Source organism: Actinosynnema sp. NPDC004786 (genome assembly GCF_053601135.1).
In genome coordinates this window covers 1-57,671 of sequence record NZ_JBSGBG010000028.1, presented here as the reverse complement: position 1 = coordinate 57,671, position 57,671 = coordinate 1, and the positions used below count along the sequence as shown (strand labels likewise).

At 74.6% G+C, this 57,671-nt stretch carries 43 protein-coding genes (1 of these 43 running past the window's edge); 18 read left to right on the top strand and 25 right to left on the bottom strand.

The annotated features are described in order from the left end of the window. A protein-coding gene (locus ACWEFJ_RS23960) for an MFS transporter (protein ID WP_378096565.1) crosses the window boundary here: on the top strand, positions 1–1,435 show its 3' portion. It extends 116 nt beyond the left edge of the window; the window shows 1,435 of its 1,551 coding nt (coding positions 117–1,551); its start codon lies beyond the left edge, outside the window; it ends in the stop codon at positions 1,433–1,435. 100 nt (positions 1,436–1,535) lie between these two features. On the opposite strand, the gene ACWEFJ_RS23955 is transcribed toward ACWEFJ_RS23960, so the two are convergent. Together ACWEFJ_RS23955 and ACWEFJ_RS23950 are read right to left on the bottom strand one after the other, a co-directional pair. Further along, a complete protein-coding gene (locus ACWEFJ_RS23955; protein WP_449715102.1) occupies positions 1,536–3,545 on the bottom strand; it encodes a UvrD-helicase domain-containing protein in 2,010 nt (669 codons plus the stop codon). 420 nt (positions 3,546–3,965) lie between these two features. Next, a complete protein-coding gene (locus ACWEFJ_RS23950) occupies positions 3,966–4,520 on the bottom strand; it encodes a TetR/AcrR family transcriptional regulator (RefSeq protein ID WP_378095379.1) in 555 nt (184 codons plus the stop codon). An 87-nt stretch (positions 4,521–4,607) separates the two neighbouring features. Between ACWEFJ_RS23950 and ACWEFJ_RS23945 the strand changes: the two genes are divergently transcribed. Then, a complete protein-coding gene (locus ACWEFJ_RS23945; protein WP_449715101.1) occupies positions 4,608–5,522 on the top strand; it encodes an SDR family oxidoreductase in 915 nt (304 codons plus the stop codon). Here ACWEFJ_RS23945 and ACWEFJ_RS23940 read toward each other — a convergent pair. Genes ACWEFJ_RS23940 through ACWEFJ_RS23930 form a run of 3 tightly spaced genes read right to left on the bottom strand, consistent with a single transcriptional unit; the run spans position 5,512 to position 8,347 of the window. Next, the gene (locus tag ACWEFJ_RS23940; RefSeq protein WP_449715100.1) at positions 5,512–6,324 is read right to left on the bottom strand and encodes an ABC transporter ATP-binding protein; all 813 of its coding nucleotides are present in this window, start codon (positions 6,322–6,324) and stop codon (positions 5,512–5,514) included. The two genes, ACWEFJ_RS23945 and ACWEFJ_RS23940, sit on opposite strands and share 11 nt — an antisense overlap. Continuing rightward, positions 6,321–7,349: a FecCD family ABC transporter permease gene (locus ACWEFJ_RS23935; protein WP_449715099.1), complete on the bottom strand. Its 1,029-nt coding sequence runs from the start codon at positions 7,347–7,349 to the stop codon at positions 6,321–6,323. The genes ACWEFJ_RS23940 and ACWEFJ_RS23935 overlap by 4 nt, the downstream gene beginning before the upstream one ends. Continuing rightward, positions 7,346–8,347 carry a FecCD family ABC transporter permease gene (locus ACWEFJ_RS23930; RefSeq protein WP_449715098.1) on the bottom strand — a complete coding sequence of 334 codons (1,002 nt, stop codon included), beginning with the start codon at positions 8,345–8,347 and terminating at the stop codon, positions 7,346–7,348. The genes ACWEFJ_RS23935 and ACWEFJ_RS23930 overlap by 4 nt, the downstream gene beginning before the upstream one ends. A 237-nt stretch (positions 8,348–8,584) precedes the next feature. Here ACWEFJ_RS23930 and ACWEFJ_RS23925 point away from each other — a divergent pair, with 237 nt between their 5' ends. From ACWEFJ_RS23925 to ACWEFJ_RS23915, 3 genes are all read left to right on the top strand, one after another. Further along, complete coding sequence (locus ACWEFJ_RS23925) at positions 8,585–9,493, top strand: NADP-dependent oxidoreductase (RefSeq protein WP_449715097.1); 909 nt, start codon at positions 8,585–8,587, stop codon at positions 9,491–9,493. 81 nt (positions 9,494–9,574) lie between these two features. Then, complete coding sequence (locus ACWEFJ_RS23920; protein WP_449715096.1) at positions 9,575–11,074, top strand: hypothetical protein; 1,500 nt, start codon at positions 9,575–9,577, stop codon at positions 11,072–11,074. Positions 11,075–11,104: 30 nt separating this feature from the next. Continuing rightward, a complete protein-coding gene (locus tag ACWEFJ_RS23915; RefSeq protein WP_449715095.1) occupies positions 11,105–11,983 on the top strand; it encodes a methyltransferase domain-containing protein in 879 nt (292 codons plus the stop codon). Here ACWEFJ_RS23915 and ACWEFJ_RS23910 read toward each other — a convergent pair. Beyond that, a complete protein-coding gene (locus tag ACWEFJ_RS23910; protein ID WP_449715094.1) occupies positions 11,943–12,326 on the bottom strand; it encodes a DUF4267 domain-containing protein in 384 nt (127 codons plus the stop codon). The genes ACWEFJ_RS23915 and ACWEFJ_RS23910 overlap by 41 nt on opposite strands. 89 nt (positions 12,327–12,415) lie before the next feature. Here ACWEFJ_RS23910 and ACWEFJ_RS23905 point away from each other — a divergent pair, with 89 nt between their 5' ends. Continuing rightward, the gene (locus tag ACWEFJ_RS23905) at positions 12,416–12,985 is read left to right on the top strand and encodes a TetR/AcrR family transcriptional regulator (protein ID WP_449715093.1); all 570 of its coding nucleotides are present in this window, start codon (positions 12,416–12,418) and stop codon (positions 12,983–12,985) included. A gap of 112 nt (positions 12,986–13,097) precedes the next feature. Here ACWEFJ_RS23905 and ACWEFJ_RS23900 read toward each other — a convergent pair whose 3' ends face one another. The 3 genes from ACWEFJ_RS23900 to ACWEFJ_RS23890 all read right to left on the bottom strand — a co-directional run bounded on the left by ACWEFJ_RS23900 (position 13,098) and on the right by ACWEFJ_RS23890 (position 17,147). Next, on the bottom strand, positions 13,098–14,273 hold the full coding sequence (locus tag ACWEFJ_RS23900; RefSeq protein ID WP_449715092.1) for an FAD-dependent oxidoreductase: 1,176 nt from the start codon (positions 14,271–14,273) through the stop codon (positions 13,098–13,100). Further along, the gene (locus ACWEFJ_RS23895) at positions 14,270–14,851 is read right to left on the bottom strand and encodes a PadR family transcriptional regulator (protein ID WP_378095357.1); all 582 of its coding nucleotides are present in this window, start codon (positions 14,849–14,851) and stop codon (positions 14,270–14,272) included. Before ACWEFJ_RS23895 ends, ACWEFJ_RS23900 begins: the two co-directional genes overlap by 4 nt. Positions 14,852–14,951: 100 nt before the next feature. Next, positions 14,952–17,147: a hypothetical protein gene (locus tag ACWEFJ_RS23890; RefSeq protein ID WP_449715091.1), complete on the bottom strand. Its 2,196-nt coding sequence runs from the start codon at positions 17,145–17,147 to the stop codon at positions 14,952–14,954. A 268-nt stretch (positions 17,148–17,415) separates the two neighbouring features. On the opposite strand from ACWEFJ_RS23890, the gene ACWEFJ_RS23885 reads away from it, so the two are divergent. Both ACWEFJ_RS23885 and ACWEFJ_RS23880 read left to right on the top strand, forming a co-directional pair. After that, positions 17,416–17,988 (top strand): snapalysin family zinc-dependent metalloprotease, encoded by a 573-nt coding sequence (locus ACWEFJ_RS23885; RefSeq protein ID WP_378095352.1) that lies wholly within the window; start codon positions 17,416–17,418, stop codon positions 17,986–17,988. An 87-nt stretch (positions 17,989–18,075) separates the two neighbouring features. Further along, a complete protein-coding gene (locus tag ACWEFJ_RS23880; RefSeq protein WP_449715090.1) occupies positions 18,076–18,390 on the top strand; it encodes a DUF6191 domain-containing protein in 315 nt (104 codons plus the stop codon). Between the two features lie 31 nt (positions 18,391–18,421). On the opposite strand, the gene ACWEFJ_RS23875 is transcribed toward ACWEFJ_RS23880, so the two are convergent. The 4 genes from ACWEFJ_RS23875 to ACWEFJ_RS23860 form a co-directional block, all read right to left on the bottom strand. Then, positions 18,422–18,625: an MbtH family protein gene (locus ACWEFJ_RS23875; protein WP_449715089.1), complete on the bottom strand. Its 204-nt coding sequence runs from the start codon at positions 18,623–18,625 to the stop codon at positions 18,422–18,424. Then, positions 18,622–32,319 (bottom strand): amino acid adenylation domain-containing protein, encoded by a 13,698-nt coding sequence (locus ACWEFJ_RS23870; protein WP_449715088.1) that lies wholly within the window; start codon positions 32,317–32,319, stop codon positions 18,622–18,624. Before ACWEFJ_RS23870 ends, ACWEFJ_RS23875 begins: the two co-directional genes overlap by 4 nt. 92 nt (positions 32,320–32,411) lie before the next feature. Then, entirely contained in the window at positions 32,412–33,422 is a 1,011-nt protein-coding gene (locus tag ACWEFJ_RS23865) for an iron-siderophore ABC transporter substrate-binding protein (protein WP_449715087.1), read from the bottom strand. Between the two features lie 83 nt (positions 33,423–33,505). Then, positions 33,506–34,834, bottom strand: coding sequence for a lysine N(6)-hydroxylase/L-ornithine N(5)-oxygenase family protein (locus ACWEFJ_RS23860; protein WP_378093117.1), 1,329 nt, complete (start codon positions 34,832–34,834; stop codon positions 33,506–33,508). A gap of 202 nt (positions 34,835–35,036) precedes the next feature. On the opposite strand from ACWEFJ_RS23860, the gene ACWEFJ_RS23855 reads away from it, so the two are divergent. After that, positions 35,037–36,668 (top strand): ABC transporter ATP-binding protein, encoded by a 1,632-nt coding sequence (locus ACWEFJ_RS23855; RefSeq protein WP_449715134.1) that lies wholly within the window; start codon positions 35,037–35,039, stop codon positions 36,666–36,668. Further along, a complete protein-coding gene (locus tag ACWEFJ_RS23850; protein WP_449715133.1) occupies positions 36,665–38,392 on the top strand; it encodes an ABC transporter ATP-binding protein in 1,728 nt (575 codons plus the stop codon). Before ACWEFJ_RS23855 ends, ACWEFJ_RS23850 begins: the two co-directional genes overlap by 4 nt. A gap of 29 nt (positions 38,393–38,421) precedes the next feature. Here the strand turns inward: ACWEFJ_RS23850 and ACWEFJ_RS23845 are convergent, their stop codons facing one another. Beyond that, on the bottom strand, positions 38,422–38,571 hold the full coding sequence (locus ACWEFJ_RS23845) for a hypothetical protein (protein WP_378093121.1): 150 nt from the start codon (positions 38,569–38,571) through the stop codon (positions 38,422–38,424). A 153-nt stretch (positions 38,572–38,724) separates the two neighbouring features. Between ACWEFJ_RS23845 and ACWEFJ_RS23840 the strand changes: the two genes are divergently transcribed. Beyond that, positions 38,725–39,369, top strand: a complete 645-nt coding sequence (locus tag ACWEFJ_RS23840) for an MBL fold metallo-hydrolase (RefSeq protein ID WP_449715086.1) — start codon at positions 38,725–38,727, stop codon at positions 39,367–39,369. Here the strand turns inward: ACWEFJ_RS23840 and ACWEFJ_RS23835 are convergent. Together ACWEFJ_RS23835 and ACWEFJ_RS23830 are read right to left on the bottom strand one after the other, a co-directional pair. Further along, positions 39,361–40,347: a LacI family DNA-binding transcriptional regulator gene (locus ACWEFJ_RS23835; RefSeq protein WP_378093125.1), complete on the bottom strand. Its 987-nt coding sequence runs from the start codon at positions 40,345–40,347 to the stop codon at positions 39,361–39,363. The two genes, ACWEFJ_RS23840 and ACWEFJ_RS23835, sit on opposite strands and share 9 nt — an antisense overlap. 419 nt (positions 40,348–40,766) lie before the next feature. Next, complete coding sequence (locus ACWEFJ_RS23830; protein WP_378098321.1) at positions 40,767–41,006, bottom strand: hypothetical protein; 240 nt, start codon at positions 41,004–41,006, stop codon at positions 40,767–40,769. A gap of 85 nt (positions 41,007–41,091) precedes the next feature. Here ACWEFJ_RS23830 and ACWEFJ_RS23825 point away from each other — a divergent pair, with 85 nt between their 5' ends. The 6 genes from ACWEFJ_RS23825 (at position 41,092) to ACWEFJ_RS23800 (ending at position 44,902) form a co-directional block, all read left to right on the top strand. Then, on the top strand, positions 41,092–41,631 hold the full coding sequence (locus ACWEFJ_RS23825) for an MOSC domain-containing protein (RefSeq protein WP_449715085.1): 540 nt from the start codon (positions 41,092–41,094) through the stop codon (positions 41,629–41,631). 29 nt (positions 41,632–41,660) lie between these two features. Beyond that, the gene (locus ACWEFJ_RS23820; RefSeq protein ID WP_449715084.1) at positions 41,661–42,410 is read left to right on the top strand and encodes an SDR family NAD(P)-dependent oxidoreductase; all 750 of its coding nucleotides are present in this window, start codon (positions 41,661–41,663) and stop codon (positions 42,408–42,410) included. Between the two features lie 124 nt (positions 42,411–42,534). Beyond that, a complete protein-coding gene (locus ACWEFJ_RS23815) occupies positions 42,535–42,909 on the top strand; it encodes an SSI family serine proteinase inhibitor (protein ID WP_449715083.1) in 375 nt (124 codons plus the stop codon). Between the two features lie 181 nt (positions 42,910–43,090). Further along, on the top strand, positions 43,091–43,783 hold the full coding sequence (locus ACWEFJ_RS23810) for a hypothetical protein (protein WP_449715082.1): 693 nt from the start codon (positions 43,091–43,093) through the stop codon (positions 43,781–43,783). After that, a complete protein-coding gene (locus ACWEFJ_RS23805) occupies positions 43,770–44,228 on the top strand; it encodes a phage holin family protein (protein WP_449715081.1) in 459 nt (152 codons plus the stop codon). The genes ACWEFJ_RS23810 and ACWEFJ_RS23805 overlap by 14 nt, the downstream gene beginning before the upstream one ends. Beyond that, positions 44,204–44,902, top strand: coding sequence for a DUF3618 domain-containing protein (locus ACWEFJ_RS23800; RefSeq protein ID WP_449715080.1), 699 nt, complete (start codon positions 44,204–44,206; stop codon positions 44,900–44,902). Before ACWEFJ_RS23805 ends, ACWEFJ_RS23800 begins: the two co-directional genes overlap by 25 nt. Positions 44,903–45,040: 138 nt before the next feature. Here ACWEFJ_RS23800 and pcaC read toward each other — a convergent pair whose 3' ends face one another. The 9 genes from pcaC to ACWEFJ_RS23755 form a co-directional block, all read right to left on the bottom strand. Further along, positions 45,041–45,403: a 4-carboxymuconolactone decarboxylase gene (gene pcaC, locus ACWEFJ_RS23795; protein ID WP_378096353.1), complete on the bottom strand. Its 363-nt coding sequence runs from the start codon at positions 45,401–45,403 to the stop codon at positions 45,041–45,043. Further along, on the bottom strand, positions 45,400–46,149 hold the full coding sequence (pcaD, locus tag ACWEFJ_RS23790) for a 3-oxoadipate enol-lactonase (RefSeq protein WP_378096350.1): 750 nt from the start codon (positions 46,147–46,149) through the stop codon (positions 45,400–45,402). Before pcaD ends, pcaC begins: the two co-directional genes overlap by 4 nt. Further along, on the bottom strand, positions 46,146–47,519 hold the full coding sequence (gene pcaB, locus ACWEFJ_RS23785) for a 3-carboxy-cis,cis-muconate cycloisomerase (RefSeq protein ID WP_449715079.1): 1,374 nt from the start codon (positions 47,517–47,519) through the stop codon (positions 46,146–46,148). Before pcaB ends, pcaD begins: the two co-directional genes overlap by 4 nt. After that, complete coding sequence (gene pcaG / locus ACWEFJ_RS23780) at positions 47,494–48,057, bottom strand: protocatechuate 3,4-dioxygenase subunit alpha (RefSeq protein ID WP_378096344.1); 564 nt, start codon at positions 48,055–48,057, stop codon at positions 47,494–47,496. The genes pcaB and pcaG overlap by 26 nt, the downstream gene beginning before the upstream one ends. After that, positions 48,050–48,757 carry a protocatechuate 3,4-dioxygenase subunit beta gene (gene pcaH / locus ACWEFJ_RS23775; RefSeq protein WP_378096340.1) on the bottom strand — a complete coding sequence of 236 codons (708 nt, stop codon included), beginning with the start codon at positions 48,755–48,757 and terminating at the stop codon, positions 48,050–48,052. The genes pcaG and pcaH overlap by 8 nt, the downstream gene beginning before the upstream one ends. Positions 48,758–48,797: 40 nt before the next feature. Beyond that, complete coding sequence (locus ACWEFJ_RS23770; RefSeq protein WP_449715132.1) at positions 48,798–49,523, bottom strand: CoA-transferase subunit beta; 726 nt, start codon at positions 49,521–49,523, stop codon at positions 48,798–48,800. 23 nt (positions 49,524–49,546) lie between these two features. Further along, positions 49,547–50,344, bottom strand: a complete 798-nt coding sequence (locus ACWEFJ_RS23765; protein WP_449715078.1) for a CoA transferase subunit A — start codon at positions 50,342–50,344, stop codon at positions 49,547–49,549. A 245-nt stretch (positions 50,345–50,589) separates the two neighbouring features. Further along, positions 50,590–51,291 (bottom strand): maleylpyruvate isomerase family mycothiol-dependent enzyme, encoded by a 702-nt coding sequence (locus ACWEFJ_RS23760; RefSeq protein WP_449715077.1) that lies wholly within the window; start codon positions 51,289–51,291, stop codon positions 50,590–50,592. Positions 51,292–51,317: 26 nt separating this feature from the next. After that, complete coding sequence (locus ACWEFJ_RS23755; protein WP_449715076.1) at positions 51,318–52,712, bottom strand: PP2C family protein-serine/threonine phosphatase; 1,395 nt, start codon at positions 52,710–52,712, stop codon at positions 51,318–51,320. Positions 52,713–52,807: 95 nt separating this feature from the next. On the opposite strand from ACWEFJ_RS23755, the gene ACWEFJ_RS23750 reads away from it, so the two are divergent. Next, positions 52,808–57,256, top strand: a complete 4,449-nt coding sequence (locus ACWEFJ_RS23750; RefSeq protein ID WP_449715075.1) for a HAMP domain-containing protein — start codon at positions 52,808–52,810, stop codon at positions 57,254–57,256. Positions 57,257–57,671: the final 415 nt, after the last annotated feature.

Genomic DNA, 57,671 nt, shown 5'->3' with positions numbered 1-57,671 from the left:
GCACATCGCTGCCGACCTGCGCCCGAGCAGTGACCAGCTCCTGTGGGTCAACGACGTGTACGGGTTCGCCATGGCCGGGCTCCTGGTGGCCATGGGCACCATCGGCGACCGGGTCGGCCGCCGGAAGATCCTGCTGCTCGGCGCGGTCCTGTTCGGCATCGGCTCGGTGATCGCGGCGTTCGCGCCGAACATCGGGCTGCTGATCGCCGCGCGGGCGTTCATGGGCGTCGGCGCGGCGGCCGTGATGCCGTCGACGTTGTCGCTCGTGCCCAACATGTTCCGCGACCCGCGGCAGCGGGCCACGGCGGTCGGCATGTGGGCCGCCTCGGTGTCGGTCGGCGTCGCGGTCGGCCCGCTGCTCGGCGGTCTGCTGCTGGAGGCGTTCTGGTGGGGCGCGGCGCTGCTGATCGGCGTGCCGGTCATGGCGCTGGTCATCATCCTGGCGCCGCTGCTGGTGCCGGAGTACAAGGCCCCGAACGCGTCCGGGCAGCGGATGCCCGACATGCTCAGCGTGCTGCTGTCCATGCTCGCGCTGGTGCCGTTCGTGTACGGCGTCAAGGACTACGCCAAGTCGGGCCTGACCGTGCCCGCGGTGGTGACGACGATCGTCGGCATCGTCTTCGGCGTCATCTTCGTCCGCCGGCAGCTCAGCCTGGACACGCCGCTGCTGGACATGCGGCTGTTCCGCAACCGCTCGTTCAGCGGCGCGCTGGGCGTGTGGCTGCTGTCGGCCATCGCGCTCGGCGGCATCTACCTGCTGTTCACCCAGTACCTCCAGCAGGTGGCCGGGTTGTCGCCGCTGGCGGCCGGCCTGTGGATCCTGCCCGCGGCGCTGATGCTGGTGGTGGTGTCCACGATCTCGCCGATCGTGGCGCGCAAGGTGCGGCCGGCGTACGTGGTGGCGGTCGGCGCGTTGTTCTCGCTGGCCGGCTACATCGTGCTGACCCAGGTCGAGAGCGTGGCCGGGCTGCCGATGCTGATCACCGGGTTCTACCTGCTGTACCCGGGCATCGCGCCGACGATGGCGTTGACCACCGACCTGGTGATGTCGGCCACGCCGCCGGAGAAGCAGGGGGCGGCGTCGGCGGTCAGCTCGACGTCCATCGACCTGGGCGTCTCGCTCGGCATCGCGGTGATGGGCAGCATCGGCACGGCCGTCTACCACGCCACGATCCCGTCCGGGCTGCCCGCCCAGGCGGCGGACTCGCTGTCGGGCGCGCTGAACGAGGCCGCGGACATGTCCGGCGCCGCGGCGGAGTCGTTGATCGCCACGGCGCGGGAGTCGTTCACCAGCGGCCTCAACGTCGCCGGCATCGTGGCGGCGGTGCTGGTGGCCGGGGCGGGTCTGCTCGCGCTCACCCTGCTGCGGCACGTGCCGCCGGCCAAGGTGCCCGAGGCGCAGCCCGACGACGCGGCGGCCGTGAGCGCCGCCTGACCCACCCGACTCGTGCCGGGGACGCGGACCGCCGCGTCCCCGGCACGGTGCGTTTCAGGCGCGGTCCGTCCCCGGCACGGTGCTTTTCAGGCGCGGTCCGCTACAGGCGCGGTGCGTTCCAGGTGCGCAGGACGATCAGTCGCCGGGTGGCGCGGGTCAGGGCGACGTACCGCTCGGCGGGCGTCATCCGCTCCGGGTCGACCACGACGACCACGTCGAACTCCAGGCCCTTGGCCGCGCGGGGCGTGAGCGGGCCGGTGGGGCCGATGACGGCGAACGTGCCGGCGGCCGGGCGGAACGACTCCGCGTCGACGCCGGCGACCTCCAGGGGCGGTTCGCCGTGCCGGACCGGCGTCGGCGGCACGGCGGTCGGGTCCACCTCGGCGAGCGCGGCGGCGGCGTAGGCCATGATCTCGGCGGGCGTGCGGTAGTTGACCGTGAGCCGGCGGTACTCCCAGCGGTCGCCGACGAGCGGCGCGAGCACCCGCCGCCAGTCGCGGGCGCCGGCCTCGGCCTGGCGCTGGGCCAGGTCGCCGACGATCGTCATGGACCGGTTCGGGCCGCGCCGGGCCAGCAGCCGCCAGTCCATCTCCGACAGCTCCTGCGCCTCGTCCACCACGATGTGGCCGTAGGTCCACTCGCGGTCGGCGGCGGCGCGCTCGGCGAGCACCCGGTGGTCGGGCGCGGTGTGGCGGTCGGCCAGCCACTCGGCGTCGACCAGGTCCACCCCGCGCAGCTCCTCCTCGTGCATCTCCGGGTCGGTGTCGATGACGTGCAGGACGCCCTGCGCGTACTCGACGGCCTCCCGGCGCGCGGCGGCCGCCCGCCGTTCGGCCGCGCCGTCGGAGCCGAGCAGTTCGGCGGCCTCGTCCAGCAGCGGCACGTCGGAGACCGTCCACGCGTCCGGTTCGTCGCGGCACAGCTCCGGGTGCCCGAGCGCGCGGCAGCGGCCCGCGTAGAAGTCCGCCAGGAGGGTCTGCGGGGTCAGGGCGGGCCACAGCGCGTCGACCGCCCGCCGCACGTCCGGGTGACCGGTCAGCTCGCGGCGCACGTCGGCGGCCAGTTCCGGCCAGTCCACGCCGATGAGGTCCAGGGCGGGCTCGACCAGCGCGTCCACCAGCGCCCGGTGGAACACGGGCCGGGCCGCGTTGTGCGGCAGCCCCGCCTCGCGCGCCCGTCGCCGGGCCCGGTCGGCGATGCCGGCGGTCAGCGGCACGGTGACGTCCTCCAGCTCGATCGGGATCGGCTCGGCGGGCAGCTCCTGCCGGTCGGCGACGGCCGCCGCCACCAGGTCCACGGCCGACCGCGACCCCTTGAGGGCCTGCACGGGGGGCGGGTCCTCGCGGTCGGTGCGGACGCCGGGGAACAGCTCGCCGGGCGTGGCGAACACGACGTCGGTCTCCCCCAGGGACGGCAGCACCTCGCCGATGTAGCGCAGGAAACCCGGGTTCGGGCCGACCACGAGCACGCCCTGGCGGGACAGGCGCTCGCGCTGCGTGTAGAGCAGGTAGGCGACGCGGTGCAGGGCCACCGCGGTCTTGCCGGTGCCCGGACCGCCCTCGATCACCAGCACGCCCCGGTGCGGGAGCCGGATCACCTCGTCCTGCTCGGCCTGGATCGTGGCCACGATGTCGCGCATCGCCGCCGAACGGGGCGCGTCCAGCGCGTCGAGGAGCGCTTTCGAGGTGAGCTGCAACTCGTCGTCGTGGAAGCTCTCCAGGTGCCGGCCCCTGGTCCGGAAATGGCGGCGCAACGTCACCCCCTCGGGGTTGGCGGCGGTCGCGGTGTAAAAGGGGCGGGCGGCCGGCGCGCGCCAGTCGGTCAGCAGCGGCTCGTAGTCGCGGTCCGGGTCGAACAGCCCGACCCGGCCGACGTACACCCGCTCGTCGGCGGTGTCGATGCGGCCGAAGCAGAGGTTCCCGTCCGCCGCTTCCAGGCGGCTGACCTGCCCCGACAGTGTGCGGACGGCGACCTCCCGGTGCCAGCGGCGCTCCTCGCCGTCCTTCAGCGCGGCGTCGAGCGCGGCCCGCGCGGCGGCCCGCTCCACCGCCAACCGGTCGTGCAGGAACGCGATCCGCGCCCGTTCGGCGGCCAATTCCCCGGTGTTCACGCTTGCCCCCTGTGATATACTGACATTGTCGTCGCCCCATCATTTGCCGGCGAAATCAACCTTCATTTCTAGCACGATTCCGCGCGCGTTTCACCGGGCATCGCCCCCGGGCGTGGAATGGTCCGGCGCGGGACATCGGACGAGCCGGGGCAGCGGGGGGCGCGCCGGACGGCAACGCCGTGACCGGGCACGGGCCGGGGAGACGGGCCGTCGCGCGCGGTGGCAGGTCCGACGCGCGCCCGACCGCCAACCCCCCGGCCGGGACGGCTGGGCCGCGCCGGTGGACGAACCCGGCCGGGACGGCTGGGCCGTGCCCGTGGACGAACCCGGCCGGAACGACCGGCCGACCGCCGAATCGCCGGCCGCGCGAGCCGACGGGTCCGGCCGCGCCCGACCGCCGATCCCCGGAGTGGCCCGCGCCTAGAGGGCGCGCAGCGCCGCCGCGGTCTCGACGATCAGGGCGGCCAGGTCCGTCGCGTCCCCGTCCGCCACCCAGCGCGCGAACGCGACCTGGAAGACGGTCACGGCGCTGTGGCCGGCCAGGGCCGCCGTCGCGTCGGCGACACCCCTGGCGCGCAGCGCGCCGGCCGCCGCGTCCGCCAGCGCCGCGAGCTTGAGCAGTTCCCGCTCCCGCAGGGCCGCGTGGGTCTCCACGATCCGGGACCGCCGCACGGCGTGCTCCCGGCGGTCCGCCAGCAGACCGCCGGCGGCGAGCACGCCCGCCAGCGCGGCGTCCAGCGGCCCGGTGTCGGGCGGTGCGGCGAGGATCGCCTCGGCGGCCGCGTGCTCCATGGTCTTCGAGCCGTCGAAGAGGACCTCGCGCTTGTCCGCGAAGTGGCGGAAGAACGTCCGCTCGGTCACGCCGGCGCGTTCGGCGATGTCGCCCGCGGTGGTCTGCTCGAAGCCCCGCTCCGCGAACAGGTCCATCGCGGCGCGGGTCATCCGCCCGCGGGCGTCCGGCTCCCAGCGACCCATGCCGGAAGTGTAGTGATGACAGTCGCTGACATCCCGTGCTACGGTCGATGTCAGTCACTGACATCCCCTGGGAAGGACCCTCGCGTCATGCGCGTCTTCGTCACCGGCGCCTCGGGCTGGATCGGCTCGGCCGTCACCGATGAGCTGCTCGCCCACTCCCACGAGGTCGTCGGCCTCGCCCGCTCCGACGAGGCCGCCGCCGCCCTGGAGGCCAAGGGCGCCACCGCCCTGCGCGGCGGCCTGGACGACCCGGACGGCCTGGCCGCGGCCGCCGCGGCGGCGGACGGCGTCGTCCACCTCGCCTTCAAGCACGACTTCACCGACTACGCGGGCGCGGGGCGCACCGAGCACACCGCCGTGCGGCACATGCTGGACGCGCTGGAGGGCAGCGGACGGCCGTTCCTGCTCGCCTCGGGACTGGCCTCGATCGTCGCCGGGCGGACGGTGACGGAGGACGACCCGTCGCCGCACCACGGCCCGGACTCGCCGCGCGGCGGCAGCGAGAACCTGGCCCTGTCCTACGCCGACCGCGGCGTCCGGGCGGTGGCGCTGCGCTTCGCCCCGTCCGTGCACGGCACGGGCGACCACGGGTTCGTCTCGACCCTCACGGCCGTCGCCCGCGAACGCGGCGTGGCGGGCTACCTCGGCGACGGCGCGAACCGCTGGCCCGCCGTGCACCGCTCGGACGCCGCCCGGCTCGTCCGGCTCGCGCTGGACCGGGCCCTGGCCGGGTCGCGGCCGCACGTCGTGGCCGAGGAGGGGGTGCCCACCCGCGACATCGCCGCCGCGATCGGCGACCACCTGGGCCTGCCGACCGCGTCGGTGCCCCCGGCGGACGCCGAACGGCACTTCGGCTGGATCGCGCGCTTCTACGGCATGGACGCCCCGGCGTCGAGCGCCCGCACCCGGGACCTGCTCCGCTGGACGCCCACCGGCCCGACGCTGCTCGCCGACATCGCCGCCGGCGCCTACGCCGCGCCGGAGGCGACCGCTACGCGGTGACGCGCTGCCGGCGCAGCGGCACGATCAGCGGCGTCTCGGTCTCCGGGTCGTCGATCACCCGGCACGGCAGGCCGAACACGTCCTCCACCAGCTCCGCCGTGACGATGTCGACCGGCCTGCCCTGCGCCACCACGCCCTCGCCCGGCTTCATGGCGATCAGGTGGGTGGCGTAGCGGCACGCCTGGTTGAGGTCGTGCAGGACGGCGACGAGCGTGTGCCGGCCGTCCTCGTGCAGGGCGGCGCACAGGTCGAGCACCTCGATCTGGTGCGCGATGTCGAGGAACGTGGTCGGCTCGTCCAGCAGCAGGATCGACGTCTGCTGCGCCAGCACCATCGCGAGCCACACCCGCTGCCGCTGGCCGCCGGACAGCTCGTCCACCAGCCGGTCGGCCAGGTCGTGCACGCCGGTCAGCCGCATCGCCTCCGCGGTCACCGCCTCGTCCTCGGCCGACCACTGGCGCAGCAGCCGCTGGTGCGGGTAGCGGCCCCGCGCGACCAGCTCGCCGACCGTGATCCCGCCGGGCGCGATCGACGACTGCGGCAGCAGGCCGAGCCGGCGCGCGACCTCCTTCGAGCGGTACGTCGAGATCGCCTGGCCGTCCAGGTAGACGGCGCCGGCGCGCGGCTTGAGCATGCGCGCCAACGCCTTGAGCACGGTGGACTTGCCGCAGGCGTTCGGGCCCACGATCACGGTGAAGGAGCCGTCCGGGATCTCCACGTCCAGCCCGGACGCCACCACGCGCTCGTCGTAGGACAGCGTCAGGTCCGCGCCGCGCAGCCGTCCGGTCGTCGGCAGCGTCATGTCCTGCTCCCCTTCCGCCACTCGTGGGCCAGCAACCACATCAGGTAGAGCCCGCCGATCGCGCCGGTCGCGATGCCGACCGGCAGCTGGCTCGTCGGGAACAGCCGTTGCACCGCCAGGTCGCCGACGACCAGCAGCAGGCCGCCCATCAGCGCCGACGCGGCCAGGCCGGGACCCGACCCGCCGGTGAGCCGCCGGGCGAGCTGCGGCGCGGCCAGCGCGACGAAGCTGATCGGCCCGGCGGCGGCCGTGGCCACGGCGGCCAGGCCCACGCTCACCGCGAGCAGCGCCAACCGGGTGCGCTCGGCGGGCACGCCGAGCCCCGTCGCGGCGCTGTCGCCCATCTCCAGCAACGCCAACCGGCGTCCAAGCCCCCACGCGCACGGCAGCAGCGCGGCCAGCACGACCGCGACCACCTGCGCCTGGTCCCAGCCCCGGTTGTTCAGACCGCCGACCAGCCACGTCTGCGCGGCCACCGCGCTCTCCAGCGTGGCCCGGGTGATCAGGTAGGAGTTCACCGAGAGCACCATGGCGCTCACGCCGATGCCGACGAGCACCAGCCGGAACCCCTGCACGCCCTGCTTGAGCGCGAGCAGGTACACGGCGGTGGACGCGAGCAGGCCGCCCGCGGTCGCGCCGAGCGCGGTGGCCGCCATACTGCCCTGCGCCAGCACGATGACCGCGATCGCGCCGGTCGCCGCGCCCTGGGTGAAGCCGATGATGTCGGGGCTGGCCAACGGGTTGCGGGACAGGCTCTGCAGGATCGCGCCGCTGAGCGCGAGCGCCGCGCCGACCAGCAGCCCGGTGATCAGCCGGGGCAGGCGAAGCGTGAACACCACGAAGTCGGCGTAGCCGTCGCCCTGCCCGGTGACGGTGGCCAGCACCTCGCCCACGGTGAGCGGGAAGTCGCCGGTGACCATGGTGACGACGGCCGCGACCACGATCGCCAGGACGAGGGCCGCGCCGACGGCCAGGGCGCGTTCGCTGACCCGCAGGGAGACGGCGGGCGTGCGGATGGTCCTCACAGCGCGGCCAACTTCCGCCGGCGGCACAGCGCGATGAACACGGGCGCGCCGATGAACGCGGTGATGATCCCGACCTCCATCTCCTGTGGCGCGATGACCACGCGGCCGACGACGTCCGAGCCCAGCAGCAGGATCGGCGAGAGCACCGCGGAGTACGCCAGCACCCAGCGCTGGTCGCCGCCGCCGATCATGCGCGCCACGTGCGGCACGGTGAGGCCGACGAACGCGATGGGCCCGGCGGCGGCGGTCGCGGCGCCCGCCATGAGCGTGACCGCCAGGACCCCGAACGCGCGGGTGCGGGTGACGTTCGCGCCCAGCGCCCGGCCGGTGTGGTCGCCCAGCGCGAGCACGTTGAGGCTGCGGCCGAGCAGGAACGCGATCAGGACGCCCGGCAGCACGAACGGCGAGATCCGGCCGATCAGCTCGAAGTCGCGGCCGGCGAGCGAGCCGACGTTCCAGAACCGGAACGAGTCGAACGTGTGCGTGAACAGCAGCAGGATCGCCGAGACGTAGGCGTACAGCACGGCGGTCAGCGCCGCGCCGCCGAGCACCAGCCGGTCCGGGGTGGGCGTGCCGCGACCGGCCGCGCCGAGGACGTAGACGACGGTCGCCGTGCCCGCCGCGCCGGCCAGCGCGAACCACACGTACCCGGCGGGGCTGGTGATGCCGAAGAACGCGATGGCGGACACGATCGCCGCGGCCGCGCCCATGTTCACGCCGAGCAGGCCGGGGTCGGCGAGCGGGTTGCGGGTCAGCGCCTGCATCACCGCGCCGGACAGGCCCAGCGCCGCGCCGACCAGCAGGCCCAGGACGGCGCGCGGCACGCGCACGTCGCGCACGATCGCGGCGTCGCCCGTGCCGTCGTCGCGGAGCAGCAGGGCGAAGGTGTCGGCGAACGGGATGCTCTTGGTGCCGATCCACAGGCTGAGCAGCACGACCAGGCCCAGCACGCCGATCGACACCAGCAGGCCGACCCCTCGCACCGCTGCGCGCGACACCCGCACCTCCCGGAAGTTTAGGTAAGGCTAACCGACACGGCGGCCGTGTCGATCGTCCGGGCAGCGGGTCGCGGGCTTCGTCGGGCGGCGCCGGCGCGACGACCGCGCGGTGATGCCGTGCCGCCGGACGACCTCCGACCACCGGGAGGGGCGCACCGCGCGCCGCCGCGCGCCGGGTGGTCCACACTCGGCCGCCGGGGCGGCGGGTCGTCCCCGGGCGTTTCCGGAGGGAAGAACGTGAAAGCCGTTGTGCTGAGCCGGTTCGGCGGGCCGGAGGAGCTGCGCCCGGCCGAGGTGGACGTGCCCGGGCCCGGTCCCGGGCAGGTCCGGGTCCGGGTGCGGGACGTCGGGGTGAACCCGTTCGACGTGAAGGTGCGCTCCGGCGCGATGGAGGCCGTCTTCCGCACGCCGCTGCCGACCGTGCTGGGTTCCGAGGTGGCGGGCGTGGTCGACGCGGTCGGGCCGGGCGTCACCGGTCCGGCGGTCGGCGACGAGGTGTTCGGCTGGTCCGACACCGGCGCGTACGCGGAGTACGCGCCGGCGAGCACGGTCGCGCGCAAGCCGGAGGGCCTGCCGTGGGAGCACGCCGTCGCGCTGCCCGTGGCGGCCGAGACCACCGACCGCGTGCTCGGCCTGCTCGGCGTCCGCCCCGGCGAGACGCTGCTGGTGCACGGCGCGGCCGGCGGCGTGGGCACGGTCGCCGTGCAGCTCGCCGTGGCGGCGGGCCTGCGGGTCATCGGCACGGCGGGCCCGGACAACCAGGCGCACGTCGCCGCGCTCGGCGCCACGCCCACCACGTACGGCGAGGGCCTGGTGGAGCGGGTGCGGGCGTTGGCGCCCGAGGGGGTGGACGCGGTGTTCGACGTGGCGGGCAAGGGCGCGTTGCCGGACTCGATCGAGCTGCGCGGCGGCACGGACCGCATCGTCACCATCGCCGACGGCGCCGCCGCCGAGCTGGGCGTGGTGTTCACCGGCGGCCCGGCGCGGCGGTCGGCCGAACGCCTCGCCGAACTGGCGGACATGGCCGCCCGGGGCGCGTTGACGACCGTCGTGGCGGCCACGTTCCCGCTGGTGGACGCGGCCGAGGCGCACCGGGTGAGCGCCGCCGGCCACGCGCGCGGGAAGCTCGTGCTGACCGTGCCCTGACCCGAACCACCTCTGGACACTTGCTCACACCTGCCTGTAACACATGGTTAACAAGTACCGGCAGGAGTCCGAGGAGGTCCGATGGCGGCACGGGACATGGATCGACGCGCGCTGCTGCGCCACGCCGGGGCGGCGGGCGCGGTCGGTGCGTTCGCCACGCTCTTCGGTAACGTGCCCGCGATGGGTCAACCGTCCACGACTCCGTTCGACCTGCACTTCGCGGTGTCGCACAAGTACCGCCCGTTCGACCTGATCGCGCCGCGGTTCGTGCAGTACGACAGCGCGCTCACCCCGCCGCCGGCCGCCCCCGGCGCGATCGTCGGCACCGGGGTGCGGCCCCGCGCGCCGTTCGGGTCGGTGCTGGTGGAGGTGCGCCGCGCCGAGGGCGTGGTGGTGGCCGGGTTGTCGGGCGAGGGCACGTCGGTGCTCGGCACGCTCGACCCCGTCGCCGGCAAGGCCGCGATCGAAGTGACGGTGGGCGGCACGACGACCGTGGTCAAGTCCGCCGACGTGCGGGTGGGCGGCGCGTTCCGGTTCGCCGTGGTGGTCAACGAGAACGCGGTCACGGTCCTGGTCGACACCACCGGCACGGGCGCGGGCTGGCAGCCCGTGCTGACCGAGCGCGACGGCGTGCGGGCGCTGGTCGACCTGCGGGTCCCCGCGGTGCTGGGCTCGCTGGAGTACGCCTACGGCGGGCGTGGCGGCGACGTGCGGCTGGGCCGGGTGCGGGCCGGCTACTTCGGGCAGGCCGGGGTGCGGGACCCGCACGTCGTGCAGCACGCCGACGGCCGGCCGTTCATCCGCTCCGGCAAGCTCTACCTCACCATGACCAACGCCGGGCTGGGCTTCTTCCAGCAGGCGCACTGGGCGGTGTGGACGATCGACCTGGCCGACCCGTCCCGGCTGGAGCAGGTCGCGGTCCTGTTCTTCGAGCGCGACGGCGTCGTGCTCGGCGACCACGCCGGCCAGATCGTCTACGACGACCGGACCGGCCGGTTCATCGTGCTGATGAGCTCGTGGGGCGACTTCGCGTTCCGCGGCGTGCACATCCGCCACCTCACGACGACCGCGAACGTGCTCAGCGGCGTGCACGTCCTGCGCAGCGAACGGCTGCCGCTGCCGACCGCGGTCAGCTCGTGGGACCCCGCCCTGACCAGGATCGACAACCGCTGGCACCTGGCGTTCGTGGAGAGCGAGGCGCAGCAGCCCGCGTTCGTGTTCCACCCGGCGCTCGCCGTCGCCGCCCCCGGCGCGGACTACACCGCGACGCGGCTGGTCGGCGCGGACACCTCGGTGGACCAGACCGAGGGCACGATCATCCAGCGGGTCGGCCGCGAGTGGTACGTCTTCGCCGGCGACGGCGACGCCCGGCGCTACCCGGTGTACGACCGGGCGATGCGCGAGCTGGGGACGCTGGACGCGCCGTTCGGCACGAACATCCCGCACCCGATGCTGCTGCCGGTCGGCCGCGAGTGGTGGCTGATCACGTTCGACGGCACGCAGTACGCCGAGGACGTGCTGGGGTACGGCGGCCACGGCGACCTGATCGTCATGCGCAGCCCCGCACCCGGCCGCGGGTAGCCCGGCCCCGGTCTTTGGCATGCTCGCACCGTGACGGGCGACGAGATCGACATCGCGTTGGAGGCCCTGGCCGAGGGCGACCTCGACCGGGCGCGGGACGCGGTCCGCGGCCGGGGCACGCCGCTGGCCGCGGCGCTGGCCGAGCACCTGGCGGCGGTGCGGGAGGGGTCGGTGTACGACCGGCCCGACGCGTTCGGGGCGTTCATCGACGGCGGCGGCAACGTGGGGCTGTACCGGGCGGTGACCGCGGCGCTGGGCCGGCTCTACGCCGAGGTCGCGCCGTCGAGCCTGCTGGACGTGGGCTGCGGCGACGGGCGGGCGCTGCGGCCCGCGCCGGCCTCGCCGCACGCGCCGGCGTCGGTGACGCTGGTCGAGCCGTCGGCGGCGTTGCTGGCCGCGGCGGTGCGGGCGTTGGCCGGGTTCGACGTGGACGCCCGGCACACCCGGGTGGAGCCGTTCGCCGCCGGGCTGGCCCCCGACGCGGTCTACGACCTGGCCCAGTCGACGTTCGCGCTGCACGCGCTGCCGCACGGGGTGCGCGACCGGGTGCTGGCCGACCTGGTCGGGCACGTCGGCGTGCTGGCCGTGGTCGAGTTCGACGTGCCGGACCTGCCGCACGCCGGCCCCGACCACCGCCGGTTCCTGGCCGACGCCTACGAGCGCGGGCTGGCCGAGTACGACGCCGACCGCGACCTGGTGGCGCGGGGGTTCCTGATGCCGGTGCTGACCGGGCAGCTCGTGCCGGGCGCGACCCGGGCGACGTGGGAGCAGCCCGCGGCGCGGTGGGCCGAGCAGGTCGAGCGGGCCGGGTTCACCGACGTGCGGGTCACCCGGCTGCACGACTACTGGTGGTCCCCCGCGTTCCTGCTCACCGCTTCCGGGTCTCCCACAGCAGCGACGCGGCGGTGAGGAGCACCAGCACGGCCGCCGAGCCGTGCACGGCCAGCGCGTAGGCCACCGTGCCGCCGTTGGTGACCACCGCGACGCAGTCGCCGACGGGGATGACCGCGTCGGCCAGCACCACCCAGCCCAGGGCGCGGCGCTGCTTCAGCAGCAGCAGGACGAGCGCGGTCAGCCCGTAGGCGAGGTCGCGGACGCCCTTGACCACGAAGTACCCGTTGCCCTCCGGCCACGGGTCGATGCCGAAGCCCGCCGCCGAGCCCTGCGGGTCGAGGAGGAAGCCGAGGCCGAAGGAGAAGCCCGCGAGGACGACGAGCGCGGCGAGGACCGTGTTGATCCGGTGGTGGGTCATGACCCGACTCCAGGTGCTAGCAGTGCTAGGTACGAGAGCGACACTATCTTCAATCGCGCTCGAATGTCTAGCACTGCTAGAATCGGTGCGTGTCCATCCAGGAGCGCCGCGAACGCGAACGCGCCGAACGCCACCGGCTGATCGTCGACGCGGCCCGCGAGCTGGCCGAGGCGGAGGGGTGGGACGCGGTCACCACCCGCCGCCTCGCCGACCGGGTCGAGTACAGCCAGCCGGTCCTCTACAGCCACTTCAAGGGCAAGGATGCGATCGTGCGGGCCGTGGCCGTGCAGGGCTTCCGCGACCTGACCGAACGGATGCGCGCCGCGCGGGCCTCGGGCGGCACGCCGGCGGCGTCGCTGCGGGCGGCGGCGGAGGCGTACCTCGACTTCGCCGCGACCCGGCCCGCCCTGTACGACGCCATGTTCGTGCGGGAGGTCGACCTCTCGTTCGGCACCGCCGAGACGCCGCCCGAGCTGCGGGAGGCGTTCGGCGAGTTCGTGGCCGTCGTGACGCCGGTCGCCGGGGACGACGACGTGGAGACGCTCGTCGAGGTGCTCTGGGGCGCGCTGCACGGCCAGGCCACCCTCGACCACGGCCACCGCCTGCGCCCCGACCACCGCCGGGCCCGCCTGGACCTGCTGCTGAGCCGGTTCTCCTGAGCGGCTGTCACGAACGGCGCCGTGGTGACCCCGGACGGCGGCCGCCGGTGATCCCGGGGCTGTTGCGCCAGGCGTGGCTCGGCCGCCGACACGCCGCCCTCGGCAACAAGGGCTACGCGTGGCTCAGGGTGTCGTCCCACTCGATCCGGTGGTCGAACTGCCAGGTGAACTTCGCCGGGTCGGCGAACCGGAACACCAGCGGCAGCAGGGCGTCGCGGACCAGGCGGCCGACCGGGCCGGCGGCCTTGTCCCGGTTCGTCCGCGCGGCCTGGGCGATGATCCGCTCGACCCGGTCCCGGCGCAGCCGCTCGTAGGCCCGGAACGCCTCCTCGTGCGGCAGGTCGCGCAGGCAGCGGGCCAGCTGGACGGCGCTCTCGAACGCCAGCGACGCGCCCTGGCCCGAACTCGGCGACGTGGCGTGCGCGGCGTCGCCGACCAGCACCATCCTGCCCCGGCTCCACCGCGGCACGCGCGGCACGTCCTCCAGCGCGCCGGTGACCACGAGGTCGGCCGGGTCGGTGGCGGCGACCAGCCGCGCGGCCGGGGTGCGGTCGGCGGCGAACGCCTCGCCCAGCACCTCCAGCCACCGCCCCGGGTCCGTGGCCCGCGCCTCGGCCGTGGTCAGCGGGGTCTTGCGGGGCAGGTTCGCGAACCAGCCGCCGGAGCCGTCGGCGTGCACCTGGTAGCCGAAGAACGCGCGCTTGCCCGACACGAGCCGCATCGCGCCGCCGGTCGGCGGTTCGCCGGTGCGCGCCAGCCGCGCGCCGAAGCCGAGCAGGCCGGCGTAGCGCGGTCCGGGCGCGGCCGGGTCGATGATCCGGCGCACGGTCGACCGGATGCCGTCCGCGCCGACCAGCAGGTCCGAGGCCGCCTCCGTGCCGTCGGCGAAGCGCGCGGTGACGTGGGTGCCGCGGTCCGCGGCGTCGACCAGCTCCTTGCCGTGCTCGACGGCGATGCCGCGCCGGGCGGCCTCGTCGCGCAGCACGCGGTACAGGTCCGAGCGCCACACCAGCAGCTGGGGCGGTTCGCCGCCGAACCGGCCGAGCGTGCGGCCGGTCCAGCTCTGCAGCTCCATCGCGGTCATCGGCGTGCCGACCTCGCGCACGGCGTCGGCCAGGCCCAGCACCTCCAACGCCTGCAGCCCGTTGGGCGCGATGCTCAACGCGCCGCCGGAACCGTCGGCCGTGCGGTCGTACCGCTCGTGGACGCTCACCTCGATCCCGGCCTTGCGCAGTGCCATCGCGGCGACGGGCCCGCCGATGCCGCCGCCGATCACGGTCGCCTTCATCTCTCCCCCTCGTGGAAGCCCGCCCACAGCGGGCGCCAGTCCTCGATCCGCGCCAGGAAGTGCCGGACGAACGCCATTTCGGCGGTCAGCAGGGCGACCCGGTACTCCTCCTCCACGAGGAACAGCGGGTGCGCGTCGGCGCCGGCGATGATCGCCTCGGCCTCCGCCGCCTGCCGGCGCAACCCCTCCAGCCGGTCGCGCAGGAGTGCGGCGACCTCGTCCGGGTGCAGCGCCGCGATCAGCGACAGCGCCGCGACGAACCGCGGGTGCTCGTGCGCCGGCTCGGCCACCAGCTCGCGCATCCAGTCCCGCAGCTCCGCGCGGCCGGCATCGGTCAGCGCGTAGACCGTCCGCTCCGGCCGCTGCCCTTCGCGGGACGTCTCGTGCGCCACGATGAACCCGGCCTTCGCGAGCTGGCCGAACACCATGTAGAGCGAGCCGTGGGTGAACTTGATGCTGCGGTCGTCCCCGTGCGCCCGCATGAGCCGGCTCAGCTCGTACGGGTGCATCGGTCCGCGCACCAGGTAGCCGAGCACCGCCAACCCGAGCAGGTTGCCCACCTTCCGCTTGGACGCCACGCCCACCTCCTAGTCAGTCCTGACTATCCAACACCGGATAGTCAGAGTCAACTATTCGAGTGGGCGCGAAAGAGGCCCGGCGGGCACCGGGCCTCTTCGGTCACGCGGTTCGGCGACGTCCCGCTGTTCGCGCGCCGACGCCGGCGGCCAGCAGCAGCAGGGCCGCCAGGCCGAGCCCGGCCACGCCCGCGCCGGTGTCGGCCAGGCGGTCGGACCCGGTGGCGGCGCCACCGCCCGTCGGGCCGTCACCGGACGGACCGCCGGCGGGCGGGCCGGGATCGGGGTCGCCGGGTCCGGTCGGCGGCGCTTCCGGGTCGGGCACCTGGGGGCCGGGCACGAAGTAGAGGTCCAGCGGGCGCGCGTGGCCGCGCCGCACCGGGAGGTACGGGATCCCGCCTCCGACCGATTCGAACCGCCACGGACCGACCAGCACCGGCGTGTAGTGGCCGACCGGGAGATCGCGGAACACGTAGTCGCCCCGGGGACCGGTGACCGTGCGCGCCACCGGCTTCCCGGTGATCCAGTCGAGCAACACCAGCTCCACGCCGGGGATACCCGGCGGCCAGGTCCCGCCGCCGGTGACCGCGCGACCGAACACCACCCACGTCACACCGGGCACCCGCGCCACCGCGAAGGCCGACGGCAGGCCGACCCGGTACTCCGGGCCGAAACTGCACCCGACGCTGAACAGGCCGTTGTCGTCCGCCCGTCGGGGCACCGAATCGTGGACGGTGACCACCCGGGTCTCACCCGGCGCGACCTCGACACCGGGCCCGCCGTCGGCGAGCGGCCCCCAGGCCGGCCCGTTGTGGATCGCCGGGGAAATCCCGCCGTAGCAGAACGCCTTGGCCAGGACCGGCGCGTCACCCGAGTTCGACAGCGTGATCGTGATCCGCACCGGGTCGTTCATGGCGTAGGTCTCCCGGTCGAACGCCGCGGAGGCGTGCAGCCGGTCCGACAACGGCCGTTCCATGCGGAAGTACGCGGTCGTCTCCCGGTCGCCGGTCACGACCAGTTCGGTCGCGACATGGCTGACCCACCCGGTGTGCTCGTCGGTGGTCCGCACCGCGTAGACGCCCGCGGGCGCGTCCTCCAGCCGGTACGTGCCGTCGGGGCCGGTCACGCCGGTGACCGACCGGGGCGGGAGGCCGCCCTCGAACGTGATCGTCACGTTCGGCAGCGCCTCGCCGGCGTCGAACGCGCCGTCGCCGTCGCGGTCGCCGTAGACGACGGCGACCACGTCCCCGGTCCGGTGGGTCACCGCGGCGCTGAGGTCGAACGCGTTGTCGGTGGGGTCGGCGTCGTTGACGACGGCGATCCGCCCCTTCATCCGCACGACCCCGTCCCGCGTCGAGCGCGCGTTGCCGACGAGGGTGACGGTGCGCTCCTCGCCGGGTTCGAGGTAGTCGCCGAGGCCCGCGCCCAGGTCGCCCCAGTGCGCGGGGTCGTAGGCGAACCCGTTCTCGACCCACTCCGATTCGAGCCGCGCGTACGCGGCGACGGCGCCGGCGTTGACGAGCGTGATGGTGGCCGTGACCGGGTCCTCGATGTCGTAGGACGACCGGTCGAACGACGCGGTCACCCGCACGTCCGGCGCGAACGCCGGCGGCTCCACGACCGGTCCGTCGACCACCGCGAGGACCGAGGACGTCGGAGCGCCCGCGACCACCGGCACGCGGAAGCGGTCGCCGCCGTCGCGGGTGCGGTACGGGCCCGGCACCAGCACGTCGTACTCGCCCACCGGCAGGTTGGCGAACCGCCACGCGCCGTCCGAGCCCGACACCCACTCGGCGACCACGTTGCCCCGCGAGTCGAGCGCGAGCAGTCGGACGCCGGCCAGCGGTCGTCCCGGGTACTCCTCCGAGTAGTGGAGCAGGACGCCCGTGGCGGTGCCGCGGTCGACTGCCTCCGCCGTTGTGTCACCGACGTGCTCGACGGCGTCGCGGGCCGGGGGTGCGGCGGCGGGAGGGCTCGTGGGCGCGGCGGGCTCTGCCGGGGCCGGGGTCTGCGCGGTGTCGCCGGGCTCGGCGGGGTTCCCGGCGGGGTTCTCGACGGGGTTCTCGGCGGGCGGTGCGGCGGGCTGCTCGGCGGGCGGTGCGGTGGACGGTTCTGCGGGCGGTTCGGTCGGCGTTTCCGGTGTGGCGGCGGCGGTTTCGGTCGGTGGGGTCGCGGGGGCGTCCTGCGCCCGGGCGGGTGTGCCGCCGAACGCGGTGGCGGCCGCCAGCACGGTGGCCGCCACGGTTCTCAGCAGGCGTCCGCGGACCGCGCGCGGTCTCGCGGGATCGTCGACGGGCATGGTGTTCCCCTTCGTCGCCCCTCGACGTCCCGGGCCGCGGTCGACGGTGCCCCGACGCGTCGTGGGCGGGGTCGGCGGTGGATCGTGCGCCGAGGCTACTGGCCGCCCCTGCCGCCCGCAGCGGCTGTTCGGGTCATCGCGCACCGGCGCGGCGCGCCGAACAACCCTACGTATGGCGCTGGTGACGACCGGCCACGGCTGGTTCGTTGGGTGACGGGGAACCACCCCTGTCACGCGGTTCCCTTCCCTGTACCCCAAGGAGACCACCATGCTCGTACGAAAGGCCGTCGGCGTCCTGGTCGGCGTGCTGGGCCTGATGCTGCCGCTGGTCGCGGTGGCCGCGCCCGCCGCGTCGGCGGAGCCGCAGGCCCTCGCGCGCACCCTGTACTACGACGTGAGCCAGGCCCAGGAGTTCGCCGCGGACTGGGACCGCGCCGCGACGAACTGGAACAACTCGGTGTCCAACGTCAAGCTGGCCCGGCGCACCTCCACCTCGGGGGTCAACATCCGGATCCTGGCGGACAACGGCTGGCCCCGGGCCTACGTGACGTCGCTCGGCAACGGCACCGTCTACATGGGACGGCAGGCCGTGCAGCAGGGCTACTACCGGCCCCGGATCTCCACGCACGAGATCGGGCACATCCTGGGTCTGCCGGACCGGCGCACCGGCCTGTGCTCCGACCTGATGTCGGGCTCCAGCGCCCCGGTGTCGTGCACCAACGACCTGCCGAACGCGGCCGAGCGCGCCGAGGTCGAGCGCCGGTTCGCCGGCACGCGGGTCGCGGCCGACGTGCGCGCGGCGGGTTTCACGGGCAGCAGCACGGAGTGCTACGTGTACTGACGCGCACGTGACGGGCGGCCCCGCGACCGGCGCGGGGCCGCCCCGGAACCCCGGCGGCCCCGGATTCGTTCGGGTGACGTGGACGCGGTGGAGACGGTGTTGGCGTGGAGCATCCCCGGCGGGACGTTGTCCGTGGTGGGCGTCGCGGTCTACGAGCTGCTGCGCCAACGCGGCCGCAAGCGCAAGGGCACGCCGTTGGCCACGACGACCGTCAACGAGATCACCGCGATGTTCTACGGGTCCAAGCGGATGGAGCTGGACCACCGCGACTCCGTGGCGGTGATGCGCGAGGAGGACGCCCAAGGCGCTCCCCCGCCGCACCTCGACCTCGACCGTGGTGTGGCGGTGCTCCGCCCGAACCCGGACCCCCGGATGCCCGGACGGGGAACCCGGGGGTCCTGAGCGTTCGACACGGTGGGCGCGGAGGTTCGACTCACGCGGGTCCGCGCAGGCTCAGCGGGCGCAGGTCGGTCCAGTGCTCCTCCACGTAGGCGACGCACGCGTCGCGGGTGTCGGGGCCGAACGCGGACGTCCAGCCGGCCGGGACGTCGGCGAACGACGGCCACAGCGAGTGCTGGCCCTCGTCGTTGACCAGGACGTGGAAGCGGCCTTCGGGGTCGTCGAACGGGTTCGTCACGGCTGGATCCTCCGGTCGGGGTCGGTCGTCGCGCGGTGCAGGTGCTCCAGCACCGAGTCGGCGAGGCGTCGGGCGGTGTCGCGGGTGAACAGGTCGGTGGCGTAGACCAGGTAGCACGGCACGGGGCCGTCGTCGCGCGGTTCGTAGAAGCTGACGGTCAGCTCGGCCGGCGTGGTGCCGGTCGGCACGGCTTCCAGCGTGCCCGCGTCGCCTTCCAGGGCCGCCAGGTCCGCCTTCTCGTGGTGCACGATCAGGACCTGCGGCGTCACGGGCACCGGCACGTCGGCGTGCTCGAAGGCGGCCAGGTCGGCGGCCCGGATCCGGGCCAGCAGCTCGGTGTAGCCGGGGTCGCCCGCGGTGTCGGTGCGCAGCACGACCCGGTTGAAGAACCCGCCGACCAGGTCGGCCAGCGCCTCCTCGGTCCGCCCGGCCACCAGCGCGCCGATCGGCAGGTCCGTGCCGTACGGCGTCAGCGCGGCGGCCACGGCCGCCTGCACCACCATGAACATGCTGGTGCCGGTGCGGGCCGCCAACCGGTCGACGGCCGCGTGCAGCGACGCCGGCAGCTCGAACGGGACCACGTCGGCGGGGTGGCGGTCGGCGGCGACCCGGTCGCCCCGGTAGGGCAGGTCGAGGACGGGCAGGTCGCGCAGCGCGTCGCGCCAGAACGCGCGCTGCTCCTCCCCCACCGCCTCCACGACCTCCAGGGACCACAGGGTGTAGTCGGCGTAGGTGACCGGCAGGTCGTCCCACGTCGGGGCCTCGCCGCGCCGCCGCGCGGCGTAGGCGTGTCGGAGGTCGCGGAACAGCGGCACGACCGACCACTCGTCCACCGCGAGGTAGCCCATGGTGAGCAGCAGCGCCTGCGCGCCGTCGCGGTCGTCCACCAGCAGCCTGCCGCGGAACGGCGGCCGGTCGGCCGGCACGGGTTCGGCGGCGAACGCGCGCAGCGCCTCGTCCAGCGCCGCCACCGGCACGACCTCCAGCGGCGCGGCGGGCACGGCGCGTTGCACGTCCCCGTCGGGCACCGTGCGCAGCGGCTCGTGCCGCTCGACCACGTCCGCGTAGGCCGCGGTCAGCGCCGGCACGTCGAACGGGGTGCGGGCGCGCAACGCCAGCGCGTGGTCCCACACCGGGGTCGTCCGGCCCCGCTGCACGGGCGCGAGCGGCAGGTCCACCGGCCGGTCGAACCGGCGCAGCGGCGGCCGGGCCGAACTCGCCCCGGTGAGCCGCCCCGCCAGCCCGGCCACGGTGGGCGAGTCGAACACGTCGCGCAGCGCGAGGTCCACGCCGAACACCGACCGGATGCGGCCCACCAGCCGCATGGACGCCATCGAGTGCCCGCCCAGGGCGAAGAAGTTGTCGTGGATGCCCGGCGACACGCCCAGCAGCTCGGCGAACAGCTCCGCGATCGCCTTCTGCTCGGGCGTCACCGGCCGGTCGTCGCCGGTCAGCGCGGACCAGTCGGGGCGCGGCAGGGCGCGGCGGTCGAGCTTGCCGTTCGGGGTGAGCGGCAGCGGCCCGTCCAGGAACACCACCGTCGCCGGGACCATGTACTCGGGGAGCCGTTCGGCGACGAACGCCCGCAGGTCGTCGTCCGTGCGGCCCACCACGTACGCCACGAGCCTGGTCACGTCCGCCGTGCGGTCCACGACCACGGCCGCCTGCGCGACGGCCGGGTGCCGGGCCAGGGCGGCCTCGATCTCGCCCGGCTCGATCCGGAAGCCCCGGATCTTGACCTGCGTGTCGACGCGGCCGAGGAAGTCCAGGTTGCCGTCGGCGCGCCACCGGGCCCGGTCGCCGGTGCGGTACATGCGCGCGCCGGGCGGCCCGAACGGCGAGGCGACGAACCGCGACGCGGTCAGCGCGGGTTGGCCGACGTACCCGCGGGCCAGGCCCCGGCCGGACACGTACAGCTCGCCGACCACGCCGGGCGGCACCGGCCGCAGCCGGTCTTCCAGCACGTACACGGTCGTGTTCGGGTCGGGGACGCCGATGGGCACCGCGGTGTCCCACCCCGGCACGGCCCGCCACAGGGTCGAGTTGACCGTGGCCTCGGTGAGGCCGTACGCGGCGTGCAGGCGCAGCCGGCCCGCCCAGCGGCCGATCACGTCCGGCGGCACGGTCTCGGTGCCGACGAGGACGGTCGAGCCCGGCGGCAGCTCGCAGTCGGCGGGCAGCGCCGACACCAGCGACGGCGGCAGGATCATGTGGGTGATCCGGCGGTCGCGCAGGAAATCGGTCAGCGCCGGGCCGGCGACGCGCGCCTCGTCCGGGGCGAACACCAGCCGCCCGCCCACGCACAGCGCCATGGTCAGCTCGAACACCGCCACGTCGAAGCCGACCGAGGCGAACTGGAGCACGCGGCTCTCGGCGGTCAGGTCCATCCGGTCCAGCGCGGTGGCGGCCAGGCTCGCGATGCCCTCGTGCGGCACCACCACGCCCTTGGGGCGGCCCGTCGAGCCCGACGTGTAGATGACGTACATCGCCGAGTCGAGCGAGCGCGGTCCGCGGTGCGCGTACGGCCCGTCCGCGGCCGCGAGTTCGTCGCGCGCGGCGTCCGAGTCCAGCAGCAGGACCGGGGCGACGTCGGGGACGGGCGCGGCCTGCGTCGTCACCACGAGCCTGGCGGCGGAGTCGCGGATCATGTAGGCGATCCGGTCGGCCGGGTGGGACAGGTCGAGCGGGAGGTAGGCCGCGCCGAGCTTGAGGACGGCCAGCACGGTGGCGACCATGTCCGCCGACTTGGGCACGGCGACGCCGACCACCGACTCGGGGCCGACGCCGCGGTCCGCGAGCAGCCGGGCGATGCGGTCGGACCGGGCGTCGAGCCACGCGTAGTCGACCGACCGGGCGCGGTCCACCACGGCGACCGCGTGGGGCCGCTCGGCCACGCACCGGGCGAACAGCCCGGTGAACGTCTCCTCCGGCACGTCCCGCGCGGTCCGGTTGAACTCGTCCACCACGCGCCGGCGCTCGTCGGGCGCGAGCAGGTCCACCGCGCCCACCGGCGCGGACGGGGCGGCCGTCACGGCGTCCGCCAGCGCGGCCAGCCGCGCGCCGAGGCGTTCGGCGGTCACCCGGTCGAACAGGTCGGTGGCGTACTCGAGCCGGCACGTCACCGGCCCGTCGACGACCTCGGTGAAGCTGAACACCAGGTCGAACTTCGCGGTGGTGGTCTCGTGGCCGACCCACGTCACCGGCAGGCCGTCGAACGCCGCCGCGTCGCCGCCCCGGGCGTGGTAGCCGACCATCACCTGGAACAGCGGGTTGCGCGCCGCCGACCGGGCCGGGTTGAGCCGGTCCACCACCGCCTCGAACGGCACGTCCTGGTGCGAGAACGCGGCCAGCGACGTCTCCTTCACCCGCGCCACCAGTTCGGCGAACGTCGGGTCGCCGGACAGGTCGGCCCGCAGCACCAGGGTGTTGACGAAGAAGCCGACCAGGTCGTCCAGCGCCTCGTCGGTGCGGCCCGCGATCGGCGCGCCCAGCGGGATGTCCTCGCCCGCGCCGAGCCGGCCCAGCAGCGCCGCGACCGCGGCCTGCAACACCATGAACATCGACGCGCCGGACGCCTGCGCCAGCGCCCGCAGCGCGGCGACGGTCTCCGGCCGGAACGCCACCTCCAGGTCCGCGCCGCGGAACGTGGGCCGGGCCGGGCGCGGCCGGTCCACCGGCAGCTCCAGCTCCTCCGGCACGCCGGCCAGCGCCGTCTCCCAGAACGCCAGCTGCTCCTCGCCGACGACGTCCAGCACGTCGCGCTGCCACACGGTGTAGTCCGCGTACTGCACGGGCAGCGGCGTCCACGCCGGCGCGGCACCGGCCCGCCGCGCCCGGTACGCGGTCGCCAGGTCGCGCAGGAACGGCCGGTCGGACCACTCGTCGGTGGTGATGTGGTGCAGCAGGACGACGATCAGGTGCTCGTCCGGCGACAGGGCCGCGACCGTGACCCGCAGCGGCAGCTCGGCGCGCAGGTCGAACGGCCGCCCGACCTCGTCGCGCACGATGCCGGGCACGTCGTCCGGGGTCGCGTCGCGCACCACCACCACGGGCGTCACGTCGTGCAGCACCCGCTGGAACGGCACGCCCTCGTGCTCGCCGAACACGGTCCGCAGCGCCTCGTGCCGGTCCACCACGTCGCCGACGGCGGCGGTGAACGCGGGCACGTCCAGGGGGCCGTGCAGGGTGAACACCAGGGGGAAGTTGTACGCGGCGGACGCGCCCTCCATCTGCTGGATCAGCCACAGCCGCTGCTGCGCGGACGACAGCGGCAGCTCGGCCGGCCGGTCCACGCGGACCAGCGGCGGCCGGACCGTCCCGCCGCCCGCCCGCGACGCCAGCCCGGCGACGGTCGGCGCGTCGAACAGGTCGCGGATCGCGAGGTCGACGCCGAGCGCCGACCGGGCCCGGCTGATCAGCCGGGTGGCGAGCAGCGAGTGGCCGCCGAGGTCGAAGAAGTCGTCGTCCACGCCCACCGACGGCACGCCCAGCACGTCGGCGAACAGCCCGCACAGGACCTCCTCCTCGCGGGTCGCGGCGGCCCGCGAGGACGCGGCGGCGGTGATCGCGGGCGCGGGCAGGGCGCGCACGTCGAGCTTGCCGTTCACGGTGAGCGGCACCGCGTCCACCGGCACGATCGCGGCGGGCACCATGTAGTCGGGCAGGCGGGTCTTCAGCTCGTCCCGCAGCACCGCCGGGTCGACGTCGGACACCACGTACGCGATCAGCCGCTTCACGCCGCCGGGGCCCGCGTCCACGACGACCGCCGCGTGCGTCACGCCCGGCCGGGCGGCCAGCGCGTTCTCCACCTCGCCCGGCTCGACCCGGTAGCCGCGGATCTTGACCTGGTCGTCGGTGCGGCCGAGGAAGTCGAGGTTGCCGTCCGGCCGCGCCCGCACCAGGTCGCCCGTGCGGTACATGCGGCCGCCGGGCGGGCCGTACGGGTCGGCGACGAACCGCTCGGCGGTCAGCCCGAACCGGTCGTGGTAGCCGCGGGCCAGGCCGACGCCCGCGATGTACAGCTCGCCCGGCGCGCCGGGCGGCGCCGGCCGCAGGTGCGCGTCCAGCACGTACGCCCGCGTGTTCCGGATGGCCTTGCCCACGGTCGCCGTGCCGCTGTCCCCGGTGGACGCGCCGAGCGTGTTGATCGTGTACTCGGTCGGCCCGTAGAGGTTGTAGCCGTACGTGCCGGGCGTCTCGCGCAGCCGCTGCCACACCGACTCGGGCACGGCCTCGCCGCCGAGCAGCACCAGCGCGGGCACGTGGCCCTCCAGCAGTCCCTCCTCGATGAGGAGCTGCGCGTAGGTCGGGGTCACGTTGACCACGTCGATCAGGTGCTCGTCGCAGTACGCCACCAGGGCGGCCGCGTCGCGGCGCAGCTCCTCGTCGCACACGTGCACCTCGTGGCCCTCGACCAGCCACAGCAGCTCTTCCCAGGACATGTCGAACGCGAACGACACGGTGTGCGCGATGCGCAGCCGCCGCCCGCCCGCCGCGGCGATGGCGGGCTCGAAGATCGCCTGCTGGTGGTTGAGCTGCATGTTGGTCAGGCCGCGGTACGGCGTGACGACGCCCTTGGGCCGGCCGGTGGAGCCGGAGGTGTAGATGACGTACGCGGGGTGCTCCAAGGAGAACCGCGGCCACTCGCCGATGTCCGGCGTGCGCTCCAGGTCCAGCTCGTCCAGGCACAGCGCGTCCGGCACCAGCCCCACCGCCGTGGTGGACAGCACGCACAGCGGCTCGGCGTCGGAGATCATGCCCAGCAGCCGGTCGGCCGGGTGGTCGAGGTCCAGCGGCAGGTAGGCGGCCCCGGTGCGCAGGACCGCGAACAACGCCACCACCATCTCGGTGGTGCGCGGCAACGCCAGCGCGACCACCCGTTCCGGTCCCGCGCCGCGGTCGATCAGCAGCCGCGCCAGGGCGTCGATCCGGCCCTGCAGCTCGGCGTAGGTGAGCCGCCGGTCGCCGAACACGAGCGCGGTCGCGTCGGGGGTGCGGCGGGCCTGGGCGGCGAGCAGGTCGGCGATGGTGTCCTCGACCATCGGGGCGGCGCTCGCGTCCCACCCGGCCGCCAACGCCCGCCGTTCGTGGTCGGGCAGCACGTCGATCGTGCCGACGAGCGCGTCCGGCGCGTCGACCAGCCGGCGCAGCACGGTGGTGTAGCGGGCGAGCAGGGCCTCGGCGGCGTCGGCGGTGAAGACGTCCGGCCGGGACGCGAGCGTGACGCGGGTGCGCGCGCCCGGCGTGACGATCAGCGTCAGCGGGAAGTGCGTGCCGTCCACGTTGGACACGTCCAGCACGCCGTGCCGTTCGGCCAGCTCGCCCTGGCGGTCGTCGCCGTCGCCGGTGCGCAGCACGAACAGCGTGTCGAACAGCTGCCGGTGCCCGGCCTCCCGCTGGAGTTCGCCGAGGCCGACGTGCTCGTAGGACATGAGCGCGGTCCGCTCGGCCTGCACGCGCCGCAGCAGGTCCAGCACGGTCTCGCGGGGGTCGAGCGCGATCCGGGTGGGGATGGTGTTGAGGAACATGCCGATGACGTGCTCCACGCCGGCCACCTCGACCGGGCGGCCCGCGACGGCGGTGCCGAACACCACGTCGTCGCGGCCGACCTGGCCCGCCAGCACCATCGCCCAGGCGGCGGTGAACACGGCGTTGGCGGTCAGCCCGTGCCGCCGGGCCCGCTCGCGGAGCCGGTCGGTCAGCTCCCCGGTCAGCTCGTGGTGCAGCTCGGCCGGGATGACCGGCTCCCGCGACCGGTCTGCGGGCGCGACCAGGGTCGGCTCGCGCAGGCCGGACAGGGCGGTGCGCCACGCCCGCAGCGCGGCGTCGTGGTCCTGCCGCGCCAGCCACGCCAGGTAGTCGCGGTAGGAGCCGGGCGGCGGCAGCTCGACGTCCGGGTCGCGGTACAGCTCCAGCAGCTGCTCCAGGAACAGCCACGCCGACCAGCCGTCCCACAGGATGAGGTGGTGGGTGACGACGAGCCGGTCGCGGCCGTCGGGCAGCCGCAGCAGCAGGAACCGGCACAGCGGCGGCACGGCCAGGTCGAACCGCTCGCGCCGGTCGGCGGCCAGCAGCGCGGGCACGTCGGCGTCGTCGGCGTCGACCACGCGCAGCGGGATCTCCGCGGCCGGGGCGATGAACTGCACCGGCGCGGGCACGCCGTCGCCGGTGAACCCGGCGCGCAGGCTGGGGTTGCGGGCCAGGAGCGCGGCCCCGGCGCGGCGCAGCCGGTCCACGTCGAGCCGGCCCGCGAAGTCCATCGTCTCCTGGGAGAGGTAGACGTCGAGCGCGCCGGTGTCGTAGCTGGAGTGGAAGTACAGGCCCTCCTGCAACGGCGAGAGCGGCCACACGTCCTCCGCCTCGGGCAGCGCGCGGCGCTGCTCGTCGGTCAGCACCAGCAGCGGCGCGTCGTCGGCGGTGTCGTCGGCGTCCTCGACGGCGGCGAGCGCGGCGACCGTGCGGTGCTCGAACACGTCTCGGGGGCTGATCCCGATGCCCAGCCGGCGGGCCCGGGTCGACACCGCGATCGAGGTGATGCTGTCGCCGCCGAGCACGAAGAAGTCGTCGTCCACGCCGAGGTCCGCCAAGCCGAGGACGTCGGCGATCACCCGGCACAGCAGGCGTTCCCGGTCGTTGCGGGGCGCGCGGCGGGCGGTCGTGCGGACGGTCGGCGCGGGCAGCGCGTCGTGGTCGAGCTTGCCGCTGGGGGTGAGCGGGAAGTCGGCCAGCGCGACCAGGGCGTGCGGCGTCATCGCGGCGGGCAGCGCGTCGGCGATCCCGGCGCGCACCGCGTCGAGGTCGACGTCGGCCGGCGTCACGTAGGCGAGGAGCTGGTCGTCCCGGGCGATGACCGCGGCCCGTGCCACGCCGGGCAGCCGGACGAGCGCGGACTCGATCTCGCCCGGCTCGATCCGGTTGCCGCGCACCTTGACCTGCCGGTCGGTGCGGCCGAGGTAGACGAGCGCGCCGTCGGGGCGGCGCACGACCAGGTCGCCGGTGCGGTACATGCGGGCGCCGGGCGGGCCGAACGGGTCGGCCACGAACCGCTCCGCGGTGAGCGCGAACCGGCCGTGGTAGCCCAGCGCGAGCTGCGCGCCCGCGAGGTACAGCTCGCCGGGCACGTTCGCCGGGACGGGCCGCAGGAACGGGTCCAGCACGTGCAGCCGGGTGTTCCACACCGGGCGGCCGATGGGCACGGCCGGGTCCGGCGCGCCGTCGTACTCGAAGTACGTGACGTCCACGGCGGCCTCGGTGGGGCCGTACAGGTTGTGCAGCGGCACGCCGGTGAGGTCGCGCCAGCGGGCCGCGACGTCGCCGGTCAACGCCTCGCCGCTGCTGAACGCACGGCGCAGGCTCGCCGCCCACGCGGGGTCCTCGCGCACCTCCGGGACGGTGAGGAACGCGGCCAGCATGGACGGCACGAAGTGCAGCGTGGTGATCCGCTCGCGGCGGACCAGGTCGGCGAGGTAGGCGGGGTCGCGGTGGCCGTCGGGCCGGGCGAGGACGACGGCGGCGCCCTCGCACAGCGCCCAGAAGAACTCCCAGACGGAGACGTCGAAGCTGGACGGGGTCTTCTGCAGCACGCGGTCGTCGGCGGTGAGGCGGTACTCGTGCTGCATCCACGCCAGCCGGTTGACGATCGCGCGGTGCGTCACCAGGACGCCCTTGGGTCGCCCGGTGGAGCCGGACGTGTAGATCAGGTAGGCCGGGCGGTCCGGGTGCGGCGCGGGCAGCTCAACGTCGGGCGCGTCGTCGTCCCGGCAGTCCTCGGGCCGCACGACGGCCGTCGCGCCCGAGTCGGCGAGCATGAAGTCGATGCGCTCGGCCGGGTAGTCGAGGTCGAGCGGCAGGTAGGCCGCGCCGGCCTTGAGCACGCCCAGCAGCGCCACCATCAGCTCGGCGGAGCGCGGCACGGCGACCGCGACCACGTCGTGGCCGCGCAGCCGGCGGGCCAGCGCGGTGGCGCGCCGGTCGAGTTCGGCGTAGGTGAGGGTGACGTCGTCGTGGACGACGGCGACGGCGTCCGGGGTGCGCGCGGTCTGCTCGGCGATCCGGCTGACGAGCGTGCCCTCCGGCACGTCGGCGGCGGTGGCGTTCAGCGCGGCGAGCCAGTCCGCTTCGGCCGGGGAGACGAGGTCGAGGCTCGCGACCGGCCGGTCGGGGGTGGTGGCGAACGCGGTCAGCAGCGCGACCAGCCGTTCCGCGAGGCCGGCCACGTCGGCGTCGGGGAGGCGGTGCTTGAGGCGCAGTTCGAGGCGCTCGCCGGGCAGCACGACGAGGGCCAGCGGGTAGTGGACCCGGTCGCGGATCTCGACGTCGTCCACCAGGTCGGGGAAGTTCTCGACCACCACGAGCGTGTCGAACAGCTCGCCGTGGCCGGTGACGCGCTGGATCTCGGCGAGGCCGAGGTGCTGGTGGTCCAGCAGCCGGGCCTGCTCGCGCTGGAGGTCGGCGAAGACGGTGGCGAGGGTGTCCGCGCCGCGCCAGCGCTGGCGCACCGGCACGGTGTTGATGAACAGGCCGACCGCGTTCTCGATGCCCGGCACCTCGGCCGGGCGGCCCGCGACGGTCGTGCCGTAGACGACGTCCGCGCGCCCCGTGAGGCCGCCGAGCAGCAACCCCCAGGCCCCGTGCAGGACCGTGCTCACCGTCAGCCCGCGCCGCCGGGCCTCCCCGGCCAGCGCCGCGCTCAGCTCGGCGGTCAACCGCACCCGGTGCTGCCCGTGCCGAGGCGACGCTGCGCGGGCGTCCCCGCCCAGGGGACCCCTGTTTTCATTCTGCCGGCGGGGTCCGACAATTCCGGCCGCCGACGGGTCCGCCGAAGGGGCAAGGCCGGAAGATCCGGGGAACTCCGCCGACTCGGAAAGGTCGGATGCCGAGGACAGCGGCAACGCGGAACGCTCGGACGACACCGAACGCTCGGACGCCGCCGAACCGTTCACAGACGCCGAGCGGCTCACAGTCGCCGAGCCGGCAGGGGACGCCGAACCCCCCGAAGATCCCGACGCCCCGGCGCGCTCCGGCGCCTCCGAGGGCACCAACGAATGCCCGGGAGCGTCCGGGGCCCCGGACCGGTCCGACCACGCCGGACCCCCGAACGCCGCCGAACGCTCCGAACCGGGCGAAGCCGACGCTGCGCGGGCGTCCCCGCCCAGGGGACCCCTGCTTTCATTCTGCCGGCCCGCGGCGGCGGGGCCCAGACCCGCGACGCCGCCTGTGGACAACCCCGGCGCGACCTTCGTCGGTCCGTCCACACCGGACAGCGCGGCCCGCCACGCGGCGTGCGCCGCGTCCCGGTCCCGGCCCGCCAGCCACGCGAAGTACCGCCGGTGGTCCACCGGCTCGACCCGACCGCCGAGCAGCTCCCGCCGCAGCAGCCCGACCGACCAGCCGTCCAGCAGGATGTGGTGCAGCGTCAACACCAACCGCCCGCCGTGCCGCGCCGCGCGCATCAGCGGCGGCCGGGAGAGGTCGAACGGCTCGGCGCGTTCCCGCGCCAGCACGTCCTCGACGTCCACCGCCTCCGGGTACTCGCGCCACGGCAGCTCCGACGACCCCGCGATCACCTGCTCGACGCGCCCGCGGTCGGTCTGCCGGAAACCCGCGCGCAGCAACGGGTGCCGGTCCAGCAGGCCCTGCACGTCCTCCCGACCCACCGGGAGCGCCAGCACCTCCTGCACCACGTACGAGTCGTCGGTGTCGTACTGCGCGTGGAAGAAGAACCCCTCCTGCAACGGCGACACCGGCAGCACGTCCGACGAGAACGCGTCCAGGTCCACCTCGCCCGCGTCGGCCACCCGGGCGACGCGGGCCAGCCCGGCCACGGTCCGGTGCTCGAACACCTCGGCCGGCGTGAACTCCAGGCCCGCCCGCCGCGCCCGCGACACCAGCTGCATCGTGACGATGCTGTCGCCGCCCAGCTCGAAGAAGTTGTCGTGGATGCCCGGCGTCAGCCCGAGCACCTCCTCGACCAGGCCGACCAGGGTCCGCTCGACCGGGTTCGTGGCCGGCGCGTCGCCGCCGAGCGCGGTCCAGTCCGGTTCCGGCAGCGCGGCGCGGTCCAGCTTCCCGTTGGGCGTCACCGGCAGCCGCCCCTCCAGGGGCACCACCACCGACGGCACCATGTACTCCGGCAGCAGGCCCGCGACGTGCTCGCGCGCGTCCACCGGCGACGCCGAGCCGACCACGTAGGCGACGAGCCGCTTCACCCGCCGGTGGTCCTCCCGCACCAGCACGGCGGCCTGCGCGACACCGGGGCACGCCATGAGCGCGCTCTCCACCTCGCCGGGCTCGATCCGGAAACCGCGGATCTTCACCTGGCCGTCGGACCGGCCCAGGAAGTCGAGGTTGCCGTCGGCGCGCCACCGGGCCCGGTCGCCGGTCCGGTACATGCGCGCCCCCGGCCCACCGAACGGGTCGGCCACGAACCGGGACGCGGTCAGCGCCGCCTGCCCGCGGTAGCCGCGCGCGAGCCCGCGCCCGCCGACGTACAGCTCGCCCTCCACGCCGACCGGCACCGGGCGCAACGCCGAGTCGAGCACGTAGCAGCGGGTGTTCGGGTCGGGCGCGCCGATCGGCACCGGCCCGGTCCAGTCCGCCCGCGCCGGCCACAGCGTCGAGTTCACGGTGGCCTCGGTGAGCCCGTACGCGGCGACCACGCGCAACCGCCGCGCCCACCGGGCGATCAGCTCGGTCGGCACGGTCTCCGTGCCCACGACGAGCACCGCGCCCGCGGGCAGCTCGCACTCCGGCGGCAGCGCGGCGACCAGCGACGGCGGCAGGATCATGTGCGTCGCGCCGTGCGCGGTGACGTAGGAGGTCAGCTCCTCGCCCGCGACCCGCCGGTGCGACGGCACGACGATCACGCGCCCGCCCACGCCCAGCGACATGCACAGGTCCCACACGGCCACGTCGAACCCGACGGACGCGAACTGCACGACCCGGCTGTCGGGCGTGACGCCGATCCGGTCGACGGCGGTCGCGATGAGGCTGCCGATGCCCTCGTGCGTGACCACGACGCCCTTGGGCCGCCCGGTCGAGCCGGACGTGTAGATCACGTAGGCGGCCTGGTCGAGCGCGATGTCCAGGCCGAGGTCGGAGCCGTCGTCGGGCAGGTCGAACCGCGTCCCCGGCGTGATCACCAGCCGCGCGCCCGCGTCGGCGACCATGAAGTCCACCCGGTCGCGCGGGTGGTCGAGGTCCAGCGGCAGGTAGGCCGCGCCCGCCTTCATCACCGCGAGCAGCGCGACCACCAGGTCGGCGGAACGGGGCAGGGCCACGCCCACCACGTCCTCGGCGCCCACGCCGGACGCGACCAGCGCGCGGGCGAGCCGGTTGGCGGCGGTGTTCAGCTCGGCGTAGGTGAGCGAGACGTCCTCGCACACCACCGCGACGGCGTCCGGGCGCAGCGCGGCCTGGCGCTCGACCGCGCCGGGCCAGGTCACCTCGTCCACCGCGCGGGGGGACGTGCCGAGGTCCAGCAGCCGGGCGCGTTCCGCCTCGTCGGTCAGGTCGATCAGGCCGACCGGCAGGTCGGGGTCGGCGGCGAGCACGCGCAGGAACCGGCGCTGGTGGTCGGCCAGCTCGTCGGGCGTGCAGACGGCGGCGTTCGCCTCGAACGTGACGACCAGCCGGCCGTCGGCGCGCTGGAGGAACGACGTGGTGAGGTCGTTGACCGGGCCGAGCGACAGCATGTGGAACACGGGGTCGAACTCGGCGAAGCCCATCTCCCGGCCGAAGCCCAGGTAGTTGACCGTCGGCCCGACCAGCTCGGGGATGCCGTCGCGCAGGCCGAGTTCGCGGGCCAGGTCCTCGCCGCGGTAGGCGCTGTGCGGCAGGACCTCGCGGATCTCGCGGTCCACGGCGGCGATCAGGTCGGTGATCGTGTCGTCCGGCCGCACGGTGACGCGCAGCGGCAGCACGGTGGACGCCATGCCGGGCGTGGACCGGCTCACCGCGTCGCGCCGGCCGGTCACCGGCATGGCGAGCACGAGGTCGGACGCGCCGGTCACGCGGTGGGTGTAGGCGGCGACCGCGGCGAAGACCTGCCGCGAGGACAACGGGGTCGGCAGCTCGACGGTGCGGCGCACGACGTCGCGCACCTGGCCCGCGGCCCGCGGCACGAGCCGCACCGGCTCCGGCCGGTCGCCCATCCGGGCGTGCCAGAACGCCCGGTCCCGCTCGCGCGCCGGCGAGTCGCGGTAGGCGAGGTCGGCCTCGACCAGCGCCTCGACCGGCTTGGGCCGGGGTTCGGCGGCCCCGTCGTACAGCTCGCCGGCGCGGCGGGCCATCAGCACGCAGCCGAACGCGTCGGTCACGAGGTGGTGGTAGCGCTGGTACCACAGCACGTGGTCGTCGGCGACGCGCAGCAGCGCGTGGTGGAACAGGGGGCCGTCGGCGATGTCGGTCAGCCGCGCCACGTCCTCGTCCATCCACGCCCGCGCGTCGGCGAGCGAGTCGAACGACCGGACCGTCACGTCGGTGGTCGGCGGGACCGGGACCTGGCCCTCCTCGGTGAACCGGACGTGCAGCGCGCCGGTCTCCGCGAGCACCCCCCTGATCGCCGCGAGCAGCCGGTCGTGGTCGACCGGGCCGCGCAGCTCCAGGTACCACGCCACGTTGTAGACGGGGTTGTCGGGCTCGAGCCGCTGGGCCAACCAGACACCGGTTTGCGCCCCGGTCAAGGGCAGAGCCATGGTCACAACCTTCCCCGTTCCTTCCCGACTTCCCCGCGCGCACCGCGGGTGGGGGCGCTCGACGGCGCACCCCACCCGCGGTGGTCCGCCGACTAGTTCTTGATCGCTTCGAGCAGCGGCACGACCTGCTCGATGCCGTAGGGCACGCTGAGCACGGTGTTGAACGACATGGCCGCGCCGATCGGCGGGTCCATGTAGGTGAGGAACAGGTCGCGCTTCTCCGTCACCACGCCGAGCCGCTGGTAGGCGGGCACCGACTTGACCCGCTCCCAGGCGCTCTGGTCGAACATGAGCCACACCAGGCGGTCGGCGTCGAGCAGGTCGAACCGCTCCTCGCTGAACTCGGCCACGTTCATCTGCCCGGCGAGCCGGCCGATCTCGTCCACCAGGGTGAAGCCCAGCTCCTTCATGAAGATGGCCTTCGGGTCGGTCGGCGCGAACGCGGAGTACTGGCCGGGCTTGAAGCTGTCGGCCACGACCATCGTCTTGCCCGCCCACTCGGGGTGCGCCGCCTTGGCGGCGGCGAACCGCCCGGCGACGCCGTCGATCAGCGCCTGCGCCTCCTCCTCCTTGCCCAGCGCCCGGCCGATGTGCAGGGTCTGGTCCTGCCACGGCGCGGCGTAGTCGGGGAACGCCTTGGGTTGCGCGACCACGGGCGCGATCTTGGACAGGGTGTCGTACTGCTCCTGCTTCATGCCGGAGTAGACCGCGAGGATCAGATCGGGCTTGAGCGCGGCGACCTTCTCCAGGTTGTACTCGTCGCGCTCGCCCACGATCTCCGGCTGGGTGTCGCCCCAGAGGTCCTTGGTCCACGGCCAGTTGCCGAACGGCCGCTCCTTGAACCAGTCCACGACGCCCACCGGCTTGACGCCCAGGGCCAGCACGGGCTCCTGGTCGGACAGGCCGAGCGTGACGACCTTCTTCGGCTCGGCCTTGATCTCGGTGGTGCCGTACTTGTGCTCGACCGAGACCGGGAACGCGCCGGAGGAGGCCGCGTCGGTCGGGTTCGCCCCGCCGGAACCGGCGTCGCCGCCGCCCCCGCAGGCGACGAGCGCCAGCGCCGCGGCCGACACGACCGCGACCAGCTTGAACTTCGTGGACATCGAGGTTTCTTCCCTTTCGGCAGGCGCGGCGGCGCGCCGCTGGACCAGCTTGGGCTTGCGTGGGGTGGCGGACGGGGACGGGCTCAGCGCGCCGGTGAGGCGCTGACCGCGTACTCGGGCTGGGCCGGGACCGCCGGGCCGCGGCGGTCGAGCACCGAGCGGAGGATCTCCCCGACCCGGACGGAGGTGTTGGACAGCAACGACGACGAGATGCCGTGCGTGTGCTCGGTGCCGCCCTGGAGGTACAGGCCGGCCACGACGTCGTCGTCGGTGCGCAGCCGGTAGTCGCGGTCGACGCCGAGCCGGCCGTGGGCGTCGCGGGCGCAGCGCCCGGCCAGCTCGCCCAGCAGCGCGGTCGGGTCGGCCTCGCGGTAGCCGGTGGCGTAGACGATCGCGTCGGCGTCGAGCACCTCGCGCTCGCCGGTGGCCAGCGACTCGACGGTCACGGTGAGCCCGTCGCCGCGGTCGTCCAGCCCGGCGACCCGGGACAGGTTGAGCAGCCGCAAACGGGGGCGGCCCAGCACCTTCTCCCGGTACACCCGCCGGTACAGCTCGGCGATCAGCTCGTGGTCCACCACCGCGTAGTTGGTGTTGGCGTGGTAGTCCATGAGCCTGCGCTTGACCGGGTCGGGGGCGGCGAAGAAGTCGTCCACGGCGTCCGGGTCGAAGATCCGGTTGGCGAACGGGCTGTCGTCGGCGGGGCTGTAGCCGTAGCGGGCGAACACCGCGCACACCTCGGCGGACGGGAACCGCTCGTGCAGGAACGCGGTGACCTCCGCGCCGCTCTGCCCGGCGCCGACCACGACGAGCCGGCGCGGGTCGGTCAGCGACTCGACGCGGTGCAGGAAGTCCCGGTTGTGCCACACCCGGTCGGACGCCCGCACGCCGTCGGGCAGGGCCGGGCGCAGGCCGGTGGCCAGCACCAGGTTGCGGGCGCGGCGCACCTCCACCTCGCCCGCGGCCGTGCGGGAGACGACGTCGAAGTGCGTGACCAGGCCGTCCTCGGCGACCGGCCGCACGTCGACCACGTCGTGGCCGTAGGAGACGAGGTCGTCCACCCGGCCCGCGGCCCACTCGAAGTAGTCGTGGAACTCGACCCGCAGCGGGAACAGGTTCTTGTGGTTGATGAAGTCGACCAGCCGGCCCTTGCCGTGCAGGTAGCTGAGGAAGGTGAAGGTGCTGTTGGGGTTGCGCAGCGTCACCAGGTCCTTGAGGAACGACACCTGCATGGTGGCGTCCTCGAGCAGCATCCCGCGGTGCCAGCCGAAGCGCGGCTGGCGCTCCAGGAAGTGGGCGGTCACCACGTCTTCGGCGCGCGCGGTGGCGTTGTACTCGGTGACGGCGATCGCGAGGGCCAGGTTGGACGGCCCGAAGCCGACGCCGAGGACGTCGAAGACCGGTGGCTGTGGCATGGCTGTCCCATCGGGTTCGTCGGCACAGGGTGATCGAACTTTGGTTACCCTAACCTAAGTCAAACCTCGAGCGGGAGTGATCCAGACCTCTCTTGCGATTAGGGTAGCCTCACCTGACCATCAGCGGAAGGCGGGCACCGGGGTGAAAACCGTCCAGCGGTCCGACGTCCTCAGGCAGGCGGTGGCCGGGCAGTGGAGATCGGTGACCGCCGCCTCGGTGCTCGGCGCGGCCCACCAGGCGGGCGAGGCTGCGGTGCCGCTGCTCATCGGCGTGGTGATCGACGAGGCCGTGCGCACGGGCGCGGGCGGGCGGCTGCTGTCCTGGATCGGCGTGCTGGCCGCGGTGTTCGTGGCGTTGTCGCTGAGCTTCCGCTTCTCCCTGCGCAGCGGCGAGAAGGCGTCCCACCTGGCCGCGCACGAGGTGCGGTCCGCGCTCGCCGCGCGGGTGCTGTCGGCCGACGGCGGCGCGACCGGCGGCCGGCTGTCCGGGGAGCTGGCCGGCATCGCGACCGGTGACGCCCAGCGCGTCGGGCAGGTGAACCTCGCGTTGCCGATCGCGTTCTCCGCGGTGGTCGGGCTGCTGGTGGGCGCGGTGGCGCTGCTGCGGGTGTCGCCGGTGCTCGGGCTGCTGGTGCTGGTGGCCGCGCCGGTGCTGCTGGGCCTCGCGCACGTGCTCGGCAAGCCGCTCGAACGGCGCAGCGACGCCGAGCAGGACCGGGCCGCGCTGGCGTCCGGCGTGGCGGCCGACCTCGTCGCCGGCCTGCGGGCGGTGAAGGGCATCGGCGCGGAGGCGACCGCGGCGCGGCGGTACCGGGCGACCAGCAGGTCGTCCATGGCGGCCGCGGTCCGCGCCGCCCGGTCCCGCGCCGGGCTGGACGGCTCGATGCTCGCGATGACCGGCGTGTTCCTCGCGGTGGTCGCCCTGGTGGGCGGGCACCTCGCGGCGTCCGGGGCGATCACGGTCGGCCGGCTCGTCGCCGCCGTGGGGCTCGCGCAGTTCCTGCTGTGGCCGCTGTCGGTCTTCTCCTGGGTCAACGGCCTGCTGGCACAGGGCCGCGCGTCGGCCGCGCGGGTGGCCGAGGTGCTGGCCGCTCCCCCGGCCGTGCCGCCCGGCACGACCCCCGTGCCGACGCCGGTGGCCGGGCGCGTGGAGCTGACCGACGTGGTATCGGGGTCGCTGCGCGGCGTCTCGCTGACCGCCGAGCCCGGCGAGCTGCTGGGGGTGGTGGCACGGGACCCGGCGGACGCGGTGTCCCTGCTGGCCGTGCTGGCGCGCGAGGTGGACCCGGAGCGCGGCGCCGTGACCCTGGACGGGCTGCCGCTGTCCACTCTGGAGGGCGCCGCGCGGCGGTCGGCGCTGCTGGTCGCCGCGCACGACGCGGATTTGTTCGAAGGGACGGTGCGGGACAACGTCGCGGCCGGCGGCGCGGGGACCGACGGGGCGCGGCTGCGCGAGGCGATGGCCGCGGCCCGGGTGGACGACGTGGCGCGCGCGCTGCCCGACGGGCTCGACACGGTGATCACCGAGCGCGGCCGGTCGCTGTCGGGCGGGCAGCGGCAACGGGTGGCGCTGGCCCGCGCGCTGGCCGCCGGTTCGCCGGTGCTGGTGGTGCACGACCCGACGACCGCGGTCGACGCGGTGACCGAGGTGTCGCTGGCCGGCGGGATCAGGCGGGTGCGGGCCGGGCTGACCACGATCGTGGTCGCCACGAGCCCGGCGCTGCTGGCGGCGGCGGACCGGGTGGTGTTCCTCGCGTCCGGCGTCGTCGTGTCCTCCGGCGCGCACGCGGACCTGGTGGCGGACGAGGACTACCGACTGGTGGTGTTGAGCTGATGCGCGAGTTGTTGGCGACCGCGTCCGGCACGCGGACCTGGGCCGCGGTCGGCGAGCTGGTGCGACCGCGTCGCGCGGCGGCCTGGGGCGCGGCGCTGGTGCTGCTCGCGGGCACGGCGGTCGGGCTGCTCACCGCGCCGGTGCTGGGCCGGATCGTGGACCTGGCCGGCGCGGGGTCGTCCGCCCTCGCGTGGCCGGTGGCGGTGCTGGTGCTGGTCGCGGTCGTGCAGGGCGTCTCGACGGCGTACGGCACGTCCCTGGTGGCGCGCCTGGGCGAGGGGATGCTCGCCGACCTGCGGGAGAGGTTCGTCGAACGGGCGCTGCACCTGCCGCTGGAACGGGTGGAGGAAGCGGGCGCGGGCGACCTGACCTCGCGGGTGACGCGGGACGTGCAGGTGATCGCGGACGCGGTGCGCAACGCGCTGCCGGTGATGGCGCGGTCGGCGTTGACCATCGCGTTGACCGTGGTGGGCATCGCGGTGCTGGACTGGCGGTTCCTGCTGCCGGTGGCGTTGGCGCTGCCGATCCACGTGCACACCGTGCGCTGGTACGGCGGGCGCGCCGTGCGGCTGTACGCGGCGCAGCGGGTCGCGGTCGGCGTCCAGCAGCAGCAGTTGCTGGACTCGATCGGCGGCGCGGCGACCGTGCGCGCGTTCGGCCTGGCCCCCGCGCACGTGGCGCGGGTGCGGTCGCGGTCGCGGGAGGCGGTGGACCTGGCGCTGCGCGGCATCCGGCTGCTCACCCGGTTCTACGGCCGGCTGAACGCGGCCGAGTTCGTCGGCCTGGCCGGGGTGCTGGCGACCGGGTTCTGGCTCGTCGGCGCGGGTTCCGCCTCGGTGGGCACGGCGACCGCCGCCGCCCTGTACTTCCACAGCCTGTTCAACCCGGTCAACGCCGCGCTGGCGCTGGCCGACGACGCCCAGGCCGCCACCGCGTCGCTGTCGCGGCTGGTGGGCGTGGCCGACGAGCCGATGCCGTCGACCGAGGGCCGGGTGCGGCCGGTGGACACCTCGATCAAGCTCGCGGGCGTGTCCTACTCCTATGTGGACGGTCACCCGGTGCTGCGGGACGTGGACCTCGAACTGGCCGCCGGCGAGCGGGTGGCGCTGGTCGGCGCGTCCGGCGCGGGCAAGACCACGCTGGCCAAGCTGATCGCGGGCGTGCACGAGCCGACGAGCGGGTCGATCCGCCTCGGCGGGGTGGAACTCGCCGCGGCCGAGCGGTCCGTCGCGCTGATCACCCAGGAGGTGCACGTCTTCGCCGGCCCGCTGGCCGACGACCTGCGGCTGGCCCGGCCCGACGCCGGCGACGACGAGCTGGAGGCCGCGCTGGCGCGGGTCGGCGCGCTGGGCTGGGCGTCGGCCCTGCCGTCCGGGCTCGACACCGTGGTCGGCGAGGGCGGGCACCGGTTGACCGTGGCGCAGGCGCAGCAGTTGGCGTTGGCGCGGCTGGTGCTGGCCGACCCGCCGGTGGCGATCCTGGACGAGGCGACCGCGGACGCGGGCAGCGCCGGCGCGCGGGAACTGGAGGAGGCGGCGGCGCGGGCGTTGGACGGGCGGACCGGTCTGCTGGTCGCGCACCGGCTCACCCAGGCCGTCACGGCGGACCGCGTCGTCGTGCTGGACGAGGGCCGCGTGGTGGAGAACGGCACGCACGACGAGCTGCTGGCCGCCGGAGGCCGCTACGCCGCGCTGTGGGCCGCCTGGTCGGGCACGCGTTCCTGAGCCCGGACGCCCACAGCGCCGCGGCGCGGCTAGAACAGGACGATCAGCAGGATCAGCGCGAGGACGATCGCGATGATCGTCGGGACGGTGGCCGGCGAGCGGCGGTAGTGGCTCTGCACCGACGTGGTGCGGAACCAGCTGTACGGCAGACGGCGACGGTGTCGCTGCACCCAGGGCATGTCGGCTCCCTACGTCGTGTTGTCCCCCATGGCTGCCCTTGGGATACCCCGCGCCGGCCGCGCGGACACCTTCGTGTGATCCGGTGCGGAAGTCGGTGTGCCCGTGGCGAAACGGGGTACGGACCGCGACCGGCCCGGCCTGGCGTGGCGGACGTGGAGATCATCGACGTGACGCCGCGGCTGCGGATGCTGAGGTTCCCGGTCGGACAGGCGTACGTGTGGCGGGACGGCGACGCGCTGACCGTCGTCGACACCGGCACCGCCGGGCACGCGGACCGCATCGCCGCGCTGGGCCGGGTCGAGCGGATCGTGCTCACCCACTGCCACGACGACCACATCGGTTCGGCCGCGGCGTTGCGCGCGGCGACCGGCGCGCCCGTGCACGCGCACCGGGCGGACGCGCCGGTGATCCGCGGCGAGGCGCCCCGGCCGACACCGGTGATCCCGCCCGGGGAGCGGGAGCTGTTCGACCGCGTCACGCCGACCGTGCCCCGCGCGCCGCGCTCGCCCGTCGACCGGCAGGTGGAGGAGGGCGACGTGCTCGACTTCGGCGACGGCGCGCGGGTCCTGTCGATCCCCGGTCACACGCCGGGCAGCATCGCGATCCACCTGCCCGCGCACGGCGTGCTGTTCACCGGCGACACGGTGGCCACGGGGGAGGGCGCGCCGATCCCCGGCGTGTTCAACACCGACCGGCCGCGGCTGCTGGAGTCCGTGCGACGCCTGCTGGACCTCGACCCCGCCGTGCTGTGCGTCGGCCACGGCGACCCGGTCCTGGGCGGGACCCGGTCAGCCTGACCGGCGGGCGACGAACGCGGTGGGCAGCACGACCGGCTCGCGGGCCGGCGGCGCGCCCTCCAGCCGGGCCAGCAGGAGCCGGGCGGCGGCCTCCCCCATTTCCCGCATCGGCTGCCGCACGGTCGTCAGCTCGGCGTGCGCGGCGATGGGTATGTCGTCGAAGCCGACCACCGCGACGTCGTCCGGCACCCGACGGCCGACCGCGGCCAGCGCCCGCATCACGCCGAGCGCCGACAGGTCGTTGTGCGCGAAGACGGCGTCGAAGCGCAGCCCGGTGGCCATCAGCTTCTCCGTGGCCACCGCGCCGCGGTCGGTGCCGAAGTCGCCCTCCACCACCAGCCGCGGGTCCACGTGGACGCCCGCGTCGCCCAGCGCGTCGAGGAACCCGTCCAGCCGCTCGCGCACGCACCCGAAGTTCGCCGGCCCGGTCACCACGGCGAACGCGGTGCGGCCCGCCGCGACGAGGTGCTGCGCCGCCGCCTGCGCGCCCTCCCGGTTCGTGGTGCTCACCGACGGGAACCCGGGCCTGCTGCCCCGGTCGTCGATCATCACCACCGGCAGGCCCTGGTCGTGCAGCGTCTCGATGTAGCTCAGCGTGTCCGGCGGCTCGATCACCAGCAACCCGTCGAACGCCTTGGCCGACACGTGGCTCGCGAACTGGGCCAACGACTCCGAACCCCGGTTCACCGTGTAGAGCAGCAGGCCGTAGCCCTCGGCCTCCAGCTCGTCCACCGCGCCCTGCACCACCTCGCCGGTCCACGGCCAGGTCAGCGACGGCACGAGCATGCCGACGGTCCGGGCCCGGCCGCGGGCGAGGCCGACGGCGCGGGCGCTGGGCACGTAGCCGACGTCCGCGATCACCTGCCGCACCCGCGCCGCCGTGGCCGCGTCGACGTCCGGTTTGCCGTTGAGGACGCGGGACACGGTCGCCTTGCTCACCTGGGCGCGCTGGGCGACTTCGGCGATCGTGACTCGCACGGTGCACTCCTCGGTTGCGTCTGCGGAACCGGGCCCGTAACCGGTACCGAAACCGGTTACGGACACGCAGTCAACCGCTCCGTGCACGCAGCGTCAAGAGTCCGTTGCCCGGACGGGGTCCGGACGCACCGGTCAGGCGCGCCCCGTTCGGGGGTCGGCGCAGCGGCCGACCCGCGCATCGCGCACGATCGGCGGACCGCCTCGACCCGCCGAGGGTCCCGGCGCGGCGGGTGCGCCGGACACGGCCCCGGCACGCCCGTCGCGATCCACGAGGTCGGCGCGACCGGCTCTGCGGGCCGGTCAGCGGCATCGCCCGTCGAGACCGAGGGCTTCGGCGCGGCCGGCTCCTCGGGTCGGCCCGGCCGGGTCACGCGACTTGGCGTCGGCCCGGCCGGGTCACGCGCCCCGGCGTCGGCCCGTCAGGCGAGGATCGCGCGACCCTCCGGGGTCAGCTCGGCGGGCACCCACGTGCCGGACGCGTCCCGGCGCGCCGGGCGCAGCAGCCCCGCGTGCGCGAGCTGCCGCGCGGTCACCTGGTCGCTGCACAGCAACCCGTCCACCTTCAGGTCGGGCTCGCTGCTGCGCGTCACCTCGGCCCGGCCGGCCGCGACGGCCCGCAGCAGCGCCCGCGCCCGGTGGTTCAGTTCGTCGTCAGTCATGGTCCTCACCGCCGCCCCCGGAAAACGTGTGCACTTGTCATATCGCCGCGGCGGCCGAAAGTCTTACTCCGGTAGGGTCCGCCCCATGGGGACGGTCACGGCCGTGAGCCGGAGCGGGGAGCACACGTTCAGCAAGCCCACCGAGCAGGCGATCACGCTCGTCGCCGGCCTGGGCGTGGAGGGCGACGCGCACCAGGGCGTCACGGTGAAGCACCGGTCCCGCGTGCGGCGCGACCCGACGCAGCCGAACCTGCGCCAGGTGCACCTCATCCACGCCGAGCTGCACGACGAGCTGACCGCGGCGGGCTTCGCGGTGGGGCCGGGCGAGCTGGGCGAGAACGTGACCACGCGCGGCGTGGACCTGCTCGGGTTGCCGACGGGCACGCGCCTGCGCCTGGGCCCGGACGCGGTGGTCGAGGTGACGGGGTTGCGCAACCCGTGCCCGCAGATCGACGCGTTCCGGGACGGCCTGCTCAAGCGGGTCGTCCACCGCGACGAGGACGGCGCCGTGGTCCGCCGCGCGGGCGTCATGTCGGTCGTGCTGGTCGGCGGCGTGGTCCGCCCCGGCGACGAGGTCCGCGTGGAGCTGCCCGCCGAACCGCACACCGCGCTCGTCCCCGTCTGACCCCGCCCCGGGCGCTACCGTCCGTGCCCGTGACAGGACTTCTCGCGGGCGCGGTCGCGCTCGTCACCGGGGCCAGCGGGCTGATCGGGCGGGGCATCGCGGCGCGGTTCGCGCGGGCCGGGGCGGCGGTCGTCGCGCACGGCCACCGCGGCGACGTGTCGGCGCTCGTCGCGGAGATCACCGCGGCCGGCGGGCGGGCCACGGGGCTGCGGGCCGACCTCGCCGACCCCGACGCGTGCCGGCGGCTGGTGCGCGCGGCGGCCGAGTGGGGCGGACGGCTCGACGCGGTGGTCAACAACGCGGGCGTGCAGCCGGTGCAGGACCTCGCGGGCATGACGGCCGAGCAGTGGCGCGCGGTGCTGGACGTGAACGTGACCAGCGCGTTCGCCTGCACGCAGGCCGCCGCGGAGGTGATGGCGTCGGGCGGGTCGGTCACCCACGTCGCGTCCGTCGAGGGCCGCCAACCCGCCGCCGGCCACGCCCACTACAGCGCGTCGAAGGCCGCGCTCGTCATGCACGCCCGGTCGGCCGCGCTGGAGTACGGGCCGCGCGGCATCCGGGTCAACACCGTCTCCCCCGGCCTGATCGACCGCCCCGGGCTGGCCGAGGAGTGGCCCGACGGGGTCGAGCGGTGGGCGCGGGCCGTGCCGCTGGGCCGGCTCGGCCGACCCGAGGACGTGGGCGACGCCTGCGTTTTCCTGGCCTCGCCGATGGCCTCCTGGATCACCGGGAACGACCTGGTGGTGGACGGCGGGATCACCGCGCGACCCACCTGGTGAGCTATTCACCGCGCCGTGGAAAGGTGAGCAGGCTTATTACGACATCCCGGTGAGATGCGAAATCGGGCGAATACGCGTCACGCGATCGGGTCACCCCGGTGCCATGCGACGAACACGAACCCTCATGGCTTCCCTGTTCGCCTCCGGCCTGCTGGCCGCTCCGCTGCTCACCGCCGGGACGGCGTCCGCCGCGCCGCCGGCCACGGATCTCGTGCTGGCCGTCCACCAGGAGGAGAGCGGGGTCCAGAGCACGCGCCTGACCTGCGATCCCGCTGCGGGCGAGCACCAGGCGGCGCAGGCCGCGTGCGGGGAGATCGCCGCCGCCGGCGGTGACTTCACGCGGCTGGCCGGCACCGATCCGCAGCTGTGCACGTTCGACTACCGGCCGGTGACGGTGGCCGCGTTCGGTTCCTGGCGCGGTGAGCCCGTGCGTTATGTGCAGGAATTCCCGAACCGCTGCGTCATGGAGCAGGAGACCGGCTCGGTCTTCTCGTTCTGACCCCCGTCCGAAAACGCTCCGCGAATAACGACCCCGCGGCCGGAAAACGGTCGCGGGGTTTTCGCGCGCCCGCCGGCCGTCCCGACCGCCGGCTGATGCTTGTCGTCGCGAAGGAGGTTAGCCGCCGGCGACGGGGGTAGGCCGAGGGGGCGAGAGCACGCCGACCGTGAGGAGTCCCGTCGTGGACGAGAACCAGGTGGGTGCGGTCCGCGAGACCGCACAGCAGGAAGGCGCCGCCGTGGCGCAGCACGCCCGGCAGGCCGCCTCGGACGTGGGCGCGACGGCGCGCGAACAGGTCGGGCAGGTGGCCCACGAGGCGAGGGGCCAGGCCAAGCACGTCGTGGGCGACATGCGCGAACGCGTCGCGACCGAGGCCGAGGAGCAGGCCCGGCGGGTGTCGCGGCAGATCGACCGGATCGCCGACGAGCTGGGCTCGATGGCCGACAACTCCGGCCCCGACTCGCTGACCGCGGGCACGTTGCGCCAGGTGTCCGACGCGGGCCGCCAGGCGGCGCGCTACCTCGACGAACGGGGTGCGCGCGGCCTGCTGGACTCGGCCCAGGACTTCGCGCGGCGCAAGCCGGGGACGTTCCTGATCGGCGCGGCGGTGGCCGGTTTCCTGGTCGCGCGCGCCGCCAAGAGCATGGGTTCCGGGCAGCCGGGCGGGTCGCGGCCGCAGCACGGCTACACCGACCGGACGCCGACGACGCCGGTGACCACGCCGACCGCCGTGCCGCGGCCGACCGCGACGCCGTCGTCGCCGCTGCCGCCGTCGGAGTACGGCATGCCCGCGCCGCAGCTCCCGTCCGAGCACCCGACCCCCGCGCCGCGCGCCCCCTACCAGCCGGAGGGGACGCGGTATGTCCAGCGCTGAGACCCGCTTGACCGACGACCGGGTGCCCCACAGCCGGGCGCCGGGCGGGGCCGTGCCGGCGCCCGGGGAGGAGCCCTCGCTCGGTCAGCTCGTCGGCGAGCTGACCGAGGACCTGTCGCGGCTGATGCGGCAGGAGCTGGAGCTGGCCAAGGCCGAGATCCGCGAGGAGGCGACGAAGGCGGGCAAGGCCGCCGGGATGCTCGGCGCGGCCGGGTTCGCCGGGTACATGACCGCGGTGCTGCTCAGCCTGGCGCTGGCGTTCGGGCTGGCCACGTTCCTGGGGCTGGCCTGGGCCACGCTCGTCGTCGCCGTGCTGTGGGGCATCGCCGGGTTCGCCCTGTTCTCCGCCGGCCGCGCCCGGCTGCGCAAGGTCAACCCCAAGCCGGAGCGCACCATCGAGACCCTGAAGGAGGACGCGGAATGGGCCCGTCACCCGACCAAATAAGGCACGACATCGACCGGACCCGGGCCGAGCTGGTGGCCGACGCCAACCGGATCGTCGACCACACCCGGCCCCGCAACATCGCGCAGCGCCGGGTGGACCGGGTGCGGCACCGCATGAGCACGGTGAAGGAGCGAGTCATGGGCACGGTTCCGGAGACCGCCTCGACGCTGCAGGACCGGGCGGCGGGCATGGCGTCCACCGTGGGCGGGCAGGCGCAGGACGCGGCCTCGACCGTCGGCGACAAGGCGCAGCAGGCCGCGTCCGCGGTGGGCGGGAAGGCGCAGGAGGCCGCGCACGCCGTGCAGAACGCGCCGGAGCAGGCCCGGCAGCAGGCCCGGGGCAACCCGCTGGCCGCCGGGCTGATCGCGTTCGGGGCGGGCGCGCTGATCGCCACGCTGATCCCGGCCACGCGGGCCGAGCAGGACGCCGTCCGGCAGCTCGGCGAACGCGCCGGCGGCGCGGTGGAGCCGGTGAAGGAGGCACTCGCCGAGTCCGCGCAGAAGCTGAAGGAGGAGGCGGGCACGATGGTCGGCGAGGCGGCGGACCAGGTCAGGAACGTGGCCCGGGAAGCCTCGCAGACGACCGCGGAGCAGGCCAAGGGCTCGGCCCAGGAGGTCGGCCAGCACGCCCGCGAGTCCGGTCAGCACGTCAAGTCCGAGACCCGCGACCGGTGACCCCACGCCGCGGGCGGCGCCGGCCCGGTCGGGTGGTGCCGCCCGCGGCGCGCCGGTCCGATCGCACCGGACATCGTCATCCCCCGACGCGGCGCACACCGCCCCGGCGCGGATCGTCGCCCTTCCCCGACCCGGGGCTCAGCCCTCGGCCAGGACCCGCTGCGCCACGGCGAACGCGCGGTTGGCGGCGGGCACGCCCGCGTAGACGCCCACCTGCAGCAGCACTTCCTTGATCTCGTCCGCCGTGACGCCGTTGCGCAGCGCCGCGGGCACGTGCATCGCCAGCTCGCGCTCGTGCCCCAGCGCGGCCAGCAACGCCAGCGTGACGCACGACCGGGTGCGGCGGTCCAGGCCCGGGCGCGCCCACACCTCGCCCCACGCGTACCGGGTGATGAAGTCCTGGAAGTCCGCGGTGAACGCGTCGGCGCCCGCCACGGCCCGGTCCACGTGCTCGTCGCCGAGCACCTCCCGCCGCACCCGCATCCCGTCGTCGAAGCTCACAGGTGCGCCTCCAGGATCGCCGACACCTCGTCCGCCGCCTCCACGTTCGCCAGGTGCGCGGCCGGCAGCAGGTGGAACGACGCGCCGGGGATGGCGTCGGCGATCCACCGCCCGCAGTCCGGCGGCGTGGCCTCGTCCCGCTCGCCCGCGACGACCGCCGTCGGGGCCTCGATCGCGGGCAGCACGGACCGCAGGTCCAGTGTGGACAGCGCGTCGCAGCACGCCGCGTACCCCTCGTCGTCCACTTCGGACAGCCCGGCGGCGAACGCGGCCACCACCTCCGGCGACCGCTCGCGGAACGCGGGCGTGAACCAGCGCTCGACCGCGGCGGACGCGATGGAGCCCGTGCCGGACGCCCGCACCGCCGCCGCGCGGTCCAGCCACGGCCGCGCCGCGGGGAACGCCGCCGCCGTGCAGCACAGCACCAGCCGCTCGATCCGCTCGGGCGCGTGCCCGGCGAGCCACATGCCGACCATCGCGCCCAGCGACACCCCGCAGTAGGACACCCGGGCCAGGCCGAGCGCGTCCAGCAGCTCCAGCACGTCGTCGGCGAGGTCGTCGATCCGGTACGGCCCGGCCGGCGCGGGCGACCCGCCGTGCCCGCGGTGGTCGTAGCGCAGCACCCGGAACCGCCGCTCCAGCACGGGGAGCTGCCGCTCCCACATCGCGGTCGTGGTGCCCAGCGAGTTGCCCAGGACCACGACCGGCGCGTCCGGCGGCCCGCTCAGCTCGTAGTGCGGCTTCACCGCCGCTCCCTCCCCCGGTGCGCCGCGAGGGCGCGGTCGGTGAACTCGCCCGCGCCGCCGGTGTACCCGGCCGGGTCGAGCGCCTCGTCCAGCTCCTGCTCCGACAGCCCGATCCGCAGGTCCGCGAGCAGCGCGTCGCGCAGCGGCCGGCCCGCCGCGACCGCGGTCCGGCACACCTCGGCCACCAGCTCCTGCGCCTCGGACCGGCCGACGCGGTCCGCCAGCCGGACGGCCACGTTCTCGGCCATCAGCAGCCCGCCGGTCAGGTCGAGGTTGCGGCGCATGCGCTCCGGGTCCACCCGCAGCCGCGACAGCAGCTCGCGCGTGCCGCGCACGGCGCCGCCGACCAGCCGCAGCAGCTCGGTCACGGTCTGCCACTCGCTGTGCCACGCGCCGGCCGCCCGCTCGTGCTCCTGCGCCATCGCCGCCAGCACCGTCGCCACCAGCCCCGGCACGCGACGCGTGGCCGCGGTCACCAGCACCGCGCGCACCGGGTTGTGCTTGTGCGGCATCGCCGACGACGTGCCGCCGTCGGCCTCGGCCACCTCGGCGACCTCGGTCTGGGCGAGCAGCGCCACGTCCTGCGCGATCTTGGCCAGCACCCCGGACGCCGCGCCCAGCGCGCCCGCCAGCTCGGCCACCCTGGTCCGGTTGGTGTGCCAGGGGATCAGCGGCGCGGCCAGGCCCAGCTCGGCGGCCAGCTGCCCGGTCGGGTCGCCGCCCCGGGGCACCGCCGCGAGCGTGCCCGCCGCGCCGCCGAACTGCACGGCCAGCCGCTCCTCGCGCACGCGGGTCAGCGCGTCCACCGCCTCGTCCACGGCGACCAGCCAGCCGGCGCACTTGAGCCCGAACGTGGTGGGCAGGGCGTGCTGGGTCAGGGTGCGGCCGGCGATGAGGGTGTCGCGGTGCCGCTCGGCGAGCCGTTCGCACTCCGCGGCCACGGCCCGCAGGCCCGCGAGGATCGGCCGCAGCGCGCGGGAGGCGACCAGCGACAGCGCGGTGTCGAGCACGTCCTGGCTGGTGGCCCCGTTGTGCAGGGCCGCGCGGCCCTCGGCGGTGACGTGCGCGCCGATCGCCCGCACCAGCGGCACGACCGGCGTGCCGGAGGTCAGCGCGCCCTCGCCGATCGCCACCGGGTCGTAGTGCCCGACGTCGATGGCGGTGACCACCATCCGGGCCGCCTCCTCGGTCACGATGCCCGCCCTGGCCTGCACGATGGCCAGGGCGCGCTCGAAGTCCAGCATCGCGCGCAGCCACGCCCGGTCGCAGACCTCGGCCTCGACGTCGGGATCGGTGAACAGCGCGCCCCACAGCGAGCGCTCGCCCGGCGACCGGGCTCCGTGCTCAGAGGTCGAAGAAGACGGTTTCATGCTCCCCTTGCAGGTGGATGTCGAAGCGGTAGCCGGGCGGGTCGCTCGCCGCGACGAGCGTGGCCCGCCTGGCCGGGTCGTCGATCGAGGTGAGCACCGGGTCCGCGGCGTTGGCCTCCTCGTCGGGGAAGTAGATGCGCGTGACCAGCCGCACCAGCATGCCCCGGCAGAAGACCGACACGTCGAGGTGGGGTGCCTCCAGGCCGCCTCCGGCCACCGGCAACGGGCCCGGTTTGACGGTCAGCAGCGAGTACCGCCCCTCCGGGTCCGTGGCGCTGCGGCCGAAGCCGCGGAAATCCTTCCAGCGCACCGCTCCGCGCGGGTCGTCGGGGTGGTCGAACCGGCCGTCGGGGTCGGCCTGCCACGTCTCGACCACCGCGTCGGGCACCGGCGCGCCCGCGCCGTCGTACACCGTGCCGCCGATCCGGAACGCGCCGGGCGTGCCCTCCGGCACCACGAACGGGCCGTCCTCCCACACCAGCCCGAAGGAGAAGAACGGGCCGACGGTCTGCGACGGCGTCGTCCGGAGCTCACTCATCGTCGTCCCCCTCGTCCAGCGGTGTCGGGTTCTGGCCGCGCAGCACGATGTCCCAGCGGTAGCCCAGCGCCCACTCGGGCACGGTCGTGTCGAGGTCGAAGCGGGCGACCATCGCCGCGCGGGCCTTCGGGTCGCGGACCGAGTTGAAGATCGGGTCCTGGTCGAACAGCGGGTCGCCTGGGAAGTACATCTGCGTGATCAGCCGCTGCGTGAACGCGGTGCCGAACAGCGAGAAGTGGATGTGCGCGGGCCGCCAGGCGTTGTCGTGGTTGCGCCACGGGTACGCGCCGGGCTGGATCGTGGTGAACGAGTAGCGGCCCTCGGCGTCGGTGACGGTGCGGCCCACGCCGGTGAAGTTCGGGTCGAGCGGCGCGGGGTGGCGGTCGGCGTCGTGCCGGTACCGGCCGGCCGCGTTGGCCTGCCACACCTCCACCAGGGTGCCCGCGACCGGCCGGCCGTCGCCGTCCAGCACCCGGCCGGAGACGATGATCCGCTGGCCCTGCGGCTCGCCCGGGTGGCCGGCGGTCAGGTCGTGGTCGTGCGGCCCGACCCGGCCCTCGCCGAGCAGCGGGCCGGTGATCTCGGTCAGCCGCTGCGGCAGCAGCTCGAACGGCCGGTGCGGCGCGCGCAGCGCGTTCGACCGGTACTCGGGGAAGGACACGGGCGGGTGCGACGGCGTGTCGGAGCGGTAGGTCGGCACCGCGTTCTCCTGTTCGTCGTGCCGAGGCGGGGGGTGGTGGTTAACGGCGGGTCAGCTCGCGGAGCACGGCGAGTTCGCGCGCGGTCGGCGGCTCGGTGCGGCCCGGGTGGTCGGCGACCCTCAGGTCCCAGCCGGTGCGCTCGCGCGCGGTCGCCGGGTCGACGCCGGGGTGCAGCTCGGTGAGCACCAGCTCGCAGGTGTCGGGGTCGGGCCGCAGCACGCCCAGGTCCGTGATCACGAGCCGCGGCCCGGCGCCAGTGAGGCCCAGCCGCTCCCGCTCCCCCGGTCCCGAGCCGAAGCCGACGGACGTGACGAAGTCGACCCGCTCCACGAACGCCCGCCGGGTCTGCCGCACCACCACGACGACCTCGCGGCACGACGCGGCGATCTCGGGCGCGCCGCCCGCGCCGGGCAGCCGCACGTCCGGCCGGCGGTAGTCGTCGCCGATCACGGTGGTGTTGATGTTGCCGAACCGGTCGAGCTGGGCCGCGCCGAGGAAGCCGACGTCGATCCGGCCGGGCTGCAACCAGTAGTTGAAGATCTCCGGCACGCCCACCACGCCGACCGCGGTGTCGGCCAGCACGCCGTCGCCGATCGACAGCGGCAGCCGGTCCGGCTTCGCGCCGATCGTGCCGGACTCGTAGACCAGCACCAGGTCCGGCGCGTGCGTGCGGCGGGCCAGGTTGGCCGCCGTGCTGGGCAGCCCGATGCCGACGAAGCACACCGCGCCGTCGCGCAACGCCCGCGCCGCCGCGACCGTCATCATCTCGTCGGCGCTGTAGTCCCCGGTCACGCGATGCCCTCCAGCCACTGCGCGAACTTCTCCCGGTCCCGGCTGATCTCGTCCCACGCCACGTAGAAGTCGTTGTCCCGCACGGAGTAGTCGTGCGCGTAGGACGGGTGCGCGCCGCCCGGGACCTCGGCGACGTAGTCCACCACCCAGGACGGCAGCACCACCGCGCCCGGCCGCGGCTCCAGCTCGTCCACGACCTCCTCGACCGTGACCAGCGAGCGGGCGGCGGCCAGCACCGCCTCCTTCTGCACCCCGGTGATGCCCCAGAGCTGCACGTTGCCGTGCCGGTCGGCGCGCTGCGCGTGCACCACCGCGGCGTCCAGCCGCAGCGCGGCGACGGCGGTCAGCACCTCGCCGGTGAACGGGCAGGTCACCGACGCGACGTTGGCGGTGTGGGCGGGCAGGTCGGTGCCGGTGTAGCCGCGCAGCACGGCGAACGGCAGCCCGGACGCCGCGGCGACGTACCGGTTGGCCATGCCCGCGTGGCTGTGCTCCTCCAGCTCCAGCGGTCGCGGCCAGCCGTTGCGCACGGCGTCGCGGAACCGGTGCAGCGAGCCGACGCCCGGGTTGCCGCCCCACGAGAACACCAGCTTGCGGGCGCACCCCGCGCCGATGAGCTGGTCGTACAGCACGTCGGGCGTCATCCGGACCAGGGTCAGGTCCCGCCTGCCCTGCCGGATCACCTCGTGCCCGGCGGCGAACGGGATCAGGTGCGTGAACCCCTCGAACGCCACGGTGTCGCCGTCGCGCACGACCTGGGCGACGGCCTCCGCGAGGGGGGCGATGGTGGCCAATCCGACCTCCGGGTGGACGCGGCCGGAAACCGGCGATTCCGTGCGGCGCACGCTATTGAGCGCCGCGTCCGGGGGTCAACGGGATCTTCCACTGACCGGAAGCGCGGACCGGGGCGCGGGGCGACCGGCTTCGCGCGTGACGCCCGGGCGACCGGCCCGGTCGCGTGGCCGCGGGCGACGACCCGGGTGCCGCGCCGCCCTCGGACCGGGCGTTCGCCCCCGGCGGACCTGCGCGACGCGCCAGCTCAGCGCGGCAGGTCCCGGCGGTGGGCCGGGTAGGCGGGCCACGGCCCGAGACCCGGCAGCGGCGCGGCGGAGACGGGCGGCCCGTCCGGTGTCCGGCCGGCGAGCCAGGCGGCGAGGTCGCGCACCCCGCCCACGACCTCCCCGCCCACGACCTCCCCGCCCGCGACCCACGTGCGCGGCACGTCGGTCGCCCGCAACGCCACCCCGTCCGGCAGGCGCGGCAGCAGGACGCCGACGGTGTGCGTCGCGAAGTCCACGTCCCACTCGGCGGGCCGGACGCCCAGGTCGAGGTCGAGCAGGTGGATCCACACCTCGCGCAGGCGGGTGAACACCGGCGGCAGCGGGTCCTCGACGCCCTCCTCGGCCGGCTCCGACCAGTCCGGGACCGCCGCCCACGCCCGCTCCAGCCGCGCCGAGTGCTCGGCGGTCGCGGCGCGGTGCCAGTCCGCGCCGCGCGACGCGGTGGCCTCGATGATCGCGTCCCGCTCCCCGGGCTCCCACATCGCGACCCGCTCCCCGCGGGCCGCGTGCTCGACCACCCGGGCCCGCGCGCGGGCGGCGTCGGCGAGGTGGGCCAGCACGTGCCCGCGGGTCCAGCCCGGCAGCGCCGAGGGCGCCGCGACGGCGGCGTCGGTGAGCCCGGCGATCACGTCCAGCAGCCTGCGGTGCGCGCGGGCGACCGCGGCGAGGGGTGGCTCCACGTCACCCGAGGGTAGCGACGGGGCGGTCAGGACGCCTGCAGCACCAGGAGGGTCAGGTCGTCGTGCTCGGCCACGCCGAGCCAGTCGAACACGACCCGCCGCAGGTGGTCGGACACGGCCTCGGCGGACAGCCCGGCGCAGTCGGCCAGCGCCGCCTTCAGCCGGACGTCGCCGAACAGCTCGCGCCGGTCGCCGTGCTTGCGCGCCTCGGTCAGCCCGTCGCTGTAGAGCAGCAGCGTCTCCCCCGGCGCGAGCGCCACCGTGGTCTGGTGGAACCGCACCTCCGGCAGCACGCCGACGATCCCGCCGTGCACCGCGACCTCGTCCACCCGCCCGTCGGCGCGCAGCACGAGCGGCGCGGGGTGGCCGCCGGCGGCCAGCGTCAGCCGCAGCCCGCCCGCCTGCACGGGGATCATCGTGCCGACCACCAGGGTGGTGAACAGGCGGCTGCCCGCCGCCCGCAACGCCGTGTTGAGCAGGTGCAGCAGGTGCGCGGGCCGCTGCTCGACGACCAGCAGGGCGTGCAGGCTCTGCCGCACCCGGCCGCTGTGCGCCGCCGCCTCCAGCCCGTTGCCCGCCACGTCGCCCAGCACGAACGCCGCGCTGCCGTCCTCCCGCGGGTGCACGTCGTAGAAGTCGCCGCCGACCAGCACCTGCCGGTGCGCGGGCTCGTACACGCCGGCCAGGCGCGCCCCCGGCACCTCGGGCAGCGGCGCGGGCAGCAGGTTCGCCCGCAGCGCCGCCACGGCCCGCCGTTCCTCGCCGAGCCGGGTGGCGGCCGCCACGGCCGACGCGGCGCGGGCCGCGTACCGCTTGAGCAGGTCGACCGTCCACGTGCCGCCGAAGCACACGAGCGCGGCCCCCTCGGTCAGCGGCATGGCCACGCCCACGCCCGACACGCCCCACGGCCCCTCACCCAGTTCGGTGAGTTCGGCGTGGTCCACCACCCGGTCGAGCACGGCGGCGAACCCCGGCGCGGTCTGGGCGACCTGCCGCGCGGTGCGGGCCACCGCCACGTCACCCGCCGGCGTGCGCCGCCACCACTCGAGACGCCCGCGCCGGCCCGGCAGCACCACGACGGTGTGCTCGGCCGGGGCCAGCTCGACCACGCTGCGCACCACGTCGGAACGCTCGGTGAGCGCGCCCATCCGGCGCGAGGCGTCGTCCAGGTAGTCGTCGACGCCCCGGTACCAGGCGACCCACCCGCCGCCGAGGTCCTGCCGCCGGCCGCGCCCCGCGTCGACCGGCAGCGTCGACCCGGTCCTGGCCTGCGGGAACAGCGTGGCCGCGGTCGGGTTGACGAGCCGGACGACGCCTTCGGGGTCCAGCACGACGACGGCCTCGTGGAAGCCGTCGACCACGCGACGCCACGCGTCGAGGTCGAGGCCCGTGTCGGCGCCTTGCCGGTAGCCCTGGGCCATCACGGCTCCTGTGTGTCGGGTCGACCCAACCTATCGGACAAGTTGCCACCAACAGTGGCAGGCTTGGGGCGGTTCCGCCGACATCGGAGGCTCGTGTGACGACCGCCCAGGACGACACGGACGTGACCCTGGCCCGACTGCTGACCGCGATGCGCGAGATGAAGGACGGCAACTTCCGCCGCCGCCTCGTCGTCCCGCGCGACGGCGTGACGGCGGAGCTGGCCGAGGTCTTCAACGAGATCGCGGAGCGCAACCAGTGGCTGGTCGGCGAGCTGGTGCGGGTGCGCCAGGCGGTCGGCCAGGAGGGCAGGCTCGGCGAGCGGCTGGTGCCGAGCACCGCGACCGGCGGCTGGGCCACCGCGGGCGAGGCGGTCAACGGCCTGATCGAGGACCTCACCCGGCCGACCGCCGAGCTGAGCCGCGTGCTCGCCGCGGTGGCCGAGGGCGACCTGTCGCAGGAGATCGTGGTGGACGCCCGCGGCGAGGTCGCCGCGCTGGTGGAGAGCTTCAACTCGATGACGGCGACGCTGCGGACGTTCGCGGGCGAGGTCACCCGGGTGGCGCGCGAGATCGGCACGGACGGCCGGCTGGGCGGTCAGGCGCAGGTCCCCGGCGTGGCGGGCACCTGGCGCGACCTCACCGACTCGGTCAACTTCATGTCGGACAACCTGACCAAGCAGGTCCGCGACATCGCGCAGGTGGCCACGGCGGTGGCGCAGGGCGACCTGTCGCAGAAGATCACCGTCACGGTGGCGGGCGAGATGCTGGAGCTGAAGGACACCGTCAACACGATGGTGGACCAGCTGTCGTCGTTCGCCGACGAGGTCACCCGCGTCGCGCGCGAAGTCGGCACCGACGGCCGGCTCGGCGGCCAGGCCCAGGTCCCCGGCGTCGCCGGCACCTGGCGCGACCTCACCGACAACGTGAACTTCATGGCCAACAACCTGACCTCGCAGGTGCGCAACATCGCGCAGGTGGCCACGGCGGTGGCGCAGGGCGACCTGTCCCAGAAGATCACCGTGGACGCGCGGGGCGAGATCCTGGAGCTGAAGTCGACCATCAACACGATGGTGGACCAGCTGTCGTCCTTCGCCGACGAGGTCACCCGCGTCGCCCGCGAAGTCGGCACCGACGGCCGGCTCGGCGGCCAGGCCCAGGTCCCCGGCGTCGCCGGCACCTGGCGCGACCTCACCGACTCGGTCAACTTCATGGCGGGCAACCTCACCTCCCAGGTCCGCAACATCGCCCAGGTGACGACCGCGGTCGCGCAGGGCGACCTGTCGCAGAAGATCGACGTGGACGCGCGGGGCGAGATCCTCCAGCTCAAGACGACGATCAACACGATGGTCGACCAGCTGTCGTCGTTCGCGGCGGAGGTCACGCGCGTGGCCCGCGAGGTGGGCAGCGACGGGCGGTTGGGCGGTCAGGCCCAGGTGCCGGGCGTCGCGGGCACCTGGCGCGACCTCACCGACTCGGTCAACTTCATGGCGGGCAACCTGACGTCCCAGGTGCGCAACATCGCCCAGGTGGCCACGGCGGTGGCGCGGGGCGACCTGTCGCAGAAGATCACGGTGAACGCGCGCGGGGAGATCCTGGAGCTGAAGGACACCATCAACACGATGGTGGACCAGCTGTCGTCGTTCGCCGACGAGGTCACCCGCGTCGCCCGCGAGGTCGGCACCGACGGCCGACTGGGCGGCCAGGCGCAGGTCCCCGGCGTCGCGGGCACCTGGCGCGACCTCACCGACTCGGTCAACTTCATGGCCAACAACCTCACCGCCCAGGTGCGGTCCATCGCGCAGGTCACGACGGCGGTCGCGGGCGGCGACCTGTCGCAGAAGATCACCGTGGACGCGCGGGGCGAGATCCTGGAGCTGAAGTCGACCATCAACACGATGGTCGACCAGCTGTCGTCCTTCGCCGACGAGGTCACCCGCGTCGCCCGCGAGGTCGGCACCGACGGCCGGCTGGGCGGTCAGGCGCGGGTGCCGGGGGTGGCGGGCACCTGGAAGGACCTCACGGACAACGTGAACGTCATGGCGGACAACCTGTCCACCCAGGTGCGGTCGATCGCGGCGGTGGCCACGGCGGTGGCGGGCGGCGACCTGTCCAAGAAGATCGCGGTCGAGGCCAAGGGCGAGGTCGCCGCGCTGGCGGACACCATCAACGGCATGGTGGACACGCTGCGCGCGTTCGCCGACGAGGTCACCCGCGTGTCCCGCGAGGTCGGCACCGAGGGCATCCTGGGCGGCCAGGCGCGGGTGCCGAACGTGGCGGGCACCTGGAAGGACCTCACCGAGAACGTCAACTTCATGGCGAACAACCTGACCTCCCAGGTGCGCAACATCGCCCAGGTGACGACCGCGGTCGCGCTCGGCGACCTGTCCAAGAAGATCGACGTGGACGCGCGGGGCGAGATCCTGGAGCTGAAGACCACGATCAACACGATGGTCGACCAGCTGTCGTCGTTCGCCCAGGAGGTCACGCGCGTCGCCCGCGAGGTCGGCACCGAGGGCAAGCTGGGCGGCCAGGCCGAGGTGGAGGGCGTCTCGGGCACCTGGAAGCGGCTCACCGAGAACGTGAACGAGCTGGCCGGGAACCTGACCCGGCAGGTGCGCGCGATCGCCGTGGTGGCCACGGCGGTGACCGCGGGCGACCTGACCCGGCAGATCACCGTGGACGCGTCCGGCGAGGTCGCCGACCTCAAGGACAACATCAACCGGATGATCGGCAACCTGCGCGCGTCCACCCGCGCCAACCAGGAGCAGGACTGGCTGAAGACGAACCTGGCCCGGCTCTCCGGCCAGATGCAGGGCCACCGCGACCTCAACGCCATGGCGTCGCTGGTGATCAGCGAGCTGACGCCGCTGGTGTCCGCGCAGCACGGCGCGTTCTTCCTGGTCGACCCCGAGACGAACGCCCTGGACCTGACCGCGTCCTACGGGTACGCGCCGCGCGGCGACCGCCCCACCCGGTTCGCGCGCGGCGAGTCGCTGGTCGGGCAGGTCGCGGTGGAGAAGAAGACGGTGCTGGTCACCGAGGTGCCGCCGGGGTACATCGAGATCGGGTCCGGGCTCGGGTCGGCCCCGCCCGCGAACCTGGTGATCCTGCCGATCGTGTTCCAGGGCGAGACGCTCGGCGTGATCGAGCTGGGGTCGTTCGGCGAGTTCACCGAGGTGCACCTGGACCTGCTGGACCAGCTCAAGGAGAACATCGGCGTCAACCTCAACACCATGCTGGCGAACGCCCGGACCGACAGCCTGCTGGTGGAGTCGCAGCGGCTGACCGAGGAGCTGCGCGCCGGGTCGGTGGAGCTGGAGGCGCGGGCGCGGCAGCTGTCGTCGGCGTCGAAGTACAAGTCGGAGTTCATGGCGAACATGTCGCACGAGCTGCGCACGCCGTTGAACAGCCTGCTGATCCTCGCCAAGCTGCTGGCCGACAACCTGGACGGCAACCTCAACCCCAAGCAGGTCGAGTTCGCGAAGACGATCCACTCCTCCGGCACCGACCTGCTGCAGCTCATCGACGACATCCTGGACCTGACCAAGGTCGAGGCCGGGCACATGCAGGTGCAGACCGACCCGGTGCACGTGTCGGACGTCGTCGCGTACGTGGAGGCGCTGACCCGGCCGCTGGCGGCGGAGAAGGGGTTGGCGTTCGAGGTCGACGTGGCGCCGGACGTGCCGTCCACCCTGCACACCGACGAGCACCGGCTCCAGCAGATCCTGCGCAACCTGCTGTCCAACGCGGTGAAGTTCACCCACGACGGGGAGATCAAGCTGCGGATCCGGGCGGTGGACGGCTCGGTCGCGTTCGACGTGCAGGACACCGGCATCGGCATCCCGGCCGACAAGCTGTCGGTGATCTTCGAGGCGTTCCAGCAGGCGGACGGCACGACGTCGCGCAAGTACGGCGGCACCGGGCTCGGCCTGTCGATCAGCCGGGAGCTGGCGACGCTGCTCGACGGGCGGCTGGACGTGCGGTCCGAGCCGGGCATCGGGTCGACGTTCACGCTGTACCTGCCGCTGGGCGAGCAGGGCCCGGTGCCGCAGGCCGTGACCGAGCCGGAGTCCGTGCCGGAGCTGCTCACGCCCGCCGAGGACGACGAGTCGCAGCAGTCGCTGGTCCCGCCGTCCGACCTGCCGCCCGCGCCGATGCGGTTCCACGGCGAGAAGGTGCTGATCGTCGACGACGACCTGCGCAACGTGTTCGCGTTGACGTCGGTGTTGGAGCTGCACGGGTTGCAGGTGATCTACGCGGACAACGGGATCACCGGGGTGCGGGCGTTGGAGCAGTACGACGACGTGACGCTGGTGCTGATGGACATCATGATGCCGGAGCTGGACGGCAACGCGACCATGGCGGCGATCCGGGCGATGTCGCGGTACGCGGACCTGCCGGTGATCGCGGTGACGGCGAAGGCGATGAAGGGGGACCGGGAGAAGTCGCTCGCCTCGGGGGCGACGGACTACGTGACCAAGCCCGTGGACACCGAACACCTGCTCCGCCTGATCGCCTTCTACCTGGGCGTCGACCAGGACTGACCGGCGTGTCCTACGTCCAGAACGCGCGTGTCCAACACTCAGAACGCGTGAGTCCTACCTCCAGAACGCGAGAGTCCTACCTCCAGAACGCGTGAGTCCTACCTCCAGAACGCGTGAGTCCTACGTTCAGAACGCGTGAGTCCTACGTTCAGAACGCGAGAGTCCTACGTTCAGGGACCGTGAGTTCAACGCTCAGGTGGCTTGGTGGTGCGGGCCGGCTCGATTTGACATGGGGCCCTTACGGGTACCCCTGGGCAGGCCAAAGCCGGCAGGCCCGGCGGGGTAAAGCGTCCCGCCGGGCCTGCCGGCTTCGTCCAGCCTAAGTGATCAGTTCAAAATGAGCTGGCGTGTCGCCTTTACCTGTGGCGTCGGGCGTTCCAAGATCGCGGCGTGCGTGAGGAGGTCTTGACCGACG

What these genes read in the sequence shown, in the direction of transcription:
- ACWEFJ_RS23950 (WP_378095379.1), bottom strand. Translation starts at nt 4,520, where the DNA reads ATGGGTCGCTGGGAGCCGGACGCCCGCGGGCGGATGACCCGCGCCGCG.
- ACWEFJ_RS23945 (WP_449715101.1), top strand. Translation starts at nt 4,608, where the DNA reads ATGCGCGTCTTCGTCACCGGCGCCTCGGGCTGGATCGGCTCGGCCGTC.
- ACWEFJ_RS23940 (WP_449715100.1), bottom strand. Translation starts at nt 6,324, where the DNA reads ATGACGCTGCCGACGACCGGACGGCTGCGCGGCGCGGACCTGACGCTG.
- ACWEFJ_RS23920 (WP_449715096.1), top strand. Translation starts at nt 9,575, where the DNA reads ATGGCGGCACGGGACATGGATCGACGCGCGCTGCTGCGCCACGCCGGG.
- ACWEFJ_RS23910 (WP_449715094.1), bottom strand. Translation starts at nt 12,326, where the DNA reads ATGACCCACCACCGGATCAACACGGTCCTCGCCGCGCTCGTCGTCCTC.
- ACWEFJ_RS23900 (WP_449715092.1), bottom strand. Translation starts at nt 14,273, where the DNA reads ATGAAGGCGACCGTGATCGGCGGCGGCATCGGCGGGCCCGTCGCCGCG.
- ACWEFJ_RS23890 (WP_449715091.1), bottom strand. Translation starts at nt 17,147, where the DNA reads ATGCCCGTCGACGATCCCGCGAGACCGCGCGCGGTCCGCGGACGCCTG.
- ACWEFJ_RS23885 (WP_378095352.1), top strand. Translation starts at nt 17,416, where the DNA reads ATGCTCGTACGAAAGGCCGTCGGCGTCCTGGTCGGCGTGCTGGGCCTG.
- ACWEFJ_RS23870 (WP_449715088.1), bottom strand. Translation starts at nt 32,319, where the DNA reads ATGGCTCTGCCCTTGACCGGGGCGCAAACCGGTGTCTGGTTGGCCCAG.
- ACWEFJ_RS23865 (WP_449715087.1), bottom strand. Translation starts at nt 33,422, where the DNA reads ATGTCCACGAAGTTCAAGCTGGTCGCGGTCGTGTCGGCCGCGGCGCTG.
- ACWEFJ_RS23860 (WP_378093117.1), bottom strand. Translation starts at nt 34,834, where the DNA reads ATGCCACAGCCACCGGTCTTCGACGTCCTCGGCGTCGGCTTCGGGCCG.
- ACWEFJ_RS23845 (WP_378093121.1), bottom strand. Translation starts at nt 38,571, where the DNA reads ATGCCCTGGGTGCAGCGACACCGTCGCCGTCTGCCGTACAGCTGGTTC.
- ACWEFJ_RS23830 (WP_378098321.1), bottom strand. Translation starts at nt 41,006, where the DNA reads ATGACTGACGACGAACTGAACCACCGGGCGCGGGCGCTGCTGCGGGCC.
- ACWEFJ_RS23825 (WP_449715085.1), top strand. Translation starts at nt 41,092, where the DNA reads ATGGGGACGGTCACGGCCGTGAGCCGGAGCGGGGAGCACACGTTCAGC.
- ACWEFJ_RS23815 (WP_449715083.1), top strand. Translation starts at nt 42,535, where the DNA reads ATGGCTTCCCTGTTCGCCTCCGGCCTGCTGGCCGCTCCGCTGCTCACC.
- ACWEFJ_RS23805 (WP_449715081.1), top strand. Translation starts at nt 43,770, where the DNA reads ATGTCCAGCGCTGAGACCCGCTTGACCGACGACCGGGTGCCCCACAGC.
- ACWEFJ_RS23800 (WP_449715080.1), top strand. Translation starts at nt 44,204, where the DNA reads ATGGGCCCGTCACCCGACCAAATAAGGCACGACATCGACCGGACCCGG.
- pcaB (WP_449715079.1), bottom strand. Translation starts at nt 47,519, where the DNA reads ATGAAACCGTCTTCTTCGACCTCTGAGCACGGAGCCCGGTCGCCGGGC.
- pcaG (WP_378096344.1), bottom strand. Translation starts at nt 48,057, where the DNA reads ATGAGTGAGCTCCGGACGACGCCGTCGCAGACCGTCGGCCCGTTCTTC.
- ACWEFJ_RS23770 (WP_449715132.1), bottom strand. Translation starts at nt 49,523, where the DNA reads ATGATGACGGTCGCGGCGGCGCGGGCGTTGCGCGACGGCGCGGTGTGC.
- ACWEFJ_RS23755 (WP_449715076.1), bottom strand. Translation starts at nt 52,712, where the DNA reads ATGGCCCAGGGCTACCGGCAAGGCGCCGACACGGGCCTCGACCTCGAC.